This is a genomic window from Rhizocola hellebori, assembly GCF_016862955.1.
Classification (GTDB): domain Bacteria; phylum Actinomycetota; class Actinomycetes; order Mycobacteriales; family Micromonosporaceae; genus Rhizocola; species Rhizocola hellebori.
The window spans coordinates 285787-343457 of the sequence record NZ_BONY01000001.1; the positions used below are offsets into that span (position 1 = coordinate 285787).

Consider the following 57671-nt stretch of genomic DNA (forward strand, 5'->3'; position numbering starts at 1 on the left):
TTTTCTCAACCCTGGAACAGTTACCGGCTCGGTGAGCGGGCCGGGCGGCGTCTTCGCGACGATAAGCGCGGCCGATCCGGGTGGCACCAGCCCTGGCGACCGTGTGGGTTTCTTCATGAAGACCGCTGGCGCGTCCTTCGACGACCTCGTGCTCAGCAACACCTTGCCCGAGCCGCAACCGCCCACCGGCCCGTGCCCGGTCGAGATCGTCGTCAAGGTCGGCGTCAACTATGGCAACTTCTTCACCGCTACCGTCAATTTCAAGAACATCTCCTCGGTCGCGATCGTTGCGCCGTGGACCATGAGGTGGCAGTTCGCCAGCGGTCAGACCATCAACAGCGTGTTCAATTCCGGTTGGTACCAGGTGGGTCCGGTGCTCACCCTGACCAGCGTCGCCTGGTTCCCAGCTGTGGCACCGGGCGCCACCTCCGGGGTGACCATAGGATTCACCGCCACCACGCCAACCCAGGCACCCATCAACGCCAAGTTCAACGGCTACTCCGGCTGCACTCTCACCTTCTCCTGACCAATTGGCATGGTCGCGGCACAGGTCGTCGCCTGCGCGCAGAATCCTTTTGCCGCTTGCCGTCCACCCACCCGGCGCCGGGCTCAGCCGGGTGGGTGGCCTAGCCGTTCGCGGCCGAAGCCGTCTTCGCGCACCCGCTCGCCGTACTGTCCGCGGTGCCGGATCGGGCGGCCGGCCTGTGCGTACTTCTGCTTCACCCGCTCCAGATGGGTACGCACCGTGCCGGGCGCGATGCCGAGCAGCCGCCCCACCGCGTCGATGGTCATCCCCTGCCCGTAGGCGACCAGCACCTCCCGCTCGCGAGGGGTCAGCAGGGGACGGTCGGGCCGGTCATCGCAGCCCAGCCAGAACGCGTGCTCGGTGGTCAGTGGGGACTCCCCGCGCGCCACCGCGCGGATCACCTCGGTGAGCACGTCGAGGCTGGCCGTCTTGGGCACATAAGCGGCCGCGCCCGCCTCGGTGGTGGCCAGAATGTAGGACAGGTCTGGTACCACCGTGACCACGATGACGGTGAAGCCGGCCGCCACCAGGGTGGCCACATTGGCCACCGGGTCGGTGAAGTTCTCCAGATTCAGGTCCAGCAGAACAATTCTGGCTTGCCGGGTCTGGCTCAGGAACTCGTCCACCGAGGTGGCAGCCGTGGTCATCCTGACGTCGGGAAGGCTGGTCAGCCAGTGCGCCAAGCCTTCCAGCAGCATCCGGTCGTTGTCGATCGCCGCTATTTCGATCATGGTTGCCAGTGCACCTCGACCATGGTGCCGTGGCCGGGGCTGGAGGTCAGCGTCACCTTTCCGCCCACCTCGATGACGCTATGGTTCAGCTCGCGTACCAGGCCACGGCCGGCGATGGCCGCCGCGGGCTCGAAACCGGACCCGCGATCCACGATCACCATCCGCAGGCTGTCGCCTTCGCCGACCGCGGTCAGCCAGGCTTCGTCCGTCCCGGCGTGCTTTGCCGCGTTGGTCAGCGCCTCCCTGGCCGCGCCCAGCAACACCGGCGCCACCCCGACCGGCAGGCTCGCCGGAAGCGCGTGGAACTGAGAATGCACCTTGAGCCCCAGCGCCTGTTTGTCGCGTACCACGCCCGCCAGCGCCGAGACGAAGTCTCCCGGGCTTTCCTCTCCCCCACCGGTCACCAGGTCGCGCAGGAAGTCAGCGTCGCGGGCGCATAAAGCGCGCACCTCCTCGCGGCGGTGGTCCAGCCCGCCGCGGGCGATCTTGCTCAGGGTGCTCAGCACGGTGTGGTGCAACACATCGTACTGGCGCGTGCGCTCGTCGAAACGCGCCTGCGCGGCCGACTCTCGAGCCCGCGCCTCGATCGCCTGCGTGGTGGCCGCGTCGACCTGTACCGCCGACCTGCGCAGCAGATGCGCCAGAACGCCTGCCAGCACAGCGAATCCGACGATGAAGTAGGCGTTGACCAGAGCCGATCCGAGCGCCTGCCGGGCGGTGGCCAGGTGTTCCCGGATCCCCATCACATAGGACAGCGCGATGAGGAGGGTGCCGGCGACGGCCACGTATCGCGGGGCGAAGACGACCGCGAGGATCGCCGAACCCATCGCTGGCGGAACGACCCACCCCGGCCAGCTGGTGCCGCATCCCTCTGGCAGGCACAGCTGCGGCACCGCCAGCAACCAGAACACCGATAGCGCCAGATCGAGGCAGACCCAGCCCAGACCCACCCGGTTGGTGCGGACGGCCACCAGGAACAGCAGCGCCGACCAGGCGACCGCCACCAGATACGACGACCCGGCCAGCGTCGGCGAACGCAACGGTGCCAGGCCGCCCACGAACAGGACGGGCAGCCCGGCGGCCAGCTGAAGCCCGCGCAACAGCCCGGCGCCGAAGATGAGCACCCGCTCCACCCTGTCCCGGGCCGTGGTCACCGGCTGTGGGCCTGGTTGCATCGAGCCAACCTTTCATGAACGTCGATAAATCGGAAGTCCGCAGATCTGCCGACTACTGCGCAGGCGCTGAAACGCAGTCCAATCACGACTTGGTGGTGGCCAAAAGTAGAGAGGATTGTCTCTTGATCGCAAGAATCCTTCGGCTGGTGGTGATCGCTACTGTGCTCGGCGTGGGCGCAGTGGCGGCCGCGACCGGCCCGGCCCACGCGGCAGGCCCTCGGCCCAACTTCCAGATGCCCTTCCCCTGTGGCGAGACCTGGCGGATGGCGACCTACTTCGGGCACGACGACTACGACATCGACATGACCTACACCGGCGGCTCTAGCAACAACCGCACCATCCTCGCCTCCTACAGCGGGACCGTTTCCTTTGCCGGCTGGGGAAACAGCGGCGGCTGGCATGTCATCATCGATCACGGCGGCGGCTGGACCACCGAATATCTCCACATGATCACCACGCCCAGGGTATCGGCCCGCCAGCCGGTGGCCACCGGCCAGCCGATAGGAAACGTTGGCAGCACAGGAAATTCGACCGGTCCGCATCTGCACTTCGTGCAGAACCGGGACGGGGTGAAGACCGAGTCGGTCTTCAACGGTGTCGCCTCCGGAATCACCTCCGACGGCGACCCCAGCACCGGCCCGCTCTACATCGGCGGCCCAGTCTCCGCGGCCCGCAACATGACCAGTGCGAATTGCGGCGGCAGCGCCAGGCACGACCACGTCTCCGACTTCAGCGGAGACGGCGCTGCCGACGTGCTCGGCGTCGACTCGGCGGGCCTGCTCTGATACTACCCCAACAACGGCCTGCAGCTATCGGCGCGGGTCCAGATCGGCAACGGCTGGGGCACCTTCAAACACGTCATGGCCGCCGACTTCAGCGGAGACGGCGCTGCCGACGTGCTCGGCGTCGACTCGGCGGGCCTGCTCTGGTACTACCCCCACAACGGATCCGGCCTGTCGGCCCCGGTCCAGATCGGCAACGGCTGGGGCACCTTCAAACACGTGATGGCCGCCGACTTCAGCGGAGACGGCGCGGCCGACGTGCTCGGCGTCGACGCCGCCGGCCTTCTTTGGTATTACCCCCACAACGGATCCGGCCTCTCTGCCCCGATTCAGATCGGCAACGGCTGGGGCACCTTCAAACACGTCAACGCGGTCGACTTCAGCGGCGACGGCTACGCCGACGTGCTCGGCGTCGATTCGACCGGCCTGCTCTGGTACTACCCCCACAACGGATCCGGCCTATCGGCCCCGGTGCAGATCGGCAACGGCTGGGGCGCCTGGCCGTTCGTCATGTGACGGCAATATTGGCGCGTGCGAGGCAACGCGCGGGCAGCGCGGCGTGGCAGCCCGGCCGGGACGGCTGCCACGAGCGCCGCCGTGACCAGGGTGGTGATCACGCTGCCGTGCAGCGCGTGCCAAAGCCTGACCGTGACAGCCTCCCAAGACCGGTTGGCCGATGATGCCACCGCGGCCGCGCGCGGGCCGGGCAAGTTGGACGCGGCTGGACGCGTGTGGACACGGCGCGGGGGTAAGTAGTGACCGGTGGGACTTGCGTAGCGGGTTACTCAGGCGTGCGGGCGGGGCCGGGCCAACCATCAATGGCGTAAGCGAACTCCAGCGATGGGAGGAAAGTCATGCGTATCAAGTGGGTGAGGGCGCTGGCTCTGACGGCGGCCGCGACGATGGTTCTGGTCGGGACCACAGTGGCGCCGGCCCAGGCCGGCCCGCCGACCGCCTTCGAGCGGTGCCGCGACGGGTTGGCGCCCAATCAGCAGCACAATGTGTCCATTGTGGGCACCCAGTCGTCGGTAGTGGTGGGTTCCCCGGACCAGTTCTGGGCCGGTGACGTGTTCCGGATCCAGGCCAGCGGCACGATCCACACCTCGGCGCTGATCTGGGACAGCTACCAGCCCGACGGGCGCACGGGCGACCGCGCGCCGGTCGGTGACCCGGCCTGGCCCGGCCCGAACCTGAAGAAGTTCTCCCTCGTCGGCGCCTTCGGCCCCGACCGCGGCAACATGCAGTTCGGCAACTTCGTCTTCTGCGTCCAGGTACCAAGCAACCGGGCGACCACCTACCTGCGAATGTGGATCAACGACGACGTGACCAGCGACAACAGCGGCCAGTGGAACATCTCGGTAGACCACTACTGGGTGTGAGCCAGCAGGTCTCGTCAGATGGTGGCGGCAATCTGTCAATAGATGCCGCCATCATCTGATTCATACTGTTCGCGTGGTGGCGCGGCAATGGCCCTTCGTGGCCAGGCAACCTCTCCTGGACCAACTGCGGTCGACACTGCGCGATCCGGCGCTGGCCGGTGCGGTGGTGGCGGGACCGGCCGGGGTCGGCAAGAGCCGGCTGGCCCGTGAGTTCGCCGACAGCCGTTTCGCCGCGAGCTGGCAGGTGCGTTGGGTCAGGGCCACCGCGGCGGCGTCCGCCATCCCGTTCGGGGCGCTGGCTCACCTGCTCTCCGATCAAAAGGTGGCCCGCGACGGCAATCCGCTGCGCTGGGCCGCGGATTCCATCGTCACCGCGGCGGGCGGACGCCGGCTGCTGCTCGGCGTCGACGACGCCCATCTGCTCGACGGCCCGTCGGCCGCGGTCATCCATCTGCTGGCCCATACCGGCCAGGCACACCTGCTGCTGACCGTCCGAAGCGGAATGCCGGCACCGGATCCGGTGGTGGCGCTCTGGAAGGACGGTCTGGTGACCCGGATAGAGGTGGCCGCGCTGGAACACGCCGAGGTGGCCGACGTGTTGCGCCAGGCCCTGGGCGGCCCGGTCTCCCAGCAGACCAGCTCCCGGCTCTTCCGAGCCTGCGCCGGTAACCTGCTTTTCCTGCACGAGCTTGTGACAGCGGCGCTGCAGAGCCAAAAGCTGACCGAGACAGCCGGGATGTGGCAGCTGTCAGGAGATCTGCCGTTGAGCGGCAAGCTGGTCGACCTCATCGAGCAGCGAGTCGGCGAAGCCGGCGAGGACATTCGCGAGGTCCTCAGCTACGTGGCCCTCGGCGAGCCGGTCGAGCTGATCCCGCTGATCGGGCTGACCTCGCCGGAGGCGGTCGAGGAGGCCGAGGAACGTGGCCTGATCACCATCCGCAACGATCGCCGCCGATCCTATGTGCAGATGGCCCATCCGCTCTACGCCGAGGTGATCCGGGCCGGCAGCGGGAAGGTCGCCACCAGGCGGCGGCTGGCCGGGCTGGCCGGCGCGATCGAGAATGCCGGGGCCCGCCGCCGCGAGGACCCGCTGCGCCTGGCGGTGTGGCGGCTCGACAGCGGCGCGGCAGACCCGGCGGTGCTGGTCACGGGATGCCGGCTGGCGTGGATCGCGCACGACTACCCATTGGCCCGCCGCCTTGGCCGGGCGGCGGTTGCCGCAGGCGCGGGGATCACCGCGAGCATCCTGCTGGCGGATGTGCTCAACGACAGCGACCGCTTCGCCGAGGCGCAGCAGGTGGTGGATGCGGTGTGGGACAACGCTTGCGACGAGCCGAGCCGGGTGGCGCTGACCCTGGCCCGCGCCGTCACCCTCGGCTGGGGCCTGGGCCGCCAGCAGGACGCGTTGGCCCTGCTGGAAAGCATCGAGCCCGGCTGCGCCGAACCCTTGCCCCGCCAGCAACTCGCCCTGCACCGCATGAAGATCGTGGGCACGGCGCAGGGCCGGTGGCTGGAGGCCTCGGCGATCGGCGAGCAGATCCTTGCCGATCCGGCGAGCCCGATGCTGGCCGCGCAGGCCCGGGTGGAGCAGGGGTGGCTGATGCTCTATCTCGGCCGTCCGGCGCGTGCCGTCGATCTGGCCAGCCAGGTGCTGGCCGACCGCGAAGGGTGGCGCGACCACTATCCACAATGGACAGGCGACCTGCGCACATTGATCATCCAGGCCAGCCAATCGCTTGGCGCGCTTGATGCTTTCGATGGTGCGATCGAGCAGGCCGCAGCCGAGGTGGGCGGCGCAGAGGTGTTCGCCAACACCATCATGGTCAACCGCGGCATCTCGGCGCTGCTGCACGGCAGGGTCACCACCGCGGTGAGCCTACTGCGAGAGGCGGAAACGTTTCGGGTGGTGGGCTCGCGAGCCATGTCCGGCATGTCCGAGCTGGCTCGGGCCTTGGCCTATCTGGGCCAGATCGACGCGGCTGCCGAAGCATTGGGCGTCGGCGAACAAAGGATCTTCATATTTCGTACCCAGAAAGTGCCCTTCGGGGTGAGACTGGCCGCCCCCTGGCTCGCGGCGGCCGCGGGTGACCTGGCCGCAGCCCTGGATGGTTGCCTTGTCGCAGCACAGTTCTGCCGGGCCGAAGGCGCCGCCCGCCGCGAGCTGACCGCCCTTCACGACGCGGTGCGCCTTGGCGGCGCGGCCCGGGTCGCCGATCGGCTGGCGCAGCTGGCAGACGAATTCGAAGGCGACCTGGCCAAGCTCTGCGCCGAGCACGCGGCGGCAGCGGCCTGCTCGGACGGCGCGCGGCTGGACAGGGTCGCCGCCGCTTTCGAGGACATGGGCCGCCTGCTGCATGCTGCGGAGGCCTTCGCCCAGGCCGGTGCCGCGCACGACGCCGCGGGCAAAGCCGCCACCGCCCGAGCCTCGCGAGGCCGCGCGGCGCTGCTGGCCGACCGGTGCGAGGGCGCCCGCACCCCGGCCCTGATCAGCCTGCGCGCCCCTCGGCTGACCGGCCGCGAGCTGGAGATCGCCAAGCTGGCCGCGGCCGGGCTAAGCAGCGCTCAGATCGCGGTCAAGCTCACCGTCTCGGTGCGCACGGTCGACAACCACCTCGGCGCGGTCTACACCAAGCTGGGCATCGCCGGCCGCGCCGACCTCGCCCAGGTCTTCGGTGGCAGCCTCGCTAGCAGCCAAATTCCAGCTTGAACCCAAGGTTTCTGCTCACGCCCGCCTCGGTCGTGTGCACGATCAGCGCCGCGTCCTTCGGGGTCACCGTCACCGCCGGCTTGGATTGGCCCGGCGGCGCAAGCACCGAGGCCTTCTCTAAATGACACGCCATGACGGCGCCCTCGGGCGTCCACCGCCATACGCCTTCCGCTTCCCGAAGCAGGTAAAGGGTTCCCGCCGAGTCACTCAGCTGCACGACGACACCCGCGTTGGCATCGCCTCCGGCAAAGTGCTTCATCGCCAATTGCCCAAGCGAGTCAACGACTTCCAGGTCCCACTCGTCACCCATGCCGGTGGACAGCGTCGCCCGAAGGTGGTCCCTGGGCCGGCTCACCCCGGGCGTGGGGTTGGACCCGGGCATCTTGGTCAGAGAAGTGGCAGCGGAAGGCGCACCGGACTTACCCGCGACGCCCGGCCCGCCCCGGGCGCAACCGGCGACGGCCAGCACACTGCTCAGTCCAATCGCGACAATCAAGCGGAAGGTATACGGCATGGCCAAAGTCTGCGGTGCCAGCCGATCGCGCCACAACATGATCGCCCATTCTGAGTAGCCGGCTACTCAGAATGGGCGGCGACCCGTGGCTTGGTTATCCGTTTGGATCCATGCCCGGCCCGCCGTCGCCCGCGACCACCACGTGGCCGGGGCAGCCGTTGGGATCCAGGTGGCATCCGTTGTCGGCGTTCACGGCCAGGGCCAGCATCGACACCGTGGCCAGCGCAAGCCGTCCAATGAGGGAAAACGTCATGGGAGAAATTGTGAGCGCGGCGCAGCCGCCGGGCACGGCGTTTCAGCCTGAGCCAAAACCACCAGCAACAGCGCCCCTCACCGCGTGGTCAGCCACGACTCGATGATCTCGGCGTCATCGCGGGTCAGCCCGACTGCGGAGTCCACCCGGTGCAGCAGCGCGGGGCCGGGATGAAATGCGCCTACCCAGTCCCGGTCCACATCGGTCAGCTCATCGTCGATCCAGACAAAGGCGCGCCCGGCCGCCCACGCCACAATGTCGCGGGTCTTCCAGTGCAGCCCGTCCTCGGGCACGTCATGCCAGGCCACCACCGGCAGCCGCGGCAGACCTAGCACTGGGGATATCGCGTCGTTGGCGTCCTCCAGCCACGCGGTCGCCCACACCAGATGGCCGGGCAAAGACGACAGGAACGAGGCGATGTCCGGCGAGATCTCCGCAGGTTCGTGGCCGTAGCGCAGCAAGGTCCCGTCCACATCGAGGAAGGTCACCGGACAGTCCAGATCCGCATCACAGAAGCCGCAGACGAAGTCGGACTCCTTCACCACGGTCAGTTCGCCGCACACCCCGCACCGGCGAAAGACGAACTCGACCGTGAAACCGGCCGGGTGGGTCAGCCCGAGCCGGTCAAACGCGGCTTGGACCGCTGGCCAGCTGGCCAGCGAAGGGCAGTAACCGGTGGACTGGTTGCTCACATAGGACACGGTCGAATCATCGAAGGCGATCTCCCCCGCGCCAAGCACGTCTTCGCCTCCTGCACAGGCAACATGCTCGCTTTGCCGGGGAGCCAGCCGAAGCCGCCCCGACACGTCGACGATGTAGGTGAACAGCTCACGGGTATCGACTCTGGATACCCAGGTTTCGAAATCCTCACGGCTCGCGATCACGCTGCCCTGAACGGGTAGCGACAACAGATCGGTGGGACCGACGTAAGAAAAGGTCAGAGTCACGGGAGGGTGGCGAGCTCGGTGGGGGTGAGGGCGCGGCTGTAGAAGCGCAGGTCGTCTATTGCGCCGTCCAGATAAGGATCTGCTTGGTACTCTGACCGGCCGATCCACGTCTGGGTGGTGTTTCCCAGCGACGCCGGGGTCAGCGTCATGCCCGAGGTGCGGGCTACCTCGACCCGGTTGAGGTAGAGGATGCCCACGCCGCCGGAAAGCGTTACCGCCACATGGGTCCACGTTCCCACCGGCAGCGGGGCGGGGGCATTGATCCGCTCCTGTTTGCCGCTGCCGCCGGTGGTGATGGCGAAGCGGATGGTGCCCGCGTCGCTGCGCGGGGTCAGGAACATGTTGACCGTGGTCCCGGTGCCGAAGTCGAACAAGCGCGACCAGGTGCTGATCGTGTCCAGGCGCACCCACGCCGCGAAGGTGAACTCCGGTGTGGTCCGGAAGATCCCTGCGGGAAGCGACACATACTGTCCGGCGCCGTTCAAGTCGATCGCGTTGCCCAGCTTCCCGGGCACGAACGCCGCCGGACCGGCGACGGTGGCCGTTTTGCCGCCGCCCGTCGCGTCCGCGGCCGAGGCCCCGGCGGCCTCATTGAACGGGTAGTGCGCCAGCAGTGGCAGGACCAGTACCTCGGTGGTGGGCGGCGACGTCGTGGGCTGCAGCGTGCTCGGCGAGACACGCGGCTTCACCGGCGAGGACGGCACCGACGGCGACACGGCGGGCGACGCCTCGCCGAGGCCTTCCACGGCAGCGTTGTTCTTGCCGGAGGTGCTCGTCGTCACCGGTGGCAGCAGCTGATTGAGATCGGACGGCTCGGACAGGACCCACGCCGTGACGCCGCCGCCCACCAGCAGCACGCCGACGACAGCGAGGACGATCAGACGCCGTGGCGGCCGGCGGCGGACCGCGCGGTCGCTTGCGGCGTGCTGCTCCACCGTCTGCGGCAGCAGCATCGTCTGCTCATCCTCGTTCTGCCGGTGCCTTGACACGGGCCCCGCTCCTCTCCTGCGACATGAACACCCGCAATGCCAATGAAGAAAGGCCCGGCTTGACGTGACCGAGCCCTCTTCCCGAACGCAGCGTAGCGGGTATCACGGCGATGCCCATCCGACGACCGGTCGAGCGTCCGGCGGCAATCACCGCCCCGAAATCATGATCGACTGGGACCGCGGCTGAGGGTCCCGAGCACAGCGCCAAGGACCGCGGTGAGCACCACCACGCCCACCCAAAGCTCGACCGGCCAGCGGATACCGGCGGCCAGCTGCAGGCCGATGAGGTGCCCTGCCCACAGCGCCCCGGCGATGATGGCGCCGGCGATCGGCAGCCGCATCGGGGCATCCACGCCGCGCTGCCGGTCGAGGCGGTAGACGACGGCGTCGGCCAGCGCGGCACCGGCGATCATGCCGATGAGCGCGCCGCTCAGCGGCATCGGGAACTGGTGCTCGACCATGAGGAACACGCCGATCACCCCGGCGACGCCGGTGGCGAGCACCGGGGTGGCCCGGCGGCGCAACATCAGCATGACCGGGACGAGGATGACCACCGTACCCAGCAAATAGGCTTGAATGCCTTGGGCGGCACCGCTCGAGGTCGAAGCCGAGCCCGCTGCCGCCACTACGTATTCACGGGTCGGCGCGATCGTGTTGGCGCCCGTCATGCCGATGATGAGGATGGTGCCCATCATCGTGCCCAGGGCCGCGGACAGCACGCCGGTCACCGCGCGCAGGCCGCCCTCGCCCGAGACCCACCACGAACGCATCTGGCTGGTGAGCAGCAGCGCACCACCCGCGGCGAGCATCATGTGGCTGGGGCTCATCGTGATCCTGAGACTGGTCTCTATCCCGAAGATCTGGTGCCAGAACATGTCTGCGGCACCGCCCACCAGGAAGATGAGCGAACCGATGGCACCGATCGCATACCCGGCCGGCCACGCGTTGGCCCACCACCGCTGGTCGCGGCGGCGATGGCGGAACGCGAGCCACCACGTCCAGGCGGCCGTCCCGGCGAACCCGCCGTAGAGCAGGGCATGCCATGGAGTGAAGAAGCTCTCCAAGGTGGATAGCACGTTGACGTGCGCCCACGCATCGGAGAGCACCCCGCCGACAAGGGCGAGGCCGAAGAGCGCTCCGATGAGGTCTTCGCGTTGCGTGGCCACCTGGGATTGGCTCACTGCAGGCGGTTTTTGGCGTACCTCGGTGGTAGTCATGGCGGCGTCCCCTCCGCAAAGAGATCGATTCCTGCCACTATCTTAGGCGAAATGTCCCGCCCCGCGATGCCCTGATGTGCCGGTTTGGAGCCAACACGGGCTCAGCAGATCATCGTCTTGAGCCCGCTCCGCGACAGCGCCGCCTCGAACGCCGCCGGGGCCTCGCCGAGTGCGAACCTGTCGGTGACCAGGCTCGCCAGGTCCACCGCTCCCCGCACGACCATGGACACCGTGCGCGGGTAAACGTCCTTCATCCGCCGTGACATCACCAGCGTCAGCCCCTTGCGCCGGGCCAGGCCGGCCGGGAACGCGGTGCGGTCATCGCCCGGAATGCCGACCAGCACCACCCGCGCCCCGGGCCGGGCGGCGCGCAGCGCCAGCTCGACCGCCGCGTCCGTGCCGCCCACCTCGAACGCGACGTCGACGCCGAGCCCGCCGGTCTCGCCCCGCCAGACCGCGGGGTCCCACACCTCGTCGGCGCCCGCTTGCTGTGCGGCGGTTCGCCTGTGCGGCAACGGATCGGCGGCCACGATGAACGCCGCCCCGGCTGAGCGCAGGGCCTGGATCAGCATCAGCCCGATCGGCCCGCAGCCGATGACCGCCGCCGACCCTCCTATCCGCAGCCGGCCCAGATCCAGCGCGTGAACGGCCACCCCCAGCGGCTCCAGCAGCGCTCCGTCCACATCGGACACTGCGTCCGGCAGCGGCACCAGCAGCGCGGTGGGCCATACCACGTACTCGCGCAGCCCGCCGTCGCAGGTCAGGTTCCCGGCGAACTCGACCTGCGGGCACAGGTTCGGGTTGCCCTGCCAGCAAAGCGCGCACGCCTCACACGCGATGTTGGGGTCCACCGCGACCCGCTCGCCATGGCGCGGCCCACCCTCGATGACGCCCGCGAACTCGTGTCCGATCACCAGCGGCCGCTCGCCGAGCTTTGCCTCACCGATCCCGCCGTCGGCGTACCAGTGCAGGTCGGATCCGCACACCCCCACCGCCGTCACCCTGACCAGGCTCTGGCCGGCCGTCGCCACCGGCATGGCTTCGTCGCCCAGCCGCAGATCCCTCGCCCCGTGCAGTCTCGCCACCAGCATGCGCACGAGCGTACCGGCCGGGGAGAACATCAAGCGCGGCAACGGTTCCTGCGCCGGGGGGTCACGGCCCAGGGCCAGGTGGTGTACCTTCTGCCGATGACCCTCGCCCACCAGATGCGCCCACCGGCCCTGACCCATCCGGTCCTGTGCCGTCACCCGGTGGACATGCTGGGCCGCGCTCTGATGCGGGTGTCCAGCCGCCGGCTTGTGCGAGCAGACCACCCGTGGCTCATCGGCCCCAGCGCCGGCCGCGATGTCGTCGGCCACGACTGGGTCGAGCGAACAGCCACCGACCTTGGCGGGAGCACCAGCACCGGGCCCGACCACGGGCTGCTCGCCTCCTTCGCAGCGCTGGCGGGCGACGTCTTCGATCCCTCCGATGTGGACCCGCGGATCGCCGACTTCTACGAGCATGCCGCCCGCTGGAAGCTGGACCTGTGGTCCGAGTGGTCCGCGGTGGCGTGGCCGTTCGGGCGGCTGATCACCGCCATGCTCAGTGAGCGCCTGCAGCAGGCCTGCTTGCCGATGCACCCGCTGGACGTCTCGCACGGCATGTCCAGCGAGGTGGTGCACATCCATGACGCGGCCGGCGGCGTGGCCGGGGCGGCGTGGCTGCGCAACATGGTCAAAACGGGAACGGTGACCTACAGCGGCCTGTACGGCGTCCAGTCGCTCCCGGCCAGCAACCAGCCCAGCGTGCGCGTGGTCTTCCCGCTTCCGCTGGGCTCGATTCAGATCTTTCTCGCGCCCTCGGCCGGGCCGGACGGCAGTTTCTACCTGCGCTCGCCGCTGGGAAAGTTCGGCGACAACGGCGCCTACCTCGTGCTGGAACGCTACGACGAAACCATCAGCGTGCGGCGCATCCCGCTCAACGAGGTGTTTCATCTGTATGTGGACCGCGACGGCGACGTTCGGGCCGACCATTCCCTCAAGCTGTGGACCATCCCGGCGGTGAAACTGCACTATCGGCTGCAGCGCGGCTAGCCCGCGGGCGTCTTGACCGCGCCCTGCCGGATGCGCTGCATGCCGAGCCCGGCGCGGCTGCTCTCGTCGTGATCCCCGGTGCCGGTGGCGATCTCGAAGGCGGCGGTGTGCGCCTCCAGCGCCTCGGCCTCCCGCCCGGCCAGGCGCAGGGTCTCCCCCAACCCGTTGAGGGCGCTGGCCTCGCCGTAGCGGTGACCGATCCGGCGGAAGATCTCCAACGCGGTGCGCAGCTGCTCCACCGCCCGATCGCCCTCGCCGAGCTGGGCATAGACCCGGCCCAGGTTGCTGAGCGCGGCGGCCTCGCCGTAGCGGTGGTTGATGGCGTGGAACAGGTCGCGGGCTTCGATGAGGTAACCGATCGCGTCGGTGTACCGGCCGAGGTTCACGCAGACGTCGCCGAGGTTGGACAGGGCGCTCGCTTCGCCCACCCGATCTCCCAAGCCCCGGAACAGTTCCAGGGCGCTTGCGAGATGTTCGGCCGCCTGCGACTGGCTGCGCTGGGTCGATGCCGTGCTGGCGTTGCTCAGTGCCGCGCCCAGGTTGAGCAGGGCGGCGGCCTCCCCGTACCGGTTGCCCAGCGCCCGGTGCGCGGCTAGCGCCTCGTGGTGGTGGGCCACCGCGGTCTGGTACTGGCCCAGCCGCTCCTCGACGATGCCGAGGTTGGTCATCGCTCGCGCTGCGCCGTACCGGTCGCCTGTGCGCCGGTGCAGCTCGATGGCGTGCCGCAGGTGCCCGGCCGCCGGGCCGTAATCGCCCAGCAACCGGTGCACGGCGCCGAGGTTGGTCAGCGCATGGGCCTGCATCGCGTCGTTGCCGGTCAGGCCGGCCGCCCGCAGCGCGGCGGAGTGAACGGTCAGCGCATCGGTGTAATGACCGCTTTCCAGGTACCGGTAAAGCGTGGCCGCCAGATCCGCGGCGAACCCGGGCCGGTCGTTCTCGACCGCGTAAAGGCAAAGCGCGACAAGGGTCGGCCTTTCGGCGCTGAGCCACGCCCGCGCCGAGGCGGCGCCGGTGACCGGGGCGGCCGGCGTCGTGGCCAGCTCGACCCGCGGCCGGTACGGCCGGTCGGCCGGGAACAGCGTGTCCATGGTGGCCGACGCGATGCCCAGGTAGTGGTCGAAGAGCCGGTTGACGGCGGCCGATCGCTCCTCGGGCGGATCGTGCTCGCCCGCCAGGTCGGCCGCGTAGGCCCGCAGCAGGTCGTGCACGGTGAACCGCTCGCCCGGGGCGGGCTGCACCAAATGGTTGCGGGCCAACGTGTCCAATGCCTCGCGGGCGGCGTCCAGCCCGGCCCCGGTGAGCACGGCCATCGAGCACGCGTCGACATCGGGGCCCGGGTGCAGCCCGAGCCTTCGAAACGCCAGCGCAGCTTCGGGACGCAGGTGCTGGTACGACCAGGAGAAGACGGTGCGCACCGCCGCGCGGACGTCGTCACCGGGATCGAGCAACCGCAGCCGGCGCTGCCGATCCGCCAGCTCGCGGGTCAGGTCGGCCAGCGGCGACGCGGGCCGGGCGGCGGCCAGCTCGGCCGCGACCCGCAGCGCCAGCGGCAGCCGAGCGCACTGCTCGGCGAGGTCGATCGCGGCGGCCGGGTCCCGGGCCACCCGCTCACCGATCAGGGTGTGCAGCAGCCCGGTGGCATCGTCGGCCGGGAGCAGGTCGACGTCGAGGCGCCGGGCGCCGTGCAGGGCGACCAGCCCGGCCATGCTGTTGCGGCTGGTGATCAGCGTCAGGCAGGTCGGGGTCCCGGGCAGCAGCGGCCGGATCTGGTCGGCGGACGAGGCGTTGTCGAGCACGACCAGCAGCCGCAGGTCGGCGACGGCGGCCCTGTACCGGGCAGCGCGCCGGTCGAGGTCGAGCGGAATGTCCACAGCGGACACTCCGAGCGCCTCAAGCAGACGGGCCAGCGCCTCGCCCGCGGACACCGGCCGCTGCGGGTCGTAGCCGCGCAGGTCGACGTGGATCTGGCCGTCCGGGAACAGCCCGCGCACCCGGTGCGCCCAGCGCACGGCCAGCGCCGTCTTGCCCACCCCTGCCGTGCCGCAGATGACCGCTATCCGCATCGCGGTCTGCTCGCCGGCGGCCACCAGCGCGTCGAGGATGGCGAATTCCGTGCGGCGGCCGGTGAAGCCGAATACATCGCCGGGAAGCTGGTTCACCACCGACGGTGAGTTCGCGGCGGGCGCGGGCATCTCCTCGATCAGGTCCAGGTAGGCGGCGGTCAGGTCCGGGCCTGGGCCCACCCCCAGCTCATCGGCCAGCCGGCGGCGCGCCGCGTCGTAGATGGTGAACGCGCGGTCGCGGTGACCGGCCGCGACGTAGGCGCGCACGAGCAACGCTTGCGCCGCCTCGTTGAGCGGGTGCGCCGCCGCCTCCTCGGCCAGCACCGGCAGCACCTGTGCCGCCTGCCCGGTCGCGGTCATCGCCTCGGCGTAGCGGGCCAGGGCCGCTCGCCTTTCCCCATTGAGGCCGAGGACCCGGGGATGGTTGGCGAGCACGGGAATGTCGGCCAGCGCCAGACCTTGCCACAGCCCGAACGCTTTGCCGAGCAGCTGGGCGGCTTGGGTCAGGTTGCCCTGCCGCTCGGCCTCGGCCGCCTGGGCGACCAGCTGGCGGAACCTGTCCAGGTCCACCGCGCCCGCGGGCAGGCGCAGCGCGTAGCCATCGCCGACGCTGGGCAGCTGCACGCTTGGCGTGCGGGCCGGGCGGGTCGGCTCAAGCAACTGGCGCAGATGTTTCACATGGGTCTGGATGATGTTGACCGACGTGGCCGGCGGGTTTTCGCCCCACAGCGCGTCAACCAGCTCCCGGCGGGCCAGCGGCTGGCCGTGGGCCAGGGCGAGCAGGCCGAACACGGCCCGTCGACCCGCTGGGCCGAGGTCGAGCAGCTCGCCGTCACGCACGACGCGGGTAGGCCCGAGCACGTTGACGACAAGCACGCCATATACCCCCAAGTCATGCTGACTTGCCCGGTCAATGCTGGCATGCGTCCAGCCGCGTTTCAACGGCCAACCAGATGAATTCCAACCGTCAATGTGAATCTGTCAATGCCGATGTCCACCCTCGCCGGCGACGGGTCTTCGCCGGTTTCGGATAATCGAAACCCGACGCAACCGGGTGAGGGAGCAGCGCGTGTGGACCGCGTGACGACGCTTGCCGCAGACGACTTCGACGGCTTCTACCATGCCTACTTCGGCGACACGGTGGTGGCCACCTACGGCCACACCGCCGACCTCGCCGAGGCGCAGGACATCACCCAGGAGGCCTTCCTGCGGGCGTGGCTGCGCTGGCGCTCGGTGTCGGCCTATGACGACCCGGCCGCCTGGGTGCGGCGCATCGCCTGCAACCTGGCCATGTCGCGTTGGCGCAGACTCAAGGTGGCCGCCGCCTATCTGGGCCGTCAGCGCCCCGGAACCGTTGCGCCGGTGGATGAGGATCACGTGGCGGTGGTGGCCGCGCTGCGTAAGCTGCCCGAGCGCCAGCGCGAGGCGGTGGTGCTGCACTACATGATGGACGTGCCGCTGGCCGAGGTGGCCCAGCAGGTGGGCGCGCCGGTCGGCACCGTCAAGTCGTGGCTGCACCGCAGCCGCAGCATGCTTGCCCGCGAGCTGGCCGAGCAGATCCGCCAGAACGTCACCGTGCCGCCCACCGATTCGCTGCAACGCCGGGCGGCCCAGCACAAGACCCGTGCCGTGGTCACCGCTGCCGTCGTGGTCGCCCTGGTGGTGCTCGGGGCGGTGGCGTGGCAGGTGCTGGGGCCGAATCGGAGCATGCCGACGGTGGTACCGACCCCCACTCCCACCCCAACCCCAAGCGCCCCAACGGGACTGATCCGCAAGGTGGACTGGGTCAACGCCACCATCGACGTCGACGCCGCCAAGCCCGCGTGCCCGAGCGGCGTGGTTTCGCTCAGCCAGAGCTCTGCCAGCCCGACCGCATTACTGGTGGCGCCCGACTACATCGCTTACGGCGACCTCGACGGCGACGGCGAGGAGGATGCGGTCCTGCGGGCGGAATGCGCCGCCCCCACGGCGGGGACCCCGCACGACCTCGTCGCGATCCAGCGTCGACCCGATGGCACCCTGCACACCCTCGGCTGGATACCACCTTTCGGCTTGACGGTGATGGAACGCTGGATCGCCGACGGCGTCCTCTACGCCGAGCCGCGGCCCGGCGCGGAGCCGGAGATGTTCGGCCGGGTACGCGGCTGGCGCTGGGACGGACACGACTTCGTCAATGTCGACGCCTACCGCCGGTACCCGCAGCTGCTGCCCAAACCATCGGGCCGGACCATCGATTTCAGTGATGCCACCGGCTCGCTGAAACCGTGCGCGGGCCGGCCCGCCCCGGCCGCACTCACCTTCGGCCCCGACCGCCTCGCCAAAAACGGCCCCCAGATCTGGGAATTGGGCCCCGGGTCGACCTCGCCGTTCGGCGCGGCCGCCCCAGGTGGCCCGCGCTTTCTACAGCTGGGGCGTTATGGCAGGCCATATCTGGTGACCACGGTCAGCTGCCGCAGCGCCGGTGTCCCCGACGAGCACTCACTCGTGATCCTCGACCTCGTCGACGGCGGCTGGCAGGCCGTGGCGGCGATCGCCATCGCCGAGCACGGCATACCGGTGGTGTTCTATCAGAACTCCAACCAATCGAACATGCGCCTCGCTTCCGTGGACGACCGGCTGATCCGGGTCAGCATCGTGGATCTGGCCGTTGGCGGCGGCAGCAACAACCTCGAGTTCCGCTTCGACGGGGCCAGCCTCACCCGCCTGAAGTGACCCGGGAGTCCTTGACGAACAAGATCCCATCGTGGCTGGCCGTCTGGGCCGGATCCAGCGGGGCGTAGCCGTACCACGGAGACACCCGCGCGGCCGGTGTCAGGTCGCCGAGGATGGCGGCCAGCCGATGGGTGTCGACGAGGTAGCTGTCCTCCGGAAGCGCGTAGAGCATTCCTTCGATGGTGTCCTCGGCTGGGATGTCCACGCCGTGGTGGCGGATCGTGCCGACGGCCGTGGGCAGGAAGGCATATTGCGCGCCGAGCTGAGCGCTGACGATCGCCCCGGCGCTCCACCAGTGCAGCGGCTGGCCGCCCATCTGCATGCTGCTCTTGTCGCGCTGCAGATGGCCGTTGTGGGCGTTCGCCAGCACCGGGCCGCGCTGCGCGAGGGCGAGCAGGTTGGCGGCCATCATCGAGTCGCGCAGCGCGCACAGCCAGGTCAGGCGGCTCGGTGAGGTGTCGGCCATCCAGAAGTGGTACCGCAGCACGCCGGTGGCCGTGCGCCCGTACAGGCGGGCCCGGTCCAGGCCGTCCTGGCCGGACGCCGCGATCAGGTGTGGCGTATGCATGTCGAGCACGGCCACCAGGTCGTCGGCGAGCAGCCGCAGCCGTTCGGCCTCGGGCGTGCGCCCCGCGGACTGGGAGGGATCCCGCATCGCAGCCGGATTGGTCCACCGGTCATCGGCACCTAGCAGGCGGTCGAGCGTTTCCCCGGTACAGGGAAGGAGATCTGCGTCAATCCATGAGGTGAGGTAGGCGTGCAGCGCGGTGAGAGCCTGCCGAGGGCTCGCGGCGAAGGCCATCTCCAGCGGGCCGTCGAATCCGGCGAAGCGCAGTTGCTCCGACGCGGCCCGGCCCTCGTTGTACCGGCGCATCCAGCGCACCAGCTCCCGATTGCCCTCGAACACGCCCCACCCGTGGCTGAAGCCACTTTCCATGGCCTCGTCGAAGACGCCCGTGCCCGAGGTGACGTAGCTGTCCACCACCAAGCCCATCATGCAGTCGCTCTCGATGGCGATGGTCCGGTAGCCCTCCTGCTCGACGAGCTGGCGGAAGAGAGCGTTTCGCAGGTTGAGCAGAACATCTTCGCCATGGGTCGGCTCGCCCACGGCGAGCAGCCGCGGCCGGGCCGGCAGCAAACCCATGACGGCGGAAGCGTCGACGGTGTGGGCGGCGTCTTTGATAGCAGCAGTCATATCCTCAACGGTATCGTTGAACCTTCGGTTGAAACTTCTGAGCGAAACCAGCAGAGATGTGGCACGAAACCTTCAAACCAGCGGGCAACTCAGGCCGGTTGACCTGGCCCGCGCCCACGGCCTGTCCACGCAGGCGATCAGGAACTACGAGGCGGCCGGGATCCTCCTCGCCGCCGACCGCACCCCGCACGGCTACCGCACCTATACACCGCTTCATGCGCAAGCCCTGCACGCGTTCCTCGCCCTCGTCCCCGGCCACGGCCACCAGACGGCCACGGCGATCATGCAGGCGATCCATCGCGGCGAGACCGAGGACGCGCTGCGGCTCATCGACGAAAGTCACGCCCAGCTGCTCGAGGATCGCCGCACCCTGCAAGCCGTGGAAGGCGCGCTTCGCGACCTCAATCCCTTGCCAGCAAAGGGCGGCGACACCTTCGTCGGGCCCTTGGCCAGAAGGCTCGGCATCCGCCCGGCCACCCTGCGCAAGTGGGAACGCGCCGGCCTGGTCGAGCCACCCCGCGACCCGCATACGGGCTACCGGGTCTACCGCCCGGCCGATGTGCGCGAAGCCATGCTCGTCCACCAGCTCAGACGGGGCGGCTACCGGCTGGAGCAGATCGCCCCGCTGATCGCCCAGGTCCGCTCCGCGGGAGGCATCGCGCCGCTCGCGTCGATGCTGCGCGACTGGCACGCCCGCCTGTCCGCCAAGGGACGCGACATGCTCACCGGTGCGGCCGCATTGGACGCCTACCTCGGGCAAACCTAAGCCACCTCGGTGAGCGCTTGGTCCAAAATGGACAGACCCAGCTCGAGCTCCTCACGCGTGGCGGTCAGCGGCGGGGCGATCCGGAACGTGCCACCCATCGCGGGCAGCTGGACCACGTTGAGGTGCAGGCCGAGCTCGAGGCAGCGCTGGGTGACCTTCTTGCCGAGGACGTCGTCGCTTTCCTTGGTGTTCCGGTCAGCCACCAGCTCGACGCCCTGCATGAGGCCGCGCCCGCGGACGTCGCCGATCACCTCGTGGCGGTCCATCAGCTTGCGCAGACCGGCGTTGAGGAAGTCGCCGAGGTCCCGTGCGCGCTGATCCATCTTCTGCGCTTCGAGCACGTCGAGCACGGTGTTGCCGACGGCCGCGACCAATGGGTCAGACACGTGCGTTGTGTAGAACAGGTAACCCTTCTCGTGGGCTTCCTGCTCGATCGCGGCGCTGGTGACTATGGCGGCCAGCGGCAGCCCGGCCCCGAGCGTCTTGGACAGGGTGAGGATGTCGGGCACGATGCCGTCGCGCTCGAACGCATACCAGGTGCCGGTGCGGCACAACCCGGTCTGCGCCTCGTCGACGATGAGCAGCATGCCGCGTTCCCGGCACTTGGCGGCCAGCGCCGCGAAGTAGCCCAGCGGCGGCTCGATGACGCCGCCGGAGCTGAGGATCGGCTCCACGATGCAGGCGGCGAGGCTGCCCGTCGACTGGGCATCGACCATGGCGAAGGCGAAATCGAGCTGGCGACGCCAGTCCAGTTCACCTTCGGGCGTGATGAAGTCCGGCCGGTACGGGTTCGGCACCGGGATCGCGATGTTGCCGGGCGCGGACGGCCCGTACCCCTTATGCCCGGCGCTATAGGTGGCAGCCGCCGCGGCGTGGGTCATGCCGTGCCACGACCGGGCGAAGGCGACTATCTCGTGCCTGCCGGTGACGAGCTTGGCCATGCGGATGGCCGCCTCATTGGACTCCGCGCCGGTGCTCAGCAGCATCACCTTCTCCAGCGGCTCGGGCAGGGAAGCGGCAAGACGACGCGCCAGGTCCACCACCGGGCGCGAAAGCATGCCGCTGAACAGATGGTCGAGGGTGCCGATCTGCCGGCGCACCGTCTCCACGATGGCGGGATGACAGTGGCCGAGGATCGCGCTCATCTGTCCCGAGGTGAAGTCGAGGATTCGCCGCCCGTCCGAGGTGTACACGAAGCTGCCCTCGGCCCGCTCGATGATCTCGGGCGTGAACGGGCCGCCGTACCGGATGAGGTGTCGGTCTGCATCGGACCAGAACTGCGTCATGGATCGACCGTAGGCCCGGCTCGCCGATGTGGCACGTATCATTTCGCCCGTGGGGCTGCGATTCGAGACGCGCGCGTCCGACTCGCCATGGGTCGACACCGTGTGGACCTGCACGAGCGAACAGGTCGCCGAGATGACTTCGGTAGCGACACCGTGCTGGGGGCTGGTGTTCTGGCAGCAGGAGGGCATCGCGCACGCGAGCATCTCCGGCCCCGAGACCGCGACCGGTAAAGCTCCCGTGCCGCAGGGCGCGACCTTCGTCGGCATCGAATTCGCCGTGGGCACTTGGCTTGCGGCGGCGCCCACACCGGTCCTGGTCGACCGTGGCGTCGAGCTGCCCGACGCCACACACAGGAGTTTTCGGCTGGGCGGCCGGCGCTGGGAGACGCCCGGCCCCGACGACGCGGAGGCTCTGGTCGACCGCCTTGTCCGAGGTGGAGCCGTGGTCCGGGACCCGCTGGTGACCGATGTGCGGCAAGGACGCCAACCGGTGGTCTCGGAGCGCACAGTGGAGCGCAGGTTCCGCGCGGCGACCGGGCTCACCCAAAGTGCGGTAAGGCAGATCGAGCGCGCACGTCACGCGTCCACGCTTCTGGCCACGGGCGTGCCCGTCGCCGATGTGGTCTGCGGGCTCGAATTTTTCGACGAGCCGCATCTGGCCCGTGCCCTGCGCCGCTATGTCGGCCGCACGGCGCGGCAACTGCGCGAGGGCACGGGCGGAGCGATCGCTCTGGACCTGGATCAGTTCACGACGTCGTAGATCAGTTTGACGATGCCGTTCGGGTAGCTCTCCGACGCGCGCAGCCGCAACACCTGCTTGTCCGTGTCCGCCCTGCTGAACAGGCCCTTGCCCGCGCCGAGCAGCACCGGGAAAACCAGAAGGTGGTACCGGTCGAGCAGCCGCGCCTCGGACAGACGCCGCGCCAGCTCCGCGCTGCCATGCACGAAGATCGCGCCACCCTCGCTTTTCTTCAGCGCCGCAACGTCGTCTGTGGAACGCAGGATCGTCGTCGGCCCCCAGCCCGGCACGATCGCGTCGTCGGGCAGGGTGCTCGAGACCACGTACTTGGGCAGCTCCTTGTACACGGCGTGATCCTCCGAGTCGCGCCACAGCGGCGCGAAGGCCTCATAGCTACGCCGGCCGAACATCAGCGCCGTCGTGTCCGCGAGCTCCTCGCCCTTGAGCGCGAACGCCTCGGGCAAGAACTCGATGTCCTTGACCACCCAGCCGGCGCCGCGATGTTCCTCACCGGGCCCACCACCCGGCGAATCCAGCACGCCGTCGAGCGAAACGAACCCCGTATAAACCACTTCACGCATGTGCTGTTCTCCTCAAACGCCAGCATCCACACTCCAGCGCCCACGCTACAAAGCGGCCACCGGGGCCGTCTTGGACGAAAACGACAGCGGCCCGCCAGACCTGGCCGAACTTTGACAGACCGCTACCGATCACCGCAGGCGGCAATTATCGTGCGCCGTATGACGGACGGGGGGTCCGCAAACACCAGTGGCGATCGGGGGCTCGGGCCCGATCGCCTCGATGCGCTGGTGCAGGAGTCTGCCCGCGTGCAATCGGTGCAGGAGCTGGCGCAGTTGTTGCGGGCGCTGCGGCGCAGGCATGCGCGCCGTCGCCGCGACAGCGAGCTGAGCTATCGGGAGCTGGCGGCCCAGACCGGCTGGTCGCACGCGGCGATCGCGGAGTACCTGACCGGCCGCACCCTGCCGCCGACCGATCGGCTCGACGGTCTGCTCAGGGTGCTTGGCGCCTCCGCGGCAGAGCTGGGCGCGGTGGCGACCGCGCGGGACCGCGTCGACGAGCTACGCCGAAGCGAACACGCCGCTGAGCCGGCGTCGGGTGACAAAGCACGGGACAAGGCAGGCGGCGGTGCGCCGATGGTGCCACGTCAGCTGCCCGCGGTGCCGCCTCACTTTGTCGGCCGCGCGGCCGAGCTGGCGGCGCTGTCCGAGCTGGCCGCCCGGCCGCTGGAGGCCGGGACTGTGGTGATCTTCGCGGTGGCGGGGATGGCCGGCATCGGCAAGACCGCGTTGGCCGTGCACGCCGGGCACCGCCTGGCGCAACGGTTCCCCGACGGGCAGCTGTTCGTCGATCTGCGCGGGTTCACCGCGGGGATGTCGCCGGTGCAGCCGGCGCAGGCACTGGATCGCCTGCTGCGCGATGTCGGAGTGCCCGGCGAGCGGATACCGTCCGAGGTGGACGAGCGCGCCGCGCTGTGGCGCAGCATGCTGGCCGGCCGGCGGATGCTGGTGGTGCTGGACAACGCCGCCACCGAAGCCCAGGTGCAGCCGCTGCTTCCAGGCGCGGCCGGATGTCTGGTCCTGGTGACCAGCCGCCGTCGCTTGACCGGCTTGGAAACCACGCACGCGGTGTCGCTGGACACGCTGCCGCAAGCCGACGCGGTCGACCTCTTCGTGCGAGCCGCCGATCGGCCGGAGCTGGCTGCGCAGACGAGGCAGGTGCGGCAGGTGGTGCAGCTGTGCGGCCGGTTGCCCTTGGCGGTGCGGATAGCCGCCGCCAGGCTCAAGCACCGTCGGGTGTGGACAGTGCAAGATTTGCTGGTACGGCTACAAGCCATCACCGGGCTGGAAGCGCTTGATGATGGGCAGCGCAGCGTGCACACCACGCTGCACCTGTCCTACCAACATCTGAGCGCGCCCGCGCAGCGGCTGTATCGCTTGCTGGGCCTGCATCCCGGTCCGGACGTCGACCCCTACGCGACGGCGGCGCTGACCGCGGGCCCGCCCGATGAGGCGAGACAGCTGCTGGACCGTCTGGTCAACGACCACATATTGGAGGAGTCCAGCCCGGGCCGATTCCAGTTTCATGATCTGGTCCGCGCCCACGCGGCCGGCATCGCCGTTGGCGAGGAAACCCCGGCGCAGCGGCGCGCGGCCGTGACCCGCCTGCTGGACCACTACCGGCACACCGCGGCCATGGCGATGGCGGTGGCTCATCCCCACGAACGGCAGCGTCGCCCCACGGTCCCGCCAGCCCCCACGCCCGGTCCTGACCTAGGCGAACGCAAGCGGGCCGAGTCGTGGCTGGACGCCGAGCTGCCCAACCTGCTCGCCGCCGCCCTGCTCGCCGCGCAGCATGGCTGGCCCGAACACCTCTGGCACCTTTCGGCCACGCTCGGCCAGCATCTGCAGACCCGGGGCCGCTACCGGGAGATGCAGACACTGCACCAGCACGCCCTCGACCTCGCCCGCAAACTGGGCAACCACCGGGCTGAGATCGATGCACACCACGGTCTGGGCATCGTGCAGAGAATGCTTGGCCACCATGACAAAGCCGGCGACCATCTCGAGCAGGCCCTGCGGATCGCCCAGGAGATCGGTGACCGGGTCGGCGAAAGGATCGCGCACGACGGGCTCGGCCACGTCTGCATCATGCTGGGTCACCACGAACGGTCCTGCGACCACTACGAAATGGCTTTGCAGATCGCCAGCGGCATCGGTGACCGGTCAGGTGAGCGGCAGGCGCTGACCGGCCTCGGCCACGTCTGCATCATGATGGGCCGCTATGAGGAGGCCGGCGACCATCACGGGCGGGCACTACAGATCGCCAGGGACCTCGGTGACCGTGCCGGTGAACGGCAGGCCCTCACCGGCCTCGGCATGGTCCATCGGATGACCGGCAGTTATGAGCAGGCCAGCGTCCACTACCGGCAGGCTTTGCAGATCGCCCAGGACCTTCGTGACACCCTCGGCGAGCTGCAGACACTCAACGCCCTCGGCACCCTGCACCGGATGCTTGGCCACCACGGCGAAGCCGCCCGGCACTACCAGCAGACGCTCGACCGCGCCCGCGACCTGGACAACAGCAACTGGCAATTCGAAGCCCTGCAAGGACTCGGCCGCCTGCGTCACCTCACCGGCCAGCACGAGCTCGCGCTGACCCACCACCAGCAGGCGTTGCAGCTCGCCACCAATCTGGCCCAGCCCACCGACCAATCGCGCGCACACGACGGCCTGGCTCACGCCTACCGGGCCCTCGATGAGCACGACCAAGCCCGTCACCACTGGCAGTGCGCGCTGGACATCCTGGCCCGCCTTGGCACTGAGCACACCGAGGAAACCAACGTCGCCAGCATCCGCGCCAACCTCGCGGAAATTGATGCACGCCGTCGGGCTAGAGCCTGACCAGGCGCGCGCTTTCGTCCCATAGTTGTTGGGCCACGGCATCATCCTGCGCCAGTTTCGACGGCTCCTTGGCCTGATTCTTCTCGAAGTACAGACCGGTCTTTCCCTCGACCTGCGGGCTGACGGCCAGGTAGGTGATCGTCTCGGCGCCCTTCTCCGGCGAGATCATTCCGAACCGCTTGTACAGCGCCAGCAACGGTTTGGCCGCCCTCGGCGCGCCCGACCAGATGTTGGTGGCCACGCCGCCGGGATGCAGCGCGTTGGCGGTGACCCCGGTGCCTTCCAGCCGGCTGGCCAGGCTGCGGGTGAACAACACGTTGCCCAGCTTCGACCGGGCGTAGGCCCGCATGATCCTATAGCCGCCCCGCTCGTAGCCGAGGTCGTCGAAGTCCAGCGTCGCCATGTAGTGCGCTCCCGACGACACGTTCACTATCCGCGCGGGCGCGCTGCTTTTCAGCAGATCGAGCAGCAGGTTGGTGAACAGGAACGGGCCCAGATGGTTCACCGCGAACGTCGCCTCGATGCCGTCCGCGGTCACCGTGCGGGAGGCATTCACCGCACCGGCGTTGTTGACCAGCACATCGAGCCGGTCGTAGCGCGCGAGCACGTCATTTGCCATCTGCCGGATCGACGCCTGCGACGCGAAGTCGCCAAGCACCGAGTCGACGGCCTCCACGCCCGCGCGCTTGCGAACCTGATCAACCGTGGCCGCCGTCTTCGCGGGATCCCGCCCGGCCAGCACCACCCGAGCCCCATCGCGGGCCAGCGCGACACTGGCCTCCAGGCCTATCCCGCTGGTCGCACCCGTGATCAGAATCGTCTGCACGCCAACGACCCTAACCAACATCCCCCCGGTTCGCGACTTCAGCCTGCCGTGTAGTGGAAATCCGAGAAGGTGGCCCGGGCACCGGTGTTGCGCCACGCCATGACCAGGCTGACGAAGGCCGTGGTGGTGTTGACCACGGGCGAGGCGATCTCGTTCGTGTCGCCTTCGGCATTGCTTTCGGTCTGGCGTCCCACATCCGCGAGATCGACATACCGCACGATCGCGTTCAGACCGGAGCCGCAGATGTCCAGCTGCTCGAAGGTCTTCCCGTCCGCCGTGGTGTGGACGAAGACGGAAGCGCATCCACCGTTGTTGGCCCCTACCACCGGATCGGAAAGGTCGGAGACGGTGAATCCGATCGTGTAGTTGCGGGGAAACGTCTGCCCCTTCACCGCGAATCGCAGCTCAGCGAAGCCGAGGCCGGGCGGTTCGCCCCACGAGCGCAGCTTCGTCAGCGTGGTCCCACCCTCGTCGCATGTTTTGGCCGCCCCGACCAGGGTCCAGATCACCTCGGGTGCATCCTCGTCGCATCCAGGGCTCGTCCGGTCCAGTTTCAGGATCCGCTTCGGAGACGGCGAGTGACTCGGCGAATACGAAGGCGACGCGGAAAGCGATGGGGAAGGCAGCGGCGTCTCCGGGCCGGAGCTCGGCGAAACAGATGTCGCCAGGATGCGCGGCAGCGTGACTTCCTTGCGCTGCTTCACAAAGAAGACTCCCACCACGATCATCAGCGATACCACGAGCGAGCCGGCGATGAGCAATGACGCCCTCCGCCGATTCCAGGCCGCCCGGGCCGCTGGGACCGGCATGGCAAGACCTGCCGCGGCCACGGTGGCCCGCAGCTCGTCGGTGAACCGGCCCGAAGGCAGCTGCGCCCCCGTGACGTCCTCGTGGTGCATGCCGTCCAGCTCGATGGGCAGGTCACACGAGCGCAGCAGAAGCGGGCGCATCGGCTTGCGCAGCCGGGCCGCCCGGCTGATCTCCCGGCGAACCCAAACGCTACCCGCCGAATCTGGCGTCAGGACAACGACGAAAGCCGCGCAGTCGTCGATCGCCTGCTGGATCCTCGGCCCGAAGTTCTCACCGGTCGCGATCGCGGAGTCGAACCAGATCGGCAGCCCGCACCCGCGGAAGTGGTCGGCGAGCCGGTCGACATAGGCCTGATCCGCGCGGCTGTAGCTGATGAACACGTGCCCGGCCATCGAGCCTCCCACACCGCACACCTAAGTCACCTATGCTGCCCAGCCTAGCTGGCGATAACAAGCACCCGGTCGGGCAAGATATGGCCCATGTCTGAATATCTGGCCGCCTGGCAACGGCTCATCGACAGCGACGATCGCGCCGGTGCGCTCACCCGGCATCTGGCCTTCCTGGTGGATTCGCCGGAGTCCGAGGGCCGATTGTCCGCCCTGCTGGAAAAGCTCATCGACGTGCGGATAGAAGAGCAGCGGCTGGAACTGGTCTTCGGATACGAACAGTTCGACGACGAGTGTGTGGTCAGCCTTGAATCGCCATATTTCGGCGATACCAGCGATGCGCCCGCGTCCGTGGCCGAGGTCGCCCGCGTGCACAACGGCATCGGCTGGGAGAGCCTCGGCGGGGGTGGCTTCGGCTTCAGCGGCTTCGACGACGGCTGTTTCCTGGGCGGTGGCGGCTGGGAGGCGGAGGCGCTTACCGAAGCGGCCCAGGAAAACAAGGACTTCCTCGACGAGCTCGACGCGGCCGGGCTCACCGTCGACGACGTCGTGTCCCCAATGGACTATGGGCAGAACTGGCTCATCTGGCATCCGGTCAAGACGAATTCGCGCGGCGAGCCCGCGCTCTACTTCGTCTCACACGGCGACTGCGTGGCCCGGGAGGTGACCCGCGCGCGGGATCTGGCTTTCGGTCCCCTGCTGCTGGCCATCATGGCGCAGGAGATCCTCGATCAGGACGTCCTGGACGAGGTCTACAACTGAGCGCCGGCCCGCCATGCCACTATCAAGCCATGAATCTCCATGCACCATTCACCGGTACGATCTTGCTGCCTGACAAGGCGTTCCCTACCGGCGTGTCGCCCGTGCACACTCCGGACGGCCGAGTGGTCGCCCAGATCCGCTGGCACGCGTTGAGCATGCGCGGCAAGTTCGAGGTCCTCGACCCGTTCGGCCGGGAGGTCGCCTCCGGCGGGTCCGAGAGCATGACCGGGCGCAAGATGGCCCTCCGCGACCCGCGTGGCACGAGCTTGGCCGCACTCAAGCTGAGTCTGATGTGGCCCTCCGGCACGGCCACCCTCAGCCTGCCCGGCGGCACCGAAATAGGCGTCAAGAAAGCCACCTTCAGCGAACGTAAGTTCGCCTTCACCGGCGCCGCCGGTGAGGTTGCCCGGATCACGCCCACCACGGGTGTTTTCTCGTTCCATCCGGACGCCTATGCGTTTGAGGCGTTGCGTCCCGAACTCACCGTGGTTGTGGCCATTGGCATCGCGCAATGCCTCCGTGAGGCCACCAAGTCGACCCGCAACTCGCGCAATTAGACAGTCGGCATTGGACGGTGGGACAGCGGCCCTTGACTTGCCGCAGGCCAACGGCGAGAGTCGCTGAAACGACGATGGGAGTTCAGATGTCTCAATCTTCACGACGGCTCGGCCTCGCCGCGGTGACGGCCGCCGCGGTCGGAATCGTGCTGCTCGCCGCGGGCGCACCCGCGCAGGCATCCGGCGGCACCCCCACCAAGCCTCCGAAGCAAGGCTCCACGCAAAGTTCACGCTAGCGTCGCCTGATGACCTGATCTGAAAATTCCACGCGGGCCGCGATGATTTCTGTTCCGTTGCTTGGTCTAACCTGCTGACCGAAGTTAGCGGTGCCGCGTACCAGGAAAGGCAAGATCATGTCATTTCAGGCATACCTCGACAATATTGAGCTCAAGACCGGGCTCACCCCGCGCCAGTTCCTCGCGCTCGCCAAGCAGCACGGGTTCGACCAGCCCGACACCAAAGCGGGCGCGATTGTCGAGTGGCTCAAAGAGGACTACGGCCTCGGGCGCGGCCATGCGATGGCCCTGGTGCACGTGATCAAGAACGGCCCGAAGATCAGCGCGAAGCACGTCGGCAAGGCCGGCGCGCATGGCGACGAATCCGACACCCTTTGGCTGGATGGCAAGGACAACCGGCCCGCAGCCGCGTAGTGAGCGGGCGGCGGCATGCCCGCCGCCCCCAACCTCGGCCGGCCGATGATCATGGCGACCTTCGCTCTCGGACATTTTCTGCACTATCTGAAGTAGACCACCCCAAGGTGGGATTGACCGATCAAGTTGCTATGTCGATAAAATCCGGGGTGCTCTTCCCCGCTCACCACCCGGCCACGGAAACGGCCTGGTCAAGCCCTGGCTCCTCCGACTCGATCTGGCTGGCCCTGCTTCTCGGCGCGATCGCCGTGGCCGTCGCGGGCCTGACTTGGCTCTCCGGCCGCAGGCTGCAGTCGAATACCAGTGAAGCTTTGGAAAATTTCGACGCGCGAATATTAGATCTTGAGCTCATCCTGCACCACCGCCAGCGCGAAACCGAGTCCATCTACCTCAACCTGCAAGAGCTGGGGCAGCGGCTCGACGATGCGCTCGTGCAAACCGCGCCCTGGCTGGTCGAGGCGGACGTGCGGCTCGGCGAGCTGACCGAGGTCACCGATCAGCTCCACCAGGCGATCGCCCAGCTCGACCAGGCCGAACGGCACCAGGGCCGCCAGCTCAGGCAGATCCTGCACGTGCTGGCCGCGTTGCGGGAACGCGAGCCGGTCGTGACGGTGGAACCCTTCGTCTGCGCGAGCGGTGCCGATTGAGAAGGGACAACTTGATCGCGGCCGCGGTACTGGTTCGGCTCTCCTGGTGGCCCTCGGCGCGCCCGCTGTCGGGCCGGCTGGTGCTGCAGCGCACCGTCACCCCCGATGACCGCGCCGATCTGCGCGTGTGCGAGTTGTGGCTGTCCGAACCATGGGAGGAGCTGGATCTGCTCGCATTGGCGTCGACCTATTCGCCGCTGGAGTGGATCCGGTTGGTCCAGGGCTTGCCCGTCTACGAGATTCAGGGGCCGGTGAGCCTGGTCGAGCTCGAGCGCGACGACCTCGCTGAGCTCGAGAGCTACCTTGCCGAGCCGCCCGGCCAGCTCGGTCTGCGGCAGCTGGCCGAGTTGCGCATCCGTACCCGCGCCTCAGAGGAAAAACGCGTCGTCACCACTGCTCGGCTGTTGCGCGCGGAAACCGATGTGCTGTCGCACATCTTCGACATCCCGTTCCGGGAAACCCTGAATCGGCTCAGACTGTCCGCTTTGGACAAACCGCAGGCCGCCGAGCCGGCGGAGGAGAGCCTTGGCCGCATCCGCCTCGACGATGTGAGGCAGGCCCGCCTCGGCGAGCACCTGTTGGCGCTGACCACGTTCACCGCGCACGCCCGCCAAAGCGGCCTGAACTTCGACGACCTGCTACGCCGCCCTCGTGTCCTGCAAGCGGTACGGAATCTGCAGTGCCACCCGGCCGACACAAACCTCGTGGACGTTCTGCTCGATGAGCTTGCCGACCCGGACTGGGCCATCGAAGCGCACCTCGTCGGTGTCGATGTGCACGCGCTGCGTTCGACCGGGTTCTATGAGCTGCTGAGCACTGGATTGTTCTTCAGCGTCAACGATTCGCCCAGCGGCGACAACAAATTCGTCTACGCGATCTGCGCCCTGCCCGCCGGCAGCGATCTGTTGCGCGAGAACCCCAAGCTCGCTCAGGCCCTGGCCGGTCACCTCTGCCCACGCCTGGCCCTGGAACCCGATGTGGTGCAGGCGCGGGCCAGCCTTGACGAGGTTCTCGCCGCCGTCCCTGTGTCGTGGAAGGACGGACGCATCCGCAACCTGTCCATGTTCCCCGCGGGCGAGGGCGAGGTGCTGCGCATCCGGCGCGCTGACGGCACATCCGGCTTCCAAGCGGTCTCGGTGTCGACCCGGGTGCGCAGCCATCCCCTGCCACAGCCCGACGACACCGGCGTGGTAGCCCCGATCAGGCCGGCCGAGCACGACTATGCAGAGGCCGCTCGCATCGTGCACGAAGGCGAACGCGCGCAAGCGCTGGCCAACCTTGCCCGCGCTGAAGCGGCGTGGAGAAAACACGAGGCTGCCCGGGCGCAGGGGCGCGCCGACGTGGCGGCCGAGATCGCACGGCGCGCCACCGTCGAAGCCGAACGCGCATCGGCGAAAGCCCTCGCGGCCCAAGATGAAGCCGCCACCCTCGACACGCAAGCCGCCCGCGACCGGGCCGATCGCGCAGAATCCTTGTCCGGCAAGCGCCGCGACGCCGCGGATCGCGCGGCTGCGCAAGCGGCCGAGAGCGCCATGAAGGCGAATCTGGTGGACGCCGAAGCCAAGGAGGCGCAAGAGAAGGCCCGCCTGCTGGCCGAAACCGCCAACCGGCTCCGCGCGGAAGCCGAGGAACGCGCCTTCCTCCGGTTCACCAACCAGCAACCGAAGTAACCGGCAGTAATCAACGCGCCACCCTGGCGACGGCCGATGGGTGTCCGATTCGGCCCCTCGATTTTGGGCAGTTCGCCTGGTGATACATGTTGTCACCAAAGCGACCGGTCAGGTTTGCATCAGTGACTATCTATTTGAACCTCGTTACGCTGGGTTTCGCGCGGGCGCCTCAGTCGTCCGACGCTCTTGATCGCGAGGGTTTGCCGAACCGCGGCAACCCGTCTCGGCGATCTTTACCTACGTTCGGGCTACCGCCCAAAAGAGAGGGATCCGAATTATGATCACTTATGCTGATCAAGAGGTGGAAAAGGCTGCGCCGGAGGACTACTCGGCGCAGGTGCGCCGGGCCAGGCGCAAGGTCAGAAAGCAGCGCGACGCCCAGGCCGCCAAGCTCTACCCGCACCTGCGCACCTTCGTGCTCACCCAGGCCGACTCGGTCATGGGCACCGCCACCGACCGCGTGCCGCGCACGCTCACGCTGGTCACCCCCGACCTGGACAACCCATCGCGGGACCATCTGTTCGTCGGCCCGTACCCGGTGCTGTCGGAGAACCACCATTGGGACGCCGCCTTCGAAGAGCTGAACTTCGCCACCTCCGACGGAACTTCGGTGATGCGCGGCAACCTGCGGCTGACCCACTCGCGCCTGCGTGCCTACGGCACGATCGAGGTCGGCGATGAGTCGTTCTCGGTGCAGTACGAGGTTCCGCCCCAGCGCTACCGCATGAAGGTGGCCCAGGACGCCGCCTACCTCAGCGGCTCCCAGGGCGTCATCTCCTGGGACACCAACAGCAGCCGCTGGAAGGACGCCGACTGGAGCGAGGGTTACCAGGTCGGCTTCACCTGGGGCATCAACGGTGAGGAAATCATCGGCGACGAGAAGGTCTACACCTTCCTCGCCACCTTCGACGACATCGCGACCGGCCGCAAATGGGTGCCGGAACCGTACAGCTATCACGGTTTCCTGATGCAGGACTCATCGCTGAACTACGGGCTCAACGCCGGTGTCAAAACCCCGACCGGGGTCGGGGCGGAGCTGTTCCCCTACCAGCTGCGGGTGCGCCTGTCCGAGTTCGCCTACGACTTCGCCGGCGGCATGGTGGTGAGCCAGCCCGGATACAAGGGCAAGGTTTACGGCTGCATCGGCGACTGGGCCGGTGCCCACATCGGTGGCCTTTACCGCCTGCACCGCGACGGTGAGATCGGCGTTGTCGCGGTGCACGACCGCACCTTCTACGCCGGGCTGACCCCGGCCGCCCACACCGAGTTCGACGGCAACCGGGTCCGCTGGTCCGGCCTGCCCGAGATGGCAGCGGCCGAGGCGGGCCTGCCCACCGAGGGCTACTTCGTGTTCTCCCACGACGGCTCGAAGATCGTCGACGGTTCTGTCGCGGGAGGCGGGCATCGCGTGCACGCCGACCGGATCGTCTCGCTGGCGGGCAAACTCGGCTCCGCCGAACTGTGCTCGATGCTCTCGCACACGCTCGACGCGGGTGCCGGAGCGGGCCATGACCTGACCGAACTGATCAGGATGAGCCAGTTCACGACCAACGCCAAGGGCGAGTACTACGACGTGGTCCAGCAGGGTTCGATGGACGACTTCTACACGATCCTGCAGAACTACATGGACACGGATCTGCGGACCAAGTTCTTCCGCGCGAGCCCGCCGCCTCTGGACCCGGTGCTGCGCGGCATCGCCCACACCAAGGGCACCAAGGGCACCGACCCGATTCCGTGGTACGGCTCGCTGAGCGTCCCCTACACCGCCACCGCGGTCGGCAAATTCAGCGACGACGACTACGCCAAGAACCTGAACACGATCCGGGCCGAATCCTGGCTGTCCACCACCACCTCCGCCAGCGACGTGATGGCCGCCCAGGGCCCATTGCTTTACCAGCGCAGGTATCTACAGAAGCACGACAGCCTGGAGTGGTTCCTGCTCGACCAGCGCAACAACGCCGACAAGTACGCGCCAATAATCGACGCGAAGGCGGAGGAGTGGCTCAAGCAGGCACGCGACACCAACGTCGGCACGCCCGAGCAGCTGGAGGAGATGGAAAAGCAGATCAAGGCGCTCGCCGATGCGGCGAAGAAACACAAGCAGTACTGGGCTTTCGCTCTCTACACCTACGCGATGACGCCCGCCTACCTCAACTTCTTGCAGGCTCTTCTGCTGTCGGGCGTGGACTTCGACGGCTCCGAGTTCAGCCAGCGCGTGCAACGCACCGTCGCGCTGCTCAACGTGCTCGACACGAACAGCTTCTTCTCGCAGCAGTATGCCTATACGCTGCAGATGTTCCAGCTGAGCTCGATCCTGCCGCAGATGATCGATCTCGGCGTGGACATCGAGAAGTTCCACTACGTCGTGAAGCTGATCATCGACAAGTTCATCGACACCTACCTCAACAGCCCCGACCCGGGCATGCGCGAAGCTGCCGAACAGCTGCGGCTGCACGCCTCCGAGGACACTGTCACCCGCATGGTGGCCATCATGCGTACCAGCGCGGCAGTTGGTTACGGCCTGGGCACTTGGGCGTTCCTCGCGAGCACCTTCGAAACCACCTGTGCCAGGGTGCTGTCGTGGGTTCCTACGGTCGTGGTGCGTGCCGGGGCGCTGGCCTGTGCCGGTCTCCTGCTGAGCTTCTTCCTCACCGGGTCGGCGGACTACGAGAGTCTTCCCCCGGAGAAGAAGGCGTTTGTGATCACCTCCGGGGCCAACATCGTTGCCGTCACCCTGCTGCCCGTGGTGCGGCGCGTGGTGGCGCTGGCCCAGGTATGGAACTCCAACGTTGGCCTCGCCAAGAACCTCAAGATGTTCGTCAGCGGCAAGCTCATGTCGGAGGCGCAGAAGACCGCGACGAGCGGACTGCGCGGCTGGCTCATCCAGGAGGCCGGGCCGAAGGTTCCCGCTTCGCGCCTGAGCTTCAAGCAGTGGTGGAGTGCCCGGCAGGCGACTGCTGAAACAGCGCAGCTGTTGTCCAAGACGCCAAAGGGCGGCCTGCTGCGGGTGTTCGGCAAGAACGTCACGATGTTCATGGCAAGGACACTTGCCGCCGGGTTCGCCATCCTCGGCATCGTCATGTCCGCGATAGATCTGCACAACAGCGGTGAGCCGCTGGAACGGGCGGTGCACGCCATGTTCCTGATCGCCTCCTGCCTGGAACTGGTCGCCATAATGGGCGGCTGGATGCTGGCCGGCTCCTCGCTGGCCGTCGGCGGCATGCTGGTCACCACGATCTTCTCGATCGTGTCGGTGGTGGGCTTCGTCGCCCTGCTCATCGGGGCGGTCCTGCTCATCCTCCTGATGACCCAGCCGCAGCAGTCGCCGGTAGAGAAGTTCGCCAAGGAACAGGCGGGCGGCCTGTACATGGAGTACAAGGTGGCTATCGAGTCGTTCCGGCTCTACATGCCGATCTCGCAGCCGCAGCGCTCCGGCATCGCCGTGTTTCCGTTGGGCAACCGGGCCAAGGCCCTCACCATCGGCTCGGACGGCCGGGTCACCCAGGGGACGTTCGACTCCACCGGGCACACCGCGTTCTACATCGACACCGACGAGCAGGGCCGGGCGCTCATCGGCGCGCCGATCGTCAACACCGCGGGCAAGCAGGTGCTGCAAACCCTTGCCAGCAACGCTGATGGCGCGGTCACGTCCGTCAACTTCGACAGCACCAACCCGCCGCTGGATCCGAAGCTGCAGTGGTACGCGGTGCCGACGGGTAACGGCGTCTACGAGCGCGCGGCCAACGGCGTCGACGAACTCAAGGCGGCGCCGTTCGTGCTCTACAACGCCTACTGGGCCGACAAGATGAAATCCATCAGATTCCTCGCCACCGATTCGGCGGGCGGCTGGACGCTGACCGACAACCCGATGCTCGCCACCGGTCTCCAGCTGGAGATGGTCCCCACCAAGCCGGCCGAGCTGAGCATGAGCGACGTCTCCTGGCTAACCATCGCCCACGACGAGCGCACCACCCCGGCCCTGCACGTGCCGGGCAGCCTGCCTCGCAAGTGGAGCATCAGCCCGGCACTGCCGGACGGGCTGGAGTTCAACACCGAGGACGGCACGCTGAAGATGCGTGAGGGCTATAACGTCCCGCCCGCGCCGAAGCAGACCTACACGGTGAAGGTCAGCAACGATCTCGACTCGGTGCAGACCTCGTTCAGCCTTGAGGTGAAGCCTCCCCAGGAGGAGCTGTTCTTCGCCTGATCGGCACCGCCACGGGTCCCCGCCATCGGGCGGGGACCCACCATCTATCGCGAGGAGCGACGCGCATGACTGTCTTCAATCCGCGCGAGGTCGAGGTTCTGGCCGCCGCGCTGCCGGCTCAGGGCGGTAACCGGCTGGCCGACCTGACCCGCGAAATTCTTGTGTTGCATACGAAACGCTGCACACCCGGCAACTACTCCCAGCTGATCGGGACAGGGCCGGAGTTTCGCGCCATCTTCTTCCCCAACGCGGGCGAAAGCCCCTACGAGTCAACGATCACCCCACTGACCGGTTTGGACGGTGGCTTCTTCGCCGCCCTGTCGGTGGCCATGCTGTGCCAGCAGATGGCGGCGGTCGCCAGCACGCTGCGGCCGCAACTGCTGACCGGAAAGATAAATGACACGATCAATGGCTTAACCACCGCGATCCGCCAGAACTCTTTCCGTTATTACGCATATCTTGCCCGGTACGCTGACACGCCGATCAAAAACGCGTTGGCCGCCTTTCCCGACGAGGCCTCCCGCGCCTTGGCCCGGCAGCATTACCTGGCCGGGCTGACCTCGGCCAGCTGGGTCAACGCCAAACTGGTGCAGGATTCCACCGGATCCTGGCCCGACCGCGACTGGGAGCTTTACCACCATTGGATCAAGCTCACCGCGGTCGGGGCGTCCATAGCCGAGATCGACGCCGCGATCACCACCATGATGTCGCTTGGTTTGCCTGTCCCGCCGTCTTTGCGCCCGGGATCGTGGCACCTGCAGGCACCGTGGCTGAACGCCGGCTTCAGCGGCGCCGACATGGCCGACGCCAACGGCCCCATCGTGGCCACCAAGTGCACCAGGTATCCCGGTGCCCGATCCCCCAGCTGCATGGCCGAGGACAACTCGTTCGAGTTCACCGCCCTCACCCAGCCGGGCAACGGATATCGGCAGGTGCCCGCCAGCTCATGCCTCGCCCCCGGCACCCGCGTGGTGATGGCGGACCGCACCCTCAAGCAGATTCAAGACATCGAGGCCGGCGAAAGCGTGCTCACGCCGCAGGGTTCCCGATCGGTGATCCTGCGGTCAGCGCCGCTGCGCGGGCAGCGTACTCTCGTGCAGTTCGACGGGCTCGGCTTCGCCTTCGCCGCCACGCATCCGTTCCTGGTGCACACGGCGAGCGATCCGCTGGGCGCCACCTACGCCGCCGCCGACCCGCAGGGGCTGGCCCGGACAGTGCCGACGCTCAGCCAGTTCGGCCTGCGCGGGCTGCACCAGCCCGGCCCGGCGATCCTGGTGCGCCACACCGAGCAAGGCGACGTCGCCTTCCCCGCGCCCAGCACCCACGACGCGCCCACCGAGTTGCCCGAGCTTCTCTACGACCTCTACCTCGAGGTCGGCCCGGACGGCCGCAGCGAATACTACGCCGGGGACGAGCACACGCAATTGCTTGTCAGCTCGGAGATTCCCCGGTTCGCAGTGGCGCCGCAGACCACCGCGGTGGTGTTGCACGTGTTGCGGGCGGCAGGCCCAACCGTGCTGGAAACCCTGGCCAACGTGCCCGACGAGTCCTTCGACGACGTTCTCGGCATCGGGCTCGACGGATTGGCGCGCACCATGATGCCGACCATCGGCCGCAAGCTCACCACCGCGGCCGGCGTCGCCGAGTTGCCGCACACGGCGGAGGAGGTCGCGTGCGCGGTGCGGCTGTTCGCCGACTCACTGAACCGCGGGCCAGGAGGCGCACCCCAGCGGCGGATGGGCATGCTCGTGGAACAGTTCACCGCCCGCTTCGGCCCGCAGTTCCAAGCGGTGCTGGCGCTGCCGTGGCGCACCTTCGACCTGGCCGAATCGGATGTGGCCAACATCCTCGCGGTCACGCCCTACAGTGTCGAGCTTTTCGAGCCCGGCCCACCGGCCAGCGGCGCGACGGTGGAACTGGTGCTGCGCCACGAAAACGCAAGCTTCACCCGGCTGCTGCCGGTGCAACCGTCGTCGCCCGCCGACCGCTGGTACTACACGGTCGACCGGCCGGCCTACTTTCCGGAATGGACACCCTCGGCCGACGATTCGCTGTGGTACCTGGAAATCGCCGTCTTGCCCCATTCCCATCGCCGGATGCGGCTGGCCCTTCCCGGTCACATCGCCCACGGCTACCAGGCTTTCGCGGCGCCGGTTCTCGACGGCGACAAGGTGGTCGGGCAGGCGTGGCTGGATGTGCGGCTGCTGACCGTCGAGGCCTACGCGGCGGAGGCGCTCGGGCGCGCAGCGGGCCCGTCCGCGGACCCGATCGCCGGCCGTCTCGCCCACCTGGCGGCCCGCTTCGTGCGGAACAGGTTCGCCGAGACCGTCTTCGCGCTGCAGTACTGCACCGCGACCACCACTGTGACCCAGCTTGCCGACACCAGCCGGGTCGCCTGAAATTTCGCGCCAGCACATGTGCCGCCATGTGCTGGCGTGATTCTTGTCAGAACGTCACGAAGTACACAGTGAACTTCTGCGCCCAGTTGTCATTGGTGCAGTGGTAGATCTGCGCTGGTGCACCCGCCTCCAACGAACCGGCCGCAATATCCAGGCAGCGCCCGCCCACCGCCGACACCATCTTGTGCGGCGTCACCGTCCATCGCTGATTACTGATCCGGCTGCACGGCCAGGTGTCGACGACTGTCCGGTCGGCATTGGGTCCATGGGCGTCCAAACACCCTGTGGTGTAGACATTGGCAAACTGGTAGTCGTTGCCGCCGAGGCTGGTCAGGATCCACAGCTGGGCCGGGGTGAAGAAAACCAGTCGCAGGGTTCCTGAACCAGCTGCACCCCCATGTCCGTAGGCGTTTCCGGCGGCGCCTGAAGACACAGGCCGCTGCCCTCGTTCTGGATGATGTAGTAGGTCGCTGCGCTGGCGGGCGAGGCCGACGCGGCCACGCCCAGCACCGCGACAAGCCCCACTGCCGCGACAGCCGCGATCCTGCGGCGAATGCGCATAGTTTCCCCCTTTCGAAGCGATACGACACGGTCGTGCCGTCGGGGGCAAACTATGGAGTCACTGGCTGACGCCGACCGAAAACCACGCAGAAACCCGCAGCTCAGAGCTTTAGTCCCAAGCTGCGCCGAGCTTGGCCAGCTGGTCACGGTACTCGATTCGCTTGCTCCACTCCGCGGGCCAGACGGTCATTCCATACGCCGCGCCGTGGAAAGCTCCGGCCAGGCAGGCGATCGAGTCGGAGTCGCCGTTGGTGGCGCATGCCCGCCCCAGCGCCGCCACCGAGTCATCCGGGTGCCGAAGCGCCGCGTGCAGCGCCGTCGCCAGCGCTTCCTCGGCGATCCACCCCTCGCCCGTACGCGCGCACACGTCCCCGCCATCGTCCTTTGTGGACAAGACCGCCTGCAAGTTTTCCAGCACTTCTCGGCACTCGTCCCACCCGGCCGGCGAGCTGAAACCATCCACCCGCATCACCTGGCGCTGCGATCGGCACCGCTCAAGCAACAGCCCAGGCAACTCGTGCAGAGTTGCGCCCTGCACCAGAAACCGCACCGCGAACGCCGTCAGCTCCGACGCGGCCAGGGCCGTCGGATGCCCATGGGTCATCGCTGCCTGCAACTGAGCGACATAGGCCGTGGTGTCGTCGTCATAGGTCTTCACCAGCCCCACCGGGGTCACCCGCATGTTCGCACCGCAGCCCTTCGACCCGCGAATGCTCGCCTGCTCCCACGGCAGCCCGTAGTCAAGCTTCAAACATGCCCGCATACAGGTGTTTCCCGGAGCCCGGTTGTTGTCCGGCGACTTCAACCACTTGACGAAATGGGTGGTGAGATTCTGCACCAGGTCGCCCTCGCTGAGCAGCGCCCAGCCCACCGCCAGAGCCATCTGCGTATCGTCGGTAACCTGTGCCTTCTTGTGCAGCTCGGTCGGACCACCCGGCCCGAAAGCGGCCACAATGGCCGGATACTTCTTGAATTCTACCGGCTTGCCAAGAGCATCGCCGTAGGCCAGGCCGAACATCGAGCCAGTCGCACGCATGCCCACCAGAGTGCCATGCCACGCGGCCAGTCACGTCATCGGAAGCGACCTGAGCGCGGTGGCCAGCTGTGCCAGCAGCCGATGCCGTTGCTGCTCCACGGTTCCCGCCGCCCAGGCGTTCTTGACGTCGTCTCGCAGGCGCAGCATCCGCTGCTCGCCCAGCCCTGTAGCGGTGACGACAACGCCTGCGGCCTTGACTTCGCGACCATCGACGGCGCGGAACACGAGCACGTCGTATTGGGACTCGCGATGCCATTGCACCTCGGCCAGCTCTGCCCACTTGACCGTCTGCCTTCGCGGGGGCTTGCGCACGACCAGAGCGTCAACGCCAACTTCGGTGAACGTGAACAGGAGGTGCCAGGCGAAGGCACCGGCAGCAACCGCCATCACCACCCAGCCACCGACCACCACGACACCCTGGGCGTCGGCAGCCGTTGCGGCAGCAACTGCCATCGCCGACATCGCCAAGACCCATACCACCGCGAAAGCTCGCAGCCATACCGGAAACCGATAGCGACGGGCAGGCACCCACTGCCACTCCTGAGCCGGCGGCTCGGGCCGACGCAGCGACCGATCACTCGGATCGAAGGATGCGCGATACCGCCGTGCCCGCCGTGCCTCCGCATACCACACCGGCCCCACGAGAAGACCTAGGAGCGCTCCACGGGCCACCGAACCAGCGACACCACCCTCGCCCAGCACAACCCCCCAGACACACCCGGCCGTGCTGAACAAGATGACGCCAAAGACCAAGTTCCCCACCAGAGACGGTCCTCGATCCGCCGCCTTGGTCACATCCGCCATCGCAGAATCATGCCACGTTGCGTCGCCTACTTTTGCCCTGGAACCTGACGGGCCAGCTAATGCCAGGAAAGATACGATCTCGCGCGTGAGCATGAACGGCGAGTACCTGCGTGTTACCGGCGCCGAGCTGAGGCTGGCCCTTGAGGACCCGGATTGGGCCTACGAATTTGCCAACAGCTGGCGCGAGGCAATCGACTTCGCCGACGATGCGGGCGCCGAGTGGGATGGCCGTGATCCAGCCGAGGCGCGGCAACGCTTTCTGACGACCCACAAAGCATGGGAGGTGATCGCCTTCCTGCTGCGGCGTGCGAGTTTTCCGATCGATGTGGTGATGGGCGAACACACCCTGGGCGACGACTCCGACTGGGGATATGGGCCTGCCCGCTACCTGACCGCGCAGGAGGTCGCCCAGGCGGCCGCCGGCCTCGCGGCGCTGCCGTTCTCCGCGCTCGCCGACGGCGTCGCCCTCGCGGATCTGGCAGCGGCCAGCGTGTACCCGATGATCTGGGACGAACCCGAAGCGCTGCAATGGGTTCAGCACTGGTATGAGCCTTTGCCGACATTCTTGGCCGCCGCAGCGCACGCAGGCGACAGCGTGCTCGTCTGGCTCGACTGACCCCCCAACGCCTCGATGCCTGGCGGCGAGAGGCCCTCCCCGGCTGACGTCAAGAGACCTGCGGTTGGCGGCGCCAAAACTGGCGGGGTGCGTATCCGTCTTTGCGGAGCCAGTGTTCGGTGTAGACGATGCGGTCGGCTGGGATCACACCGATCGTGCCCAGCGGCGGGTCGTCGAGGGAGGCGGAGCGTTCGACGTGGTCGGACTGCCAGCGGACCACTGGCCAGTATCGGTGGAAGTCCTCGTCGTCGGGGTCCAGAAGGCTGGCGCTGCCGAACAGCTGTGCTCCGCGGCTGCTTGCCTGTCCGACCAGGGGCGCGAAGATGCCGACCGACACGCGTGGGTCGGCGAGGATGTTGCGCATCTTCGGTGAGCTGCGCTTGGCGGTGAACACCAGGGTGAAGTCGAGGTGGAAGAAGCGCACCGGGGTCGCCAGCGGACCGTCGGGGCCGGCGGTGGCGAGCACGCACATGTTCTGCGAAGAGAGCAGGTTGAGGATGCGTTCCTCCAGGCGATTTCGCTCCAGCCGTTTGGTCGGGCTGGGACCGGCAAGCCATGGGTTGGTCACGATCATGGGCGCTACTCTGCCAGATTCACCTGAGGCGACCGGTACCGGTCCGATGTGGAATGTTGCGGTATAAGTGTTCTATGACGACGGACTTCCGTGAGCGCCTCGCCGAGTTGCGGCAAGCTGGCCAAATCGACGGTTTGCACGCGGTCGCAGTGGTTCGTGATGGCCAGATCCTGCTGGAGCACTACGGGGCGGGCAGGGATTTCAGCTGGGGCAAACCATTGGGCGTTGTCGAGTTCGGACCTGAGACGCTGCACGACATCCGGTCGGTCACCAAGAGCGTGACCGCGCTGGTGTATGGCATCGCGATGCACGACGGACTGGTCCCGTCGCCTGACGAGCCGCTGTTGCGGCACTTCCCGCAGTACCCCAAGCTGGCGGCGGATCCAGCGCGCGCCCGGCTGACCGTTGAGCATGCGCTGACCATGTCGCTGGGGCTGCAATGGCGTGAAGACCTCCCCTACAACAGTGTGGCCAACGACGAGATCGCGATGGAGTTCGCGCGCGACCGGTACAGATACATTCTGAGCAGGCCGATTGCCGAACCGCCCGGCACTCGGTGGAACTATTGCGGCGGCGCCACCGCCCTGCTCGGCCGGCTGATCGCCGAAGGCACCGGGCGGCCGCTGCCGCAGTACGCGCAGGTAACGCTGTTCGATCCCTTGGGCATCGGCGACTTCGAGTGGATGGCCGGCGCGGACAAGGTGGCCTCCGCGGCCTCCGGGCTGCGGCTGGCGCCCCGCGACCTGGCCAGGATCGGCAATCTGGTGCTGGCAGAGGGAGTCTGGGACGGCCATCGGATCGTCACGGCCGACTGGATCCGCACGATGCTTGAGCCACGCCTGCAGACCGAATGGGGTGGGCAGTACGGCTACCAGTGGTACCTCGAATCCGTCGCCGGCCATCGGCTGCTGGCCGGCATGGGCAACGGCGGCCAGCGCCTGTTCGTCCTGCCCGGCCTGAACCTCGCCGTGGCCATCACCGCCGGTAACTACGACGGCCCCGAGCAGTGGCGCACTCCGCTCACCGTGCTGGAGCACGCAATCCTGCCCGCGGTCGGCTGACCGGTTCAGGCAGGCCCGTCGACGTTGACCACGGCCGGGCCGGAACCGGCTCGCACCACGATGATTTGGCTCTCCTCGTCGCCCGGGTTGCCTTCGCGGTGAATGGCGCCCTTCGGCACGTGCAGGAAGTCACCCGGCCCCGCCTGCACCGTGTCGGTGCCGCCCGGCCCGAAGTCCATTCGCAGCGAGCCGTGGACCACGTAGATCGACGTTTCGTAGTCGGCGTGGTGATGCCACCCCGTCGTCGTGTGCGCGTCGGTGCGCACCAGCCCGGCCCACATCCCCGGCACCGCGATCGCCTGCTCGCGTTTCATGCCGGGGGTGTGCTCGCCTTCGACGCGATCGGTGGACCTCACCAAAGTCACTGGCTGGTCTGCGTCCATGTCGGTGCCTCCTTGATCTGAGCCGCAGGTGTCTGCCCGTGTTCGGCCATGTCTGTCGGTGTACAGAATCGGGCCGCCCAAACCTCATGCTCTCGCACTCTTTCCACCATCGAACAGGTTCACGGGGTATTGGGGGTCCGGACAATGGCGATGTTCTCGATGTTTCTCAATGCGCCACCGGCGAGTACCCCGGTGAACCTCGTCTACTTCGAGAAGCGCCCGTTCGGGCCGTACGGTCAGGCGGCCGGGGAGGTGTCCACCGAGAATGGGTTCTCCAACGCGCTGTGGCTGCAGGTGTCGGCGAACGCGGCCGCATCGCTGCGCGGCCTGCGGGCGGTGTGGGACGGCTGGTTGCGGGTCGCCGGGGTGCAGGAGGGCTTCGCCGCCGACGACCCGACCGCGCCGCTGGTGGTGGAGCTGAGCCCAGGACCGAACCAGGCGCTTGAACTGCGGGGCATCTGCGCCGCCCAGCAGATCGAGACACCGCGCCGCATTCGCTACCACGGGATCGATCCGGCGTCGCTGGTCGCCGCGGTGACCACCTACTTCCACTCGACGCCGTCGCTGCGGGTTCTGACTCCTGGCGGCGGAGGCCTGGGCACCTTCGACCCGAACGCGGAACAGCTCATCGGGCTGTTCCTGGCCGGCAGCCTGAGTGTGCCGCTGGTGGAGGCGGGCCTGGGCGTCGGTCAGCCGCTGGGCACGGTGAGCACCCGCAACCTGGCGGACGGGTTGATCGGCTTCGGTATCGAGCTGCAGACCGACCCGCCGATGGGGGTGGCTACCGCCGCCCAGCCGCCGCTGCCGATCAACCGGCTGGACCCGGTGACGTTCTTCAACACGCTGGGGGCAGCGAAGCTTCGCAACGGCGCCGACGCTATCGATCCGGCCCAGCGGCAGAACTCGTGGCTGGACAACGTCACCAAGTCCCGGGTGCTGATCACTTTCCGCGACGAGTGGAACGCGCCGCTGCTGTCCACAAGCGACGCGGTCGTGACCGGCCCCGGCGCTGGGCAGTCCGCCCTCGCGCGGATGGACAACGTGCACGCCGGAACCATCGTCGCGCCGACCGGGTGGCATCTTTACACCTGCTCCATCGGCGTGCCGGGGACGCGCAAGCTCACCCCGCTCAACGTGAACACGGCGGCCGCCGACCCGCTGGTCATCGACACCGCCGGCCCGGCCCATCGGGTCGTCGCGACGGTACGGCCCGAGGACTGGTTCCAGCCCGACTTCCCCTCACGCCCGCCGGCGCCGCAGACCGACCTGGCCCGGTACACCTCCGGCAACATCGTCGACCTGCTGGTGGACGGAATCCCCGCTTTCAAGCGCCTGGTGGGCGATCTGCGCGAGCTTGAGGACAGCTCGCCGTCGCCGGGCAGGTTCCCGGACCACTTCGTGCTGATCGGCGGTTGGTTCCTGGACGCCGACTTCGAAATGATCGAGCGCGATGCGACCTCCAAACTGAAGCGGCTGCTCGAACTTGGGATCAACAGCCCGCACCGGTTGATCGTGCGCGCCTTGGCCTGGGGCATGAACGTCCCCCACGAGACGCTGCGAACCATCAATCTGCTCGACGTGCCGCGCGGGGCCGGCTACGTCTTTGCCAGCGCGGTGACCTTCAGCGACCCCCGCACCTCGTTCCACTGGAAGGTGACCGTGGTGCGCAACCGCTTCGGCACCTTCGCCTCGCTGGGCGGCATCGACATCAACCCGAATCGGGTGGACGACTCCGACCACCTGCCGCGGCGGACCAAGTACCACGACGTGCACTGCCGCATCCAGGGCCCGGCGGTCGTCGACGTGACCAAGGCATTCCTGGCCCGGTGGCGCATCCACACCACCGAGCAGGGCAACTATCTCGACGCCACCGACTCGATCACCCCCACCGTGACCACGCCTGCGGAGGTCCCGGCCACCCACCTGGTGCAGATCACGCGGACCTTCCAGGCTGGGACGGGCTTCGGCTATCAGCCGTGGTCGCCTCAGGGGGAGCGGACCACGTGGGCGAATCTGCGGAACGCGATCTCCCGGGCCAAGCGCTACATCTACATCGAGGAGCAGTACTTCGTCTCCGCCCTGGTGCGTGACGCGATCCTCGACGCTCTCAACCAGCCCACCGCGGCCGGGCTGGAGGTGGTGATCCTGATTCCCGACTCGGCGGACAGCTCGGACAGCATCTTCAATCCGGTCAACGACAAGGACTCCTGGGATCGGGTCAGGTACATCACGCTGTCCCCGTTGATGAACGACCCGCGGGTCCACGTCTTCTCCATCAAGGACTACTACGTCCACACCAAAGTCACTGTCGTCGATGACATCTTCTGCACGATCGGCACCTCCAACATCAACAACCGGGGCATGAACTTCGACGCTGAGATCAACGCGTGGGTACTGGATGGGCGCACCGAGGCCGGGGTGCGCAAGTTCGCCCGCGACCTGCGAACCCGGCTGTGGGCCGAACATCTGGGCAAGCCGCTCAACGAAGGCACCTTCGCCGAGCTGGCCGACATCGATCGCGGGCTGGACATTCTCAAGAACCGCCGCCCCGCCAATTCGCGCATGGCCCCGTACCAGCCAAGAAATCCTGGCTCCGACTATCCGCGGCTGTGGTTCACGGTCGCCGACCCCGACGGCACCTGAGCAGGAAAGGACCCTTCGATGACTGACAGTGCGACGCTGATCCTGACTCCGGTGACCAGCCAGTTCCCGGCGCAGGCCCTGCCGGCCGGCCTGGACTTCGGCGACGGCCGCTCCGCCGAGCAGGTCCTCGGGTCGGTCTACTGCACCGATTACAGCCTGCTCGCGGCGAACGGGGGCATCGGCTTCACCGCGTCGATCATCATCGCGGAGGAGCTGGGCATCGGGATTCCCGGTCTGGACGAGGCCAAGCTGCTCATCGGCGCGCCACCGGCCGGTGGGATAACCCAGGTCCGGCTCACCGCTTTCGTCGGCGAGGACGGTTTCGAGCTCACCGCCGACGAGATCCGGGTGGCCCTGCGGCTGCCGCCCAGTTTGCTCAAGCCGATGCCGACGACCCCGGGTGGGGCCGCGCCTCCCTTCGCCGAGATCGCCGTGCATGGAGCGGTCAGCATCGACCATCACCTCGACGTGCGGGTGCGCGGCTTCGACAGGCTGTCGCTGCCGCCGGTCATGGTGGGCGACTCCGGCGTGGTGATCTCGGCCGACGATGTGTTGCTCTGTCTGTCCAAAGCCGACACTCCGGCCGAGATCCTGGCCGCCGGCTTTGAAGAGGGATTCCTTGGCGTGTACCTGAGCCAGGCGACCATCAAACTACCCGAAGGCCTGCCCGCGCTGGCCCCCGACTCGCTCGTGATCCGCAACGCCGCCATCGGCTCGCAGGGGGTCAGCGGCAGCCTGGCCGCGAACTACGGCTTCACCTACGACCCGGCCGCCAAACGGTTCACCGGCGACGGTGCGGGCGACCTGTTCGGGGTGCCGTTCGGGGTGACGTCCCTGGCCATCGAGCTGCGCCACAACACGCTGACCGCCGGAACGCTTACCGGGCAAGTGCTGCTGCCGTTCTTCGACCACCCGGTCGCGGTGACGGTCACCATCCGCGCCGACGGTTCGTGCGCCATCGACCTGGGCTCCGGCACCGGCGTAGGCACCATCGAGCACCCGGGTCTGCTGCGGCTGGCCGTCGAGCATCTCGGCTTCGAGGTCGCCGCGGGAAGGCTGGTCGCCCACCTGGGCGGCACGGTCACCCCGCTCATCGGTGGCCCGTCCTGGCCGTCGTTTCATGCCGACGACATCGCCATCGACGCCGACGGCAACATCGCCGTCCATGGCGCTGGGCTGATCCTGGCCAACGGCAGGCCGCTGGGTCTGGGGCCCTCCCCCACCGGCGCCGGGCAGACGCCGGGGGTGACTGTCGACCGGCTTGCCTTGTCGGGCAACCCCTTCGGCGATGGGCTGGTGGCCGACGCCGACGTGTCCGCGGTCGCGAGCCTCGGCCCGGTCACCGCTTCGATCCAGAAGCTCGGCGTGCACACCCGCCTCGCCGTGGCCGCGGACGGATCCGGCCCGGTCACCGCCGACCTGTCGTTCACCCCGCCCACCGGCATCGGCCTGACCGTCGACGCGCAGGGGGTGCTCTCCGGTGGCGGGTTCCTTTTTCACGACGCCGATCGGCACCTTTTCGGCGGGCTCATGCAGCTGTCCGTACACGAAAAAATAATGGTGACCGCCTACGGCCTGATCAGTCAGCGCATGCCGGATGGCAGCCCGGGATTCTCCTTGCTCATTTTCGTTACTGCAGACGGGTTCCAGCCGATCCCGCTCGGCTTCGGGTTCATGCTGCAGGGCATCGGCGGCATGCTGGGCGTGCATCGCACCTTCGACGTCGAGGTGCTGCGGGCCGGGCTCAAGAACGACTCGCTGGGCCTGCTGCTGGCTCCGCACGATCCGGCCAAAAATGCGGTGGCTCTGGTGCAGGCCCTCGATTCGGCTTTCCCGGCCCGCCGGGGCAGCATCCTGCTCGGCCTGCTCGCCCATATCACTTGGTTCAGCCCGACTCTGGTCGACCTGCACCTGGCGCTGATTCTGGAGCTGGGCGGGCGGGAACGGCTGCTGTTCCTCGGCCGGGTCAGCGCCCTGCTGCCGACCAAGGCCAACGATCTGATCCGGCTGAACCTGGATGTGCTTGGCGTGCTTGACTTCGACGCGGCAACGCTGGAGGCCGACGCTGTCCTGGTGGACTCCAGGCTGGTCCACCAGTTCCCGGTCACCGGCTCGGCCGCGCTGCGGGCCCGCTGGTCGGGTGGCGGCAGCTTCGTGCTGGCGGTGGGCGGGCTGAACCCGCGCTTCCCGGTGCCCGTCGGCTTCCCGCAGCTGGACAGGGTGACCGTCGCGCTGTGTTCGGGCAGCAACCCGCGGCTGGTCTGCGACGGCTACTTCGCCATCACCGCGAACACCGTGCAGTTCGGCGCGCACGCGTCGCTGCACGCTGAGGCCTACGGCTGCACGGTCGACGGCGACCTCGGCTTCGACGCGCTGGTCACCCTGCTGCCGCCGCATTTCATCATCGACTTTCACACCGGGGTCCAGCTCAAGTTCCACGGGAACACGCTGTGCAAGGTGGCGCTGGACGGGACCCTGGAAGGGCCGCTGCCGCTGGCGCTGGCCGCGAAGGCGAAGTTCGAGATCCTGTGGTTCAGCTTCTCGGTGGACTTCCACTTCACCTTGGCCGAAGGCGATGTGGTGAAGTCGCTGCCCGGGGTGTCGCTGGTCGACGAGGTGGCCAAGGCGCTGGCCGACCCGGCCAGCTGGAGCACCCGAGCGCCCACCGGTGTCCAGCACGGGGTGGTGCTGAGCAAGGTGCCCACCGGCGGGCGTACAGCGCTGGACCCGTTGGGGCAGCTGGTGGTGCAGCAACAGGTGGCACCGCTGAACACCAGCCGCGACGTGGATACCTATGGTGGGGCGGCGGTCAGTGGGCTGCGCCGGTTCGAGCTCTCCGGAACCCTCAACGGGCAGCCCGGCACGGCGATCACCGCGGCCTTCGCGCCGGCGCGCTATTTCACCATGAGCGATGCCGACAAGCTTGCCGCCCCGTCGTTCGAGACGATGGACGCCGGGCTGGTGCTCGGCTCGGACGTGGTGTCGATCGATCCGGGCGCGATCGTCGCAGCGCCCCTCGATTACGACAGCATCGTGCTGAACCCGCTGCCCTCGGCGCAGGGCCTGGTGGCCGCCGCGACCGGAAACTACCAGCTGCCGGCGCAGTCGCTGGACGCGCAGACCGGTACCGGATCGGCGGCCCGCGCACCGGTACGGGCCTCCGGCCGCGCCCGGTTCAGCAACCCCCAAACCGCGGCCGCCGCAACGCTTTCCGCGCCGAGCTGGCGCATCGTCGAGGTGCAGACCAACCAGCAGGCGCCGATCGACCCGAGCATCACCACCTGGAGCGAGCAGCGTGCCGCGCTCGCCGTCCTGAACCGCGGCGGCCAGCGGTGGCAGATGGTCGCCGTTCACGAATTGCCAGCCTGACCGGGAGGCGCATCATCATGACCACTGCTGCCCTGAGTTTCCTGCCCTGGGTTCGCCAGGGCGCCGCCGCGGCCATCGCCGTGCCGGACGATCTGGGCCTGCCCAGCCAGAATCCGGTGCGCCCGGTCGCAGCCATCGCGGCCACGCTCACCCTGCACGACGGGCCGTCCGTGCCGGCGCCGCCGATCACCCTGCGCGGCCCGGCGGACGTGGCCGGGTTCCACGCCAATCAGGTGGTACGAACGGATCCTCGCCCGTCGAGCACCGACTTCGAAGCCAACTGCTTCCCGTCGGTCGAGTTTGACCGGCCAGACTTCCCGTGGCTGTTCACCCCGGCGAAGGCCGACGGCCAGAACCGATTGCGGCCCTGGCTGTGCCTCGTAGTGGTGGAGAACCGGCCCGGTGTCACGGTGAACGCAGCCGCCGACGGGCCGCTCGCGGTGCTGCGCATCGCAGCGCCGGCCAGCCCCGCCGTCGAGTTGCCCGATCTCAAGGACTCCTGGGCGTGGGCCCACGCCCAGGCCTCTACCGCAGACACCGGCGAGGGCGCGGTCCTCGGCGCGCTGGGCGACCCGGCGCGCGGCCTGTCCCGGTTGGTGTGCCCCCGCTTCCTGGCGGCCGACACCGACTACCTCGCCTGTGTGGTGCCCACTTTCGAAGTGGGCCGCAAGTCCGGGCTGGGCCTGCCGATCACCCCCGCCGACGTCGACCCGGCCACCGGCGTGCTTACCCCGGCTTGGTCGCTGGCCAGCGGGCCGGTCGAGGTGGTGTTGCCGGTGTACTTCCAGTGGTCGTTCCGGACCGGCCCGGCCGGTGACTTCGCCTCGCTGGCCGGCCGGCTGCAACCGGGGGTGCCGGCCGGTCTGGGTACCCGCACCATCGACATCGGTCAGCCCGGGTTCCCGGCCTCCGGAGTGAGCATAGTGGAGCTCGATGGCGCGCTGGCACCGATCGGGCCGACACCGGCCGACCCGATCCCATTGGCGTATAAGACTTCCCTGGCCGGTGTCCTCAACGGACCCGCGGGGCAACCGGCACAGGTGCTGGCCCCGCCGATCTACGGCCGGTGGCCGGCCGGCGTCACCACGGTCGCCCCGGCCGGGACCACCTGGGTCGACCAGCTCAACGTCGACCCGCGCCGCCGGATCGCCGCCGCGTTGGGGACCAGGGTGGTGCAGGAACACCAGGAGGCGCTGATGGCCTCCGCCTGGGATCAGGCCGCCCAGGTGCGCGAGGCGAACCAGCGGCTGCGCCAGATGCAGCTCAGTCTTGCGGTGAGCAGGTCCTTGTACCGCAAAAACCTGGCCGTGCTGTCGGAGGAGCAGATCCTGCGGGTGGCCGCACCGGCGTTCGGGCGGATATGGAACGGCGACGTGTCGATCCTGGCCGAGCAGACCGGCTCCGCGCTGCAGGCCGGTGCCAACCAGGCGGCCATGCGCCGCATCGGCCGCCAGCGCGGCCCACTGTCGCGCCGGGTCCTGGCCAAGGGGCCGCAACCCCGTTCGGCCACCGACACCTGGGTGGCCCGGCTCAACGAAATGCCCGGCACCGTGGTCCCCGCGCCCCCACCGCCCCCGGCCGCCGACCGGGTGCCGTTCCCAGCCGCGCTTGCCTTGGCCCGCAACAGAATCAGCCCCACCGACACCCAGTCGTCCTTTGGCGTGTTCTTCGTGGCCGCCGAGAACGCGCCGGTGAGCCAGCCCGGAAATCCGGTCGTGGACACGTCGCGGACCGAGCTGCCGGACTTCTTCCGCCACGCCGCCGGCCGGAATTGGGACCGCTTCTTCCCCGTCCGTGACCTCACGCCGCCCCCGCAACCCGTTGCCCTGCAGAGCATCCGGGAGCTGGTGCTGGCGCAGACCGAGCCGGGGACCACGCTGCGGGCGCTCGCCGGCGCCATCGTCGGCACCGGCGACAGCGTGCTGGCCCCGACCCCACCGGGCATCTCCGGCACCGGCTTGGAAACGGTCATGACCGGGCCGAGCTTCCCGCAGCCGATGTACGAGCCGCTGCGGGAACTGTCCCAGGACCTGTTCCTGCCCGGGTTGGAGAAGATCCAGCCCGACACCGTGCTCGGCCTGCAGACCAATCGGGCTTTCGTGGAGAGCTATCTGGTGGGGCTCAATCACGAGATGGGCCGCGAGCTGTTGTGGCGTGGCTACCCGACCGATCAGCGCGGCACCTGTTTCGCGCACTTCTGGGGCTTGGGTGTGCCCAACGCCGCCCCGGCCGACATCACCGACCTGGTGACCTGGAAGGCCCGCGGGTTGGCCAGCAGCACCAACGCCCCGCAGACCGGCGAACAGTTCGTGATGGTGATACGCAGCAGCCTGCTGGCCCGCTATCCGAACGCCACCATCTATCTGACCCCGGCGATCCATCCTGGATCACCGCCAGACCTGACCCGGATCGTGCCGGACGAGGCCCCGGCGCACGAGCAGCTGCCGCTGTTCAGCGGCGCGCTCCAGCCCGACATCGCGTTCTTCGGCTTCGCCGTCTCCACGGCACAGGCCACCGGCGCTGACGGCGGGCCGGGCTACTACGTCGTGATCCAGGAGCACCCCACCGAGCCGCGCTTCGGCCTGGACGTCGGCTACCCGCACACCGGCAGCCATTTGGCGCTCGGCCCGCAAGCCCCGACCGGCTCCACCGCGGCGCAACTGGCCGCGCAGACCCGCAGGCGACCGGTACGCCTTGCGCTGCACGCCTCTCGCCTCATCACGCACGCCTGAAACCCGGACGGATGACCCCGATGAACTCGACGAGCCCCACGCTGTTCGACTCCCCCATGGCGCCTCCGCGGGCCAACGAGGGGATCCCCAACCCGGGCCTGTGCCCCAGCGATCTGCCGCTGGTGTTGCTGCCGGTGCGGCTGGAGACCCGGTTCTTTCCGCTCACGGCCACCACCACCGAGCTGCGCATCCGGGTTTACCCCGATCAGGTGCATCTGGATACCCATGAACCGCAGCTCACCGCCGAGGAGCGGGACTGGGGAACCCGTTACTGGCAGGCGGATTGGGCAGCCGCGGCCAACCTCGACGCCCGCCGTGACGCCTGGCGGACCCTCGCCGACCGCTTCGGCGCACCGCGGGCCGCCTGGATCGTCCGCGCTTTGCAGCCAACAAATCTGGCGCAGCGCCCGGCCGCCTCGCCGGTGTTCCCCAACCTGACCGAACCGGCGCCGCAGCATCGGTGGAACCGCGCGCCCCAAGCCCGGCTGCTGCCGGATCGCTGGATCGCCATCGTGCACTCGGCCGGGCAGGTGGCGCAGATCGCCACCGGCGCCGACATCCCGCGGCCGTTGGCCGTCGGCCCGGACCCGCAGGCCCCGCCCCCGGACGAGGCCACCCGCGCGGCCATCGACAGCGGCGAGGAGCTGGCTATCGACGGCGCGATGACCTGGCTGGTCGACTTCGACGAAGCCGAACGGGTGGGCATGGCCCTGCGCATGAGCATCCCCACCTCGGTGGCGAACGCCGGATTGGACAGCCTGTTGGTGTTCGGGGTGGTGCGCTCCCTGGGCGTGGCCGAAACCGCGGCCGGTTTCGCCGATCTGCTCGACGCCCATCACTACACCGACGGCTTGGCGTTCCTGCCTTTGGGCACCCCCACCAACAACACCGACGATCGCCGCGCCGGGTACGACTCGGCCGATCCGGACCGGGCCACCAGTTTCGCCAACGAGATGCTCACCGACCCGAACCGGTCGGTGAACGCCTTGCGCGCCGGGGCCGCGCTCGGCCTGTCCTTCCCGCGCATCGCCGGAACCCTGGGCCGGCTGGACGGTGCGGCCCGCGATCACGACACCGATCTGCGCGCCATGAACACCGCCTTGTGGCCGGCGGGCTGGGGCTACTACCTGACCAACATGATCGGTGCCGAGACCGGTCTGTCGCCCGACGCGGTGGACTGGGTGCGCGGTCACTTCCTGGACTACGTCCGGGCCGGCGGGCCGTTGCCCGCCTTGCGATGCGGGCCGCAGCCTTATGGCATCCTGCCGGTCACGCTGCTCGACGGGTGGACACCGCAGCCCGGCGACCAGAGCGCGGCCCGGCAAGGCTGGCTTCGGGATCTGCTGGTCCACGCCCGGGACAGGATCTGGCGTCCGGTGCTGGGCAGCGTGGCCCGCATCGGCCTGCGCACCCCGCCCGACCCCGACGCCGACCTGGCCGACGTCATGCGGACAGACGGAATCTCCCACGGCCACCTGGCTCGCCCGGTGCTGGGCCGCCATTACGTGCAGCACCTCTACTCGCTCAACGCCCAGTCACTCAGCGCCGACCTGCAGGCCCAGGACGTCATCGCCGACAAAATCCTTACCCTGCTTGGGTTGCCGACCCAGGCCGGGCACCGCCCACACGTGGCGGGGGCGTTCCACTCCGACAGCGGCCTGCCGGTCACCGCACCACTGGTGCAGCCCGACGGGGTCGCAGCTGGGCTGCCAGGTCATAGCGACTATCTCGGCGCGTTGCTGGCCGCGACAACGATCGATGCGATCGTCAACGCCGCGCCTGCCCCGGCCAGCCTGCTGCATGCGTTGCTGCGGCACGGCCTGCTGCGTGAGTTCGCGACCGCCGCCGCCCGCATCGCCGCCACCATCCCGGGCAGCCCCAGCCTCGCCACCCTTTTGCGCGACCTCGAACTCGTGGATCTCGTCGACGTGCCGCCGGTCAACTTCGTCCTGGCGACCCCGCCGCAGACCCGCCATTGGCGTCGCCAGCTCGACCTCACCGACGCGCCGCTGACCGCCGGGGCCAGCATCCGCGCTTACCTGGAAGGGCTCACCGACTTCGGGGCCGCGCCGGTGGCGTCGCTGGGCCAGTTCCGCGCCGGCCTCGCCCACCTTCGCGGCCTCGACGACGAGAGCCTGCACGTGCTCATGCAGAGCACGCTGGACCTCTCCTCGCACCGGCTCGACGCGTGGATCACGTCGTTCGCCACCAAACGCCTCGCCCAGCTGCTGCCGGACGGGCCGCAGGGGCAATACATCGGCGCATATGGATGGGTGGAGAACCTGCGGCCCGGTCCTGTCCGCACCCCGCTTCCCGCCAGCGCCCTGCCTCCCGGCGAACCCGGGCCGCTTTACGCCCCGGCCAACGACAGCGGCTTCCTCCACGCGCCCTCGGTGAACCATGCCAGCACCGCTGCCCTGTTACGCAACGCGCATCTCGGACCGAGCGGCGTGCCCTCCGCAGAAGGGCCTTTCGCCATCGATCTGTCGTCAAGGCGGGTCCGCGACGCCGAGAACCTCCTCGACGGGGTCCGGCAGGGGCAGCCGCTGGGCGCGCTGCTCGGTTACCGCCTCGAACGCCATCTGCACGAACTTCAGCTCGACCGGTTCGTGGCGCCGCTGCGTGAGCTCGCGCCGATCGCCGTGCGCGAGCGCAGCGCCGACCAGCCCAAGGCCGAAGCGATCGCGGCCGGCAACGTTGTCGACGGGCTGATGCTGCTGCGACGGTACGACGAGAGCGGCCCCTCACTGCTCACCGGCGCGCTGACCGGGGCGAGCAGCGCCGAGCTGAACGCGGTCACCAATGAGCTCGCGGCGCTGGCCGACTCGGTCGACGCGCTCGGCGACGCCCTCACCGCCGAGGCCGCGCACCAGCTCGTGCAGGGCAACACGGCCAGGATGGCCAGCACCCTGGCGGCCGTCTCGCAGGGCGAGGCACTGCCGGCCGAGCTGGCGGTGACCCGTACCCCGCGCAGCGGCAACCCGGTCACCCATCGGGTCGCGGTGCTGTTCAGCGGCGTGTCCAATTCGGGCGGTGGCTGGCTGGCCTACAACGCCACCCCGCGGCCGCTGGCCGAACGCTGGCTCAGCGCCTGGGTGCGCCAGCTGCTCGGTGACGCCCGCACCATCCGCTGCACGGTGCAACGCCTCGACGAGGCCACCGGGGCGGTAGTCCAGACCGTGCGCTTCCCGCTCAACGACGTGCCGGTGACCGCGCTCGACTTCGTTTATTTCACGGGTACCGATGCGGGCGGCCTGTGTTACGCCGAGCAGCTCGTGCTCTACCACGCGCGGGTCATGACCGGCGGGTTCGGTGCCACGGCGGCCCTACGGCTGCACCATGTTCGGCCGCAAGACCTGTCTCCCGGCGAAACCACCCTGTTCGACGCGCTGGAACAGGCGCGGGCGATCCGCACCACCCTTTCCGGCACCCGCGGGCTGCTGCCCGACGACCTGTCCCCACCGGGACGCGCCGCCGGCGCCACGGTCGACCTCGCCGAGCTGGAAAGCAGGATCGTGCGTCTGGAGAACACGCTCGACCGGTTCCACAAAGCACTGTCCGCTTCGGCGGCCAAGAGCACGGCCGCCACCGCCGACGAGCTGCGTACCGGCCTGCTCAACCTGAGCCTGCTGGGCGTGGGCGGGTCGGTGCCGTGCGTGGCCACCGACGACGACACGGCCACCCGCATGGCGCTGCTGAGCCAGGCCAACGCGGTGCTGAAAGAATCCGCGCCGCGCCTGGCCCGCGCCACCGCTTTGCGCGCCGCGCCCGCCGTGCCCGACCCGCGTGCCCGGGTGCAGCAGCTCGTCGACCGCGCACACAACGTCTGCGGCAACGAACTGGTGGTGCTGCCCTACTTCACCTGCGACGTGGCCGGCGCCACCGAACTGGGCGGGGCGCTGGCGGCCAGCACTCAGCAGCAGGGCGGCGACAGGCTTGCCGCGCACGGCTGGTACACCCGGATGGCCCGGGTTCGTGAACCGCTCGCCCGGCTCGGCACCTGCCTGCGCCTGGCCGACGTGCTGAGCACCGGCGCCCGGCTCAACCTCACCGTCGCCCAGCTGCCCTTCGACGCACGCGAACGCTGGGTCGGGCTGCCCCCGGCCGACGGCACCGAATTGGCGGCGAACAAGCTGTCCCTGGTGTGCCAGTCGACGCTGCCGCTGGACGCGGCCAAGGCGCTGTGCGGGCTGCTTATCGACGAGTGGGTCGAGGTCGTGCCGAACAAGACCGAGACCACCGCGCTCGCCTTCCAGCTCGACCCGCCAAATTCTGTGCCACCGCAGAACATTCTGGTGGCCGTGCCACCGGTGCCCGGGCAGGCGTGGGACACCGAAACCCTGCGCCGGGTCCTCATGGAAACCCTTGACCTGGCCAAGCTTCGCGCGGTCGACCCGGCCCTGCTCGGCGCGGCCGCCCAGTACCTGCCCGCGCTGTACCTGCCGTTCAACGCCGCCGACGACGCGGTATCCACCGACTTCGCCCCTTACACCGGATAGCAAGGAAGGATCGTCATGCTCGGAATCGGCATCTTCATCACCGGCCCGGCCGAGAACACCGTGGTAGGACGCCGCCAGCAGTTCACCGGCAGCATCGCGGCGTTCAACGGGTCGGTCTCCTCGGTCACCATCCAATTTGGATCCGGCGGCGAAACCATCAACGTCACCCCCGCCAACCGCAACGCCCGCAACGGCCTGGGCTGGAGCTGGACCGGGCTGATCCCCAACAGTATCCGCCCCGGCCAGTCCTTCCAGCTCATCGCCGTGGTCGACGGGACCATGAACACCAGTCCCCCCAACGATCCCGAGCCGAACATCGAACCCGCCCACGGCGAGCGGCGGGCCACCTACACCTTGGAAAATGTGGTGCCAAGCATCGCGATGACGCCGTTCCAGTCGCCGATCTCGACCCTGGCCGCCGGGTACACCACGACGTTCACCGGCACCTTCGACGAGGCCAATCCCGGCGGCGTGTACGGCACCCCGCTGGTCCGCTATCAGATCGACAACGGTCCACTGCTCAATGCCACGACCGCCGGCAAGACCTGGAGTGTCACCGCGACCTTCGCCCCGGGCCAGCACACCTTCACCGTGCAAGCCTCCGATCCGTTCAACAGCGTCACCAGCATCCAGCGGCCGCTTCAGGTGTACCGGTACCCAGCCCCGGGCACCACCGATCCGAACGTCACCAAGACCAGGGCGGGCCTGCCGACCACGTCCTCGGTCACCACCTGGACCCGGCTGGAACCGCAGATCGCCAACGCCGACATCGCGACCAGCACCGGTGCGCGGGTTCTCGACCCGCTGTGGCTGCTGACCCGGCAATGGCAACTGGGCGAGTTCCAGGCCGAGGACACCGGATCCCCGGTGAAGGCCCGTTTCCGGGCCACCACCGCCCCGCTGACCCGAAGCCGCCCAGGCCACCTGAACACCGGCACCAACGCGGGCACGCCTTACGACCCGGCGCGCACGCCACTGGAGGCGATCATCGAGCGTCGCCG

44 protein-coding genes (2 of these 44 only partly in view) are annotated in these 57671 nt (G+C 68.5%); 25 read left to right on the forward strand and 19 right to left on the reverse strand.

Translation table 11 applies throughout. The features are described from left to right. Positions 1–526, forward strand: partial view of a cellulose binding domain-containing protein gene (locus Rhe02_RS01260; RefSeq protein ID WP_203906108.1) — the 3' portion only. Its footprint begins 473 nt before the window's first position; 526 of the gene's 999 nt are visible here — the last part of the coding sequence; its start codon lies off the left edge, out of view; its stop codon occupies positions 524–526. Positions 527–609: 83 nt separating this feature from the next. Here the strand turns inward: Rhe02_RS01260 and Rhe02_RS01265 are convergent, their stop codons facing one another. Both Rhe02_RS01265 and Rhe02_RS01270 read right to left on the reverse strand, forming a co-directional pair. Then, positions 610–1257 (reverse strand): response regulator transcription factor, encoded by a 648-nt coding sequence (locus Rhe02_RS01265; RefSeq protein ID WP_203906109.1) that lies wholly within the window; start codon positions 1255–1257, stop codon positions 610–612. Beyond that, on the reverse strand, positions 1254–2432 hold the full coding sequence (locus Rhe02_RS01270) for a sensor histidine kinase (RefSeq protein ID WP_203906110.1): 1179 nt from the start codon (positions 2430–2432) through the stop codon (positions 1254–1256). Before Rhe02_RS01270 ends, Rhe02_RS01265 begins: the two co-directional genes overlap by 4 nt. A gap of 122 nt (positions 2433–2554) precedes the next feature. On the opposite strand from Rhe02_RS01270, the gene Rhe02_RS01275 reads away from it, so the two are divergent. The 4 genes from Rhe02_RS01275 to Rhe02_RS01290 all read left to right on the forward strand — a co-directional run bounded on the left by Rhe02_RS01275 (position 2555) and on the right by Rhe02_RS01290 (position 7300). Further along, entirely contained in the window at positions 2555–3217 is a 663-nt protein-coding gene (locus Rhe02_RS01275; protein WP_239123175.1) for a M23 family metallopeptidase, read from the forward strand. 75 nt (positions 3218–3292) lie between these two features. Next, positions 3293–3730, forward strand: a complete 438-nt coding sequence (locus Rhe02_RS01280; RefSeq protein WP_203906111.1) for an FG-GAP repeat domain-containing protein — start codon at positions 3293–3295, stop codon at positions 3728–3730. Between the two features lie 338 nt (positions 3731–4068). After that, positions 4069–4593 carry a hypothetical protein gene (locus tag Rhe02_RS01285; RefSeq protein ID WP_203906112.1) on the forward strand — a complete coding sequence of 175 codons (525 nt, stop codon included), beginning with the start codon at positions 4069–4071 and terminating at the stop codon, positions 4591–4593. A 73-nt stretch (positions 4594–4666) separates the two neighbouring features. Then, positions 4667–7300, forward strand: a complete 2634-nt coding sequence (locus Rhe02_RS01290; protein ID WP_203906113.1) for a helix-turn-helix transcriptional regulator — start codon at positions 4667–4669, stop codon at positions 7298–7300. On the opposite strand, the gene Rhe02_RS01295 is transcribed toward Rhe02_RS01290, so the two are convergent. The 6 genes from Rhe02_RS01295 to Rhe02_RS01320 form a co-directional block, all read right to left on the reverse strand. Further along, positions 7278–7853 (reverse strand): hypothetical protein, encoded by a 576-nt coding sequence (locus Rhe02_RS01295; protein WP_203906114.1) that lies wholly within the window; start codon positions 7851–7853, stop codon positions 7278–7280. The two genes, Rhe02_RS01290 and Rhe02_RS01295, sit on opposite strands and share 23 nt — an antisense overlap. Positions 7854–7908: 55 nt before the next feature. After that, entirely contained in the window at positions 7909–8067 is a 159-nt protein-coding gene (locus tag Rhe02_RS01300) for a hypothetical protein (protein WP_203906115.1), read from the reverse strand. A 77-nt stretch (positions 8068–8144) separates the two neighbouring features. Then, on the reverse strand, positions 8145–9014 hold the full coding sequence (locus Rhe02_RS49560; protein WP_239123176.1) for an HAD domain-containing protein: 870 nt from the start codon (positions 9012–9014) through the stop codon (positions 8145–8147). After that, complete coding sequence (locus tag Rhe02_RS01310) at positions 9011–10003, reverse strand: LamG domain-containing protein (RefSeq protein WP_239123179.1); 993 nt, start codon at positions 10001–10003, stop codon at positions 9011–9013. Before Rhe02_RS01310 ends, Rhe02_RS49560 begins: the two co-directional genes overlap by 4 nt. 161 nt (positions 10004–10164) lie before the next feature. Then, the gene (locus Rhe02_RS01315; RefSeq protein WP_203906116.1) at positions 10165–11220 is read right to left on the reverse strand and encodes a hypothetical protein; all 1056 of its coding nucleotides are present in this window, start codon (positions 11218–11220) and stop codon (positions 10165–10167) included. Positions 11221–11321: 101 nt separating this feature from the next. Then, a complete protein-coding gene (locus Rhe02_RS01320) occupies positions 11322–12311 on the reverse strand; it encodes a zinc-dependent alcohol dehydrogenase (protein WP_239123186.1) in 990 nt (329 codons plus the stop codon). A gap of 96 nt (positions 12312–12407) precedes the next feature. Between Rhe02_RS01320 and Rhe02_RS01325 the strand changes: the two genes are divergently transcribed. Continuing rightward, positions 12408–13295 carry a hypothetical protein gene (locus Rhe02_RS01325; protein ID WP_203906117.1) on the forward strand — a complete coding sequence of 296 codons (888 nt, stop codon included), beginning with the start codon at positions 12408–12410 and terminating at the stop codon, positions 13293–13295. Here Rhe02_RS01325 and Rhe02_RS01330 read toward each other — a convergent pair. Further along, positions 13292–16234 (reverse strand): AfsR/SARP family transcriptional regulator, encoded by a 2943-nt coding sequence (locus tag Rhe02_RS01330; protein WP_203906118.1) that lies wholly within the window; start codon positions 16232–16234, stop codon positions 13292–13294. The genes Rhe02_RS01325 and Rhe02_RS01330 overlap by 4 nt on opposite strands. A 195-nt stretch (positions 16235–16429) precedes the next feature. Between Rhe02_RS01330 and Rhe02_RS01335 the strand changes: the two genes are divergently transcribed. Continuing rightward, positions 16430–18070 carry a SigE family RNA polymerase sigma factor gene (locus Rhe02_RS01335; protein WP_239123188.1) on the forward strand — a complete coding sequence of 547 codons (1641 nt, stop codon included), beginning with the start codon at positions 16430–16432 and terminating at the stop codon, positions 18068–18070. Here the strand turns inward: Rhe02_RS01335 and Rhe02_RS01340 are convergent. Then, complete coding sequence (locus Rhe02_RS01340; RefSeq protein WP_203906119.1) at positions 18054–19265, reverse strand: erythromycin esterase family protein; 1212 nt, start codon at positions 19263–19265, stop codon at positions 18054–18056. The genes Rhe02_RS01335 and Rhe02_RS01340 overlap by 17 nt on opposite strands. Positions 19266–19323: 58 nt before the next feature. On the opposite strand from Rhe02_RS01340, the gene Rhe02_RS01345 reads away from it, so the two are divergent. After that, positions 19324–20031: a TioE family transcriptional regulator gene (locus Rhe02_RS01345; protein WP_239123190.1), complete on the forward strand. Its 708-nt coding sequence runs from the start codon at positions 19324–19326 to the stop codon at positions 20029–20031. On the opposite strand, the gene Rhe02_RS01350 is transcribed toward Rhe02_RS01345, so the two are convergent. Next, positions 20028–21317 carry an aspartate aminotransferase family protein gene (locus Rhe02_RS01350; RefSeq protein WP_203906121.1) on the reverse strand — a complete coding sequence of 430 codons (1290 nt, stop codon included), beginning with the start codon at positions 21315–21317 and terminating at the stop codon, positions 20028–20030. The two genes, Rhe02_RS01345 and Rhe02_RS01350, sit on opposite strands and share 4 nt — an antisense overlap. 49 nt (positions 21318–21366) lie before the next feature. Between Rhe02_RS01350 and Rhe02_RS01355 the strand changes: the two genes are divergently transcribed. After that, positions 21367–22077, forward strand: a complete 711-nt coding sequence (locus Rhe02_RS01355; RefSeq protein WP_203906122.1) for a helix-turn-helix domain-containing protein — start codon at positions 21367–21369, stop codon at positions 22075–22077. Here Rhe02_RS01355 and Rhe02_RS01360 read toward each other — a convergent pair. Further along, positions 22059–22637 (reverse strand): dihydrofolate reductase family protein, encoded by a 579-nt coding sequence (locus Rhe02_RS01360; RefSeq protein WP_203906123.1) that lies wholly within the window; start codon positions 22635–22637, stop codon positions 22059–22061. The two genes, Rhe02_RS01355 and Rhe02_RS01360, sit on opposite strands and share 19 nt — an antisense overlap. 159 nt (positions 22638–22796) lie before the next feature. Here Rhe02_RS01360 and Rhe02_RS01365 point away from each other — a divergent pair, with 159 nt between their 5' ends. Next, positions 22797–25478, forward strand: a complete 2682-nt coding sequence (locus Rhe02_RS01365) for an ATP-binding protein (protein WP_203906124.1) — start codon at positions 22797–22799, stop codon at positions 25476–25478. On the opposite strand, the gene Rhe02_RS01370 is transcribed toward Rhe02_RS01365, so the two are convergent. Both Rhe02_RS01370 and Rhe02_RS01375 read right to left on the reverse strand, forming a co-directional pair. Next, positions 25468–26304: an SDR family oxidoreductase gene (locus Rhe02_RS01370; protein WP_203906125.1), complete on the reverse strand. Its 837-nt coding sequence runs from the start codon at positions 26302–26304 to the stop codon at positions 25468–25470. The two genes, Rhe02_RS01365 and Rhe02_RS01370, sit on opposite strands and share 11 nt — an antisense overlap. A gap of 38 nt (positions 26305–26342) precedes the next feature. Next, entirely contained in the window at positions 26343–27518 is a 1176-nt protein-coding gene (locus Rhe02_RS01375) for a toll/interleukin-1 receptor domain-containing protein (protein ID WP_203906126.1), read from the reverse strand. Positions 27519–27593: 75 nt separating this feature from the next. Between Rhe02_RS01375 and Rhe02_RS01380 the strand changes: the two genes are divergently transcribed. From Rhe02_RS01380 to Rhe02_RS01415, 8 genes are all read left to right on the forward strand, one after another. Beyond that, positions 27594–28262 carry a hypothetical protein gene (locus Rhe02_RS01380; RefSeq protein WP_203906127.1) on the forward strand — a complete coding sequence of 223 codons (669 nt, stop codon included), beginning with the start codon at positions 27594–27596 and terminating at the stop codon, positions 28260–28262. 29 nt (positions 28263–28291) lie between these two features. After that, positions 28292–28819 carry a hypothetical protein gene (locus Rhe02_RS01385; RefSeq protein ID WP_203906128.1) on the forward strand — a complete coding sequence of 176 codons (528 nt, stop codon included), beginning with the start codon at positions 28292–28294 and terminating at the stop codon, positions 28817–28819. Between the two features lie 86 nt (positions 28820–28905). After that, positions 28906–29055, forward strand: coding sequence for a hypothetical protein (locus Rhe02_RS01390; RefSeq protein ID WP_203906129.1), 150 nt, complete (start codon positions 28906–28908; stop codon positions 29053–29055). Between the two features lie 117 nt (positions 29056–29172). Continuing rightward, positions 29173–29469, forward strand: coding sequence for a DUF4287 domain-containing protein (locus Rhe02_RS01395; protein ID WP_203906130.1), 297 nt, complete (start codon positions 29173–29175; stop codon positions 29467–29469). Between the two features lie 131 nt (positions 29470–29600). Further along, positions 29601–30116: a hypothetical protein gene (locus Rhe02_RS01400; RefSeq protein ID WP_203906131.1), complete on the forward strand. Its 516-nt coding sequence runs from the start codon at positions 29601–29603 to the stop codon at positions 30114–30116. Then, positions 30113–31786: a hypothetical protein gene (locus tag Rhe02_RS01405; RefSeq protein WP_203906132.1), complete on the forward strand. Its 1674-nt coding sequence runs from the start codon at positions 30113–30115 to the stop codon at positions 31784–31786. The genes Rhe02_RS01400 and Rhe02_RS01405 overlap by 4 nt, the downstream gene beginning before the upstream one ends. 277 nt (positions 31787–32063) lie before the next feature. Continuing rightward, a complete protein-coding gene (locus Rhe02_RS01410; protein ID WP_203906133.1) occupies positions 32064–35993 on the forward strand; it encodes a hypothetical protein in 3930 nt (1309 codons plus the stop codon). A 65-nt stretch (positions 35994–36058) separates the two neighbouring features. Continuing rightward, positions 36059–38392 (forward strand): Hint domain-containing protein, encoded by a 2334-nt coding sequence (locus Rhe02_RS01415; protein WP_203906134.1) that lies wholly within the window; start codon positions 36059–36061, stop codon positions 38390–38392. 46 nt (positions 38393–38438) lie between these two features. Here the strand turns inward: Rhe02_RS01415 and Rhe02_RS01420 are convergent, their stop codons facing one another. From Rhe02_RS01420 to Rhe02_RS01430, 3 genes are all read right to left on the reverse strand, one after another. Continuing rightward, positions 38439–38825: an RICIN domain-containing protein gene (locus Rhe02_RS01420; RefSeq protein WP_203906135.1), complete on the reverse strand. Its 387-nt coding sequence runs from the start codon at positions 38823–38825 to the stop codon at positions 38439–38441. A gap of 237 nt (positions 38826–39062) precedes the next feature. Further along, complete coding sequence (locus tag Rhe02_RS01425; protein ID WP_239123191.1) at positions 39063–39989, reverse strand: ADP-ribosylglycohydrolase family protein; 927 nt, start codon at positions 39987–39989, stop codon at positions 39063–39065. Positions 39990–40019: 30 nt separating this feature from the next. Next, a complete protein-coding gene (locus Rhe02_RS01430; protein WP_203906136.1) occupies positions 40020–40442 on the reverse strand; it encodes a hypothetical protein in 423 nt (140 codons plus the stop codon). Positions 40443–40884: 442 nt separating this feature from the next. Here Rhe02_RS01430 and Rhe02_RS01435 point away from each other — a divergent pair, with 442 nt between their 5' ends. Next, positions 40885–41409, forward strand: coding sequence for a YfbM family protein (locus Rhe02_RS01435; RefSeq protein ID WP_239123223.1), 525 nt, complete (start codon positions 40885–40887; stop codon positions 41407–41409). Positions 41410–41458: 49 nt separating this feature from the next. Here Rhe02_RS01435 and Rhe02_RS01440 read toward each other — a convergent pair whose 3' ends face one another. Next, entirely contained in the window at positions 41459–41983 is a 525-nt protein-coding gene (locus tag Rhe02_RS01440; protein WP_203906138.1) for a pyridoxamine 5'-phosphate oxidase family protein, read from the reverse strand. 74 nt (positions 41984–42057) lie between these two features. On the opposite strand from Rhe02_RS01440, the gene Rhe02_RS01445 reads away from it, so the two are divergent. After that, positions 42058–43044 carry a serine hydrolase domain-containing protein gene (locus Rhe02_RS01445; RefSeq protein WP_203906139.1) on the forward strand — a complete coding sequence of 329 codons (987 nt, stop codon included), beginning with the start codon at positions 42058–42060 and terminating at the stop codon, positions 43042–43044. Positions 43045–43049: 5 nt separating this feature from the next. On the opposite strand, the gene Rhe02_RS01450 is transcribed toward Rhe02_RS01445, so the two are convergent. Continuing rightward, complete coding sequence (locus tag Rhe02_RS01450) at positions 43050–43427, reverse strand: cupin domain-containing protein (RefSeq protein WP_203906140.1); 378 nt, start codon at positions 43425–43427, stop codon at positions 43050–43052. A 144-nt stretch (positions 43428–43571) separates the two neighbouring features. Between Rhe02_RS01450 and Rhe02_RS01455 the strand changes: the two genes are divergently transcribed. The 5 genes in view from Rhe02_RS01455 to Rhe02_RS01475 are tightly spaced (at most 20 nt apart) and all read left to right on the forward strand, a layout consistent with a single transcriptional unit that may run on beyond the window. Further along, positions 43572–46070: a phospholipase D-like domain-containing protein gene (locus tag Rhe02_RS01455; protein WP_203906141.1), complete on the forward strand. Its 2499-nt coding sequence runs from the start codon at positions 43572–43574 to the stop codon at positions 46068–46070. 18 nt (positions 46071–46088) lie between these two features. After that, a complete protein-coding gene (locus tag Rhe02_RS01460; RefSeq protein ID WP_203906142.1) occupies positions 46089–49439 on the forward strand; it encodes a DUF6603 domain-containing protein in 3351 nt (1116 codons plus the stop codon). A gap of 17 nt (positions 49440–49456) precedes the next feature. Continuing rightward, positions 49457–52171 carry a hypothetical protein gene (locus Rhe02_RS01465; protein WP_203906143.1) on the forward strand — a complete coding sequence of 905 codons (2715 nt, stop codon included), beginning with the start codon at positions 49457–49459 and terminating at the stop codon, positions 52169–52171. A 20-nt stretch (positions 52172–52191) separates the two neighbouring features. Continuing rightward, a complete protein-coding gene (locus tag Rhe02_RS01470; protein WP_203906144.1) occupies positions 52192–56670 on the forward strand; it encodes a hypothetical protein in 4479 nt (1492 codons plus the stop codon). A 15-nt stretch (positions 56671–56685) separates the two neighbouring features. Next, positions 56686–57671: the beginning of a hypothetical protein gene (locus tag Rhe02_RS01475; protein WP_203906145.1), read on the forward strand. It continues 1471 nt past the right edge of the window; 986 of the gene's 2457 nt are visible here — the first part of the coding sequence; the start codon lies at positions 56686–56688; its stop codon lies beyond the right edge, outside the window.

Bases quoted from the DNA above. Each gene is read 5' to 3' on its own strand.
- Rhe02_RS01365 (WP_203906124.1), top strand. From the start codon at position 22,797: ATGACGGACGGGGGGTCCGCAAACACCAGTGGCGATCGGGGGCTCGGG.
- Rhe02_RS01385 (WP_203906128.1), top strand. From the start codon at position 28,292: ATGAATCTCCATGCACCATTCACCGGTACGATCTTGCTGCCTGACAAG.
- Rhe02_RS01470 (WP_203906144.1), top strand. From the start codon at position 52,192: ATGAACTCGACGAGCCCCACGCTGTTCGACTCCCCCATGGCGCCTCCG.
- Rhe02_RS01320 (WP_239123186.1), bottom strand. From the start codon at position 12,311: ATGCTGGTGGCGAGACTGCACGGGGCGAGGGATCTGCGGCTGGGCGAC.
- Rhe02_RS01340 (WP_203906119.1), bottom strand. From the start codon at position 19,265: ATGACTGCTGCTATCAAAGACGCCGCCCACACCGTCGACGCTTCCGCC.
- Rhe02_RS01285 (WP_203906112.1), top strand. From the start codon at position 4,069: ATGCGTATCAAGTGGGTGAGGGCGCTGGCTCTGACGGCGGCCGCGACG.
- Rhe02_RS01450 (WP_203906140.1), bottom strand. From the start codon at position 43,427: ATGGACGCAGACCAGCCAGTGACTTTGGTGAGGTCCACCGATCGCGTC.
- Rhe02_RS01455 (WP_203906141.1), top strand. From the start codon at position 43,572: ATGGCGATGTTCTCGATGTTTCTCAATGCGCCACCGGCGAGTACCCCG.
- Rhe02_RS01445 (WP_203906139.1), top strand. From the start codon at position 42,058: ATGACGACGGACTTCCGTGAGCGCCTCGCCGAGTTGCGGCAAGCTGGC.
- Rhe02_RS01300 (WP_203906115.1), bottom strand. From the start codon at position 8,067: ATGACGTTTTCCCTCATTGGACGGCTTGCGCTGGCCACGGTGTCGATG.
- Rhe02_RS01295 (WP_203906114.1), bottom strand. From the start codon at position 7,853: ATGTTGTGGCGCGATCGGCTGGCACCGCAGACTTTGGCCATGCCGTAT.
- Rhe02_RS01390 (WP_203906129.1), top strand. From the start codon at position 28,906: ATGTCTCAATCTTCACGACGGCTCGGCCTCGCCGCGGTGACGGCCGCC.
- Rhe02_RS01395 (WP_203906130.1), top strand. From the start codon at position 29,173: ATGTCATTTCAGGCATACCTCGACAATATTGAGCTCAAGACCGGGCTC.
- Rhe02_RS01460 (WP_203906142.1), top strand. From the start codon at position 46,089: ATGACTGACAGTGCGACGCTGATCCTGACTCCGGTGACCAGCCAGTTC.
- Rhe02_RS01415 (WP_203906134.1), top strand. From the start codon at position 36,059: ATGACTGTCTTCAATCCGCGCGAGGTCGAGGTTCTGGCCGCCGCGCTG.
- Rhe02_RS01270 (WP_203906110.1), bottom strand. From the start codon at position 2,432: ATGCAACCAGGCCCACAGCCGGTGACCACGGCCCGGGACAGGGTGGAG.
- Rhe02_RS01425 (WP_239123191.1), bottom strand. From the start codon at position 39,989: ATGCGTGCGACTGGCTCGATGTTCGGCCTGGCCTACGGCGATGCTCTT.
- Rhe02_RS01380 (WP_203906127.1), top strand. From the start codon at position 27,594: ATGTCTGAATATCTGGCCGCCTGGCAACGGCTCATCGACAGCGACGAT.
- Rhe02_RS01360 (WP_203906123.1), bottom strand. From the start codon at position 22,637: ATGCGTGAAGTGGTTTATACGGGGTTCGTTTCGCTCGACGGCGTGCTG.
- Rhe02_RS01430 (WP_203906136.1), bottom strand. From the start codon at position 40,442: ATGGCAGTTGCTGCCGCAACGGCTGCCGACGCCCAGGGTGTCGTGGTG.
- Rhe02_RS01435 (WP_239123223.1), top strand. From the start codon at position 40,885: ATGAACGGCGAGTACCTGCGTGTTACCGGCGCCGAGCTGAGGCTGGCC.
- Rhe02_RS01280 (WP_203906111.1), top strand. From the start codon at position 3,293: ATGGCCGCCGACTTCAGCGGAGACGGCGCTGCCGACGTGCTCGGCGTC.
- Rhe02_RS01410 (WP_203906133.1), top strand. From the start codon at position 32,064: ATGATCACTTATGCTGATCAAGAGGTGGAAAAGGCTGCGCCGGAGGAC.
- Rhe02_RS01400 (WP_203906131.1), top strand. From the start codon at position 29,601: ATGTCGATAAAATCCGGGGTGCTCTTCCCCGCTCACCACCCGGCCACG.
- Rhe02_RS01315 (WP_203906116.1), bottom strand. From the start codon at position 11,220: ATGACTACCACCGAGGTACGCCAAAAACCGCCTGCAGTGAGCCAATCC.
- Rhe02_RS01350 (WP_203906121.1), bottom strand. From the start codon at position 21,317: ATGACGCAGTTCTGGTCCGATGCAGACCGACACCTCATCCGGTACGGC.
- Rhe02_RS01465 (WP_203906143.1), top strand. From the start codon at position 49,457: ATGACCACTGCTGCCCTGAGTTTCCTGCCCTGGGTTCGCCAGGGCGCC.
- Rhe02_RS01265 (WP_203906109.1), bottom strand. From the start codon at position 1,257: ATGATCGAAATAGCGGCGATCGACAACGACCGGATGCTGCTGGAAGGC.
- Rhe02_RS01440 (WP_203906138.1), bottom strand. From the start codon at position 41,983: ATGATCGTGACCAACCCATGGCTTGCCGGTCCCAGCCCGACCAAACGG.
- Rhe02_RS01325 (WP_203906117.1), top strand. From the start codon at position 12,408: ATGACCCTCGCCCACCAGATGCGCCCACCGGCCCTGACCCATCCGGTC.